At 66.3% G+C, this 57,671-nt stretch carries 49 protein-coding genes, 3 tRNA genes and 1 pseudogene; 23 read left to right on the top strand and 30 right to left on the bottom strand.

The features are described from left to right. The first annotated feature begins 14 nt into the window (after positions 1-14). Positions 15-188, top strand: coding sequence for a hypothetical protein (locus GII31_RS00265; protein WP_213245725.1), 174 nt, complete (start codon positions 15-17; stop codon positions 186-188). Positions 189-265: 77 nt separating this feature from the next. On the opposite strand, the gene GII31_RS00260 is transcribed toward GII31_RS00265, so the two are convergent. Then, complete coding sequence (locus GII31_RS00260) at positions 266-1,243, bottom strand: esterase/lipase family protein (RefSeq protein ID WP_260840210.1); 978 nt, start codon at positions 1,241-1,243, stop codon at positions 266-268. Positions 1,244-1,834: 591 nt separating this feature from the next. Between GII31_RS00260 and GII31_RS00255 the strand changes: the two are divergent. Beyond that, a pseudogene (locus GII31_RS00255) lies at positions 1,835-2,062 on the top strand (ATP-binding protein); the annotation flags it as partial. 118 nt (positions 2,063-2,180) lie between these two features. Here GII31_RS00255 and GII31_RS00250 read toward each other — a convergent pair. Further along, a tRNA-Leu gene (locus GII31_RS00250) sits at positions 2,181-2,263 on the bottom strand. Between the two features lie 409 nt (positions 2,264-2,672). Here GII31_RS00250 and GII31_RS00245 point away from each other — a divergent pair. The 11 genes from GII31_RS00245 (at position 2,673) to GII31_RS00195 (ending at position 16,340) form a co-directional block, all read left to right on the top strand. Next, the gene (locus GII31_RS00245) at positions 2,673-3,944 is read left to right on the top strand and encodes a DUF3662 and FHA domain-containing protein (RefSeq protein WP_213245721.1); all 1,272 of its coding nucleotides are present in this window, start codon (positions 2,673-2,675) and stop codon (positions 3,942-3,944) included. A gap of 306 nt (positions 3,945-4,250) precedes the next feature. Continuing rightward, entirely contained in the window at positions 4,251-4,703 is a 453-nt protein-coding gene (locus GII31_RS00240) for an FHA domain-containing protein FhaB/FipA (protein ID WP_213245719.1), read from the top strand. Then, positions 4,700-6,247: a PP2C family protein-serine/threonine phosphatase gene (locus tag GII31_RS00235; protein ID WP_213245716.1), complete on the top strand. Its 1,548-nt coding sequence runs from the start codon at positions 4,700-4,702 to the stop codon at positions 6,245-6,247. Before GII31_RS00240 ends, GII31_RS00235 begins: the two co-directional genes overlap by 4 nt. Continuing rightward, on the top strand, positions 6,247-7,677 hold the full coding sequence (locus GII31_RS00230; protein WP_213245714.1) for an FtsW/RodA/SpoVE family cell cycle protein: 1,431 nt from the start codon (positions 6,247-6,249) through the stop codon (positions 7,675-7,677). Before GII31_RS00235 ends, GII31_RS00230 begins: the two co-directional genes overlap by 1 nt. Beyond that, entirely contained in the window at positions 7,674-9,176 is a 1,503-nt protein-coding gene (locus GII31_RS00225; protein WP_213245712.1) for a peptidoglycan D,D-transpeptidase FtsI family protein, read from the top strand. Before GII31_RS00230 ends, GII31_RS00225 begins: the two co-directional genes overlap by 4 nt. Next, positions 9,173-10,633: a serine/threonine-protein kinase gene (locus GII31_RS00220; RefSeq protein WP_260840209.1), complete on the top strand. Its 1,461-nt coding sequence runs from the start codon at positions 9,173-9,175 to the stop codon at positions 10,631-10,633. Before GII31_RS00225 ends, GII31_RS00220 begins: the two co-directional genes overlap by 4 nt. Before the next feature lie 115 nt (positions 10,634-10,748). Continuing rightward, positions 10,749-12,665 (top strand): Stk1 family PASTA domain-containing Ser/Thr kinase, encoded by a 1,917-nt coding sequence (gene pknB, locus GII31_RS00215; RefSeq protein ID WP_213245707.1) that lies wholly within the window; start codon positions 10,749-10,751, stop codon positions 12,663-12,665. Positions 12,666-12,843: 178 nt separating this feature from the next. After that, positions 12,844-13,503 (top strand): aminodeoxychorismate/anthranilate synthase component II, encoded by a 660-nt coding sequence (locus tag GII31_RS00210; RefSeq protein WP_213245705.1) that lies wholly within the window; start codon positions 12,844-12,846, stop codon positions 13,501-13,503. Between the two features lie 205 nt (positions 13,504-13,708). Then, positions 13,709-13,999: a cell division protein CrgA gene (crgA, locus tag GII31_RS00205; RefSeq protein ID WP_213245703.1), complete on the top strand. Its 291-nt coding sequence runs from the start codon at positions 13,709-13,711 to the stop codon at positions 13,997-13,999. 83 nt (positions 14,000-14,082) lie between these two features. Next, positions 14,083-14,610: a PH domain-containing protein gene (locus GII31_RS00200; protein WP_213245701.1), complete on the top strand. Its 528-nt coding sequence runs from the start codon at positions 14,083-14,085 to the stop codon at positions 14,608-14,610. Positions 14,611-15,092: 482 nt separating this feature from the next. Further along, positions 15,093-16,340: a ricin-type beta-trefoil lectin domain protein gene (locus GII31_RS00195; protein ID WP_246222026.1), complete on the top strand. Its 1,248-nt coding sequence runs from the start codon at positions 15,093-15,095 to the stop codon at positions 16,338-16,340. A gap of 72 nt (positions 16,341-16,412) precedes the next feature. On the opposite strand, the gene GII31_RS00190 is transcribed toward GII31_RS00195, so the two are convergent. Together GII31_RS00190 and GII31_RS00185 are read right to left on the bottom strand one after the other, a co-directional pair. Further along, positions 16,413-17,345: a rhomboid family intramembrane serine protease gene (locus tag GII31_RS00190; RefSeq protein WP_213249603.1), complete on the bottom strand. Its 933-nt coding sequence runs from the start codon at positions 17,343-17,345 to the stop codon at positions 16,413-16,415. Next, the gene (locus tag GII31_RS00185; protein ID WP_213245699.1) at positions 17,342-17,872 is read right to left on the bottom strand and encodes a peptidylprolyl isomerase; all 531 of its coding nucleotides are present in this window, start codon (positions 17,870-17,872) and stop codon (positions 17,342-17,344) included. Before GII31_RS00185 ends, GII31_RS00190 begins: the two co-directional genes overlap by 4 nt. A gap of 113 nt (positions 17,873-17,985) precedes the next feature. On the opposite strand from GII31_RS00185, the gene GII31_RS00180 reads away from it, so the two are divergent. After that, positions 17,986-18,189: a hypothetical protein gene (locus tag GII31_RS00180; protein WP_213245697.1), complete on the top strand. Its 204-nt coding sequence runs from the start codon at positions 17,986-17,988 to the stop codon at positions 18,187-18,189. Between the two features lie 52 nt (positions 18,190-18,241). Beyond that, the gene (locus GII31_RS00175) at positions 18,242-19,276 is read left to right on the top strand and encodes a DUF4190 domain-containing protein (protein WP_213245695.1); all 1,035 of its coding nucleotides are present in this window, start codon (positions 18,242-18,244) and stop codon (positions 19,274-19,276) included. Positions 19,277-19,417: 141 nt separating this feature from the next. Here GII31_RS00175 and GII31_RS00170 read toward each other — a convergent pair whose 3' ends face one another. The 8 genes from GII31_RS00170 to GII31_RS00135 all read right to left on the bottom strand — a co-directional run bounded on the left by GII31_RS00170 (position 19,418) and on the right by GII31_RS00135 (position 30,242). Then, a complete protein-coding gene (locus GII31_RS00170; RefSeq protein ID WP_213245693.1) occupies positions 19,418-20,593 on the bottom strand; it encodes a VWA domain-containing protein in 1,176 nt (391 codons plus the stop codon). A 9-nt stretch (positions 20,594-20,602) separates the two neighbouring features. Next, positions 20,603-22,930: a DUF5682 family protein gene (locus GII31_RS00165; protein ID WP_260840208.1), complete on the bottom strand. Its 2,328-nt coding sequence runs from the start codon at positions 22,928-22,930 to the stop codon at positions 20,603-20,605. 56 nt (positions 22,931-22,986) lie between these two features. Then, positions 22,987-24,120, bottom strand: a complete 1,134-nt coding sequence (locus GII31_RS00160) for an ATP-binding protein (protein ID WP_246222025.1) — start codon at positions 24,118-24,120, stop codon at positions 22,987-22,989. Next, a complete protein-coding gene (locus tag GII31_RS00155; RefSeq protein ID WP_260840207.1) occupies positions 24,117-25,661 on the bottom strand; it encodes a DUF5691 domain-containing protein in 1,545 nt (514 codons plus the stop codon). The genes GII31_RS00160 and GII31_RS00155 overlap by 4 nt, the downstream gene beginning before the upstream one ends. After that, positions 25,658-27,013, bottom strand: a complete 1,356-nt coding sequence (locus tag GII31_RS00150; protein WP_246222024.1) for an SWIM zinc finger family protein — start codon at positions 27,011-27,013, stop codon at positions 25,658-25,660. The genes GII31_RS00155 and GII31_RS00150 overlap by 4 nt, the downstream gene beginning before the upstream one ends. 173 nt (positions 27,014-27,186) lie before the next feature. Continuing rightward, positions 27,187-27,681 carry a hypothetical protein gene (locus GII31_RS00145; RefSeq protein WP_246222023.1) on the bottom strand — a complete coding sequence of 165 codons (495 nt, stop codon included), beginning with the start codon at positions 27,679-27,681 and terminating at the stop codon, positions 27,187-27,189. A gap of 301 nt (positions 27,682-27,982) precedes the next feature. Then, a complete protein-coding gene (locus GII31_RS00140) occupies positions 27,983-28,483 on the bottom strand; it encodes a hypothetical protein (protein ID WP_213245685.1) in 501 nt (166 codons plus the stop codon). 319 nt (positions 28,484-28,802) lie between these two features. Beyond that, positions 28,803-30,242 carry an MFS transporter gene (locus GII31_RS00135; RefSeq protein WP_246222022.1) on the bottom strand — a complete coding sequence of 480 codons (1,440 nt, stop codon included), beginning with the start codon at positions 30,240-30,242 and terminating at the stop codon, positions 28,803-28,805. A gap of 119 nt (positions 30,243-30,361) precedes the next feature. Between GII31_RS00135 and GII31_RS00130 the strand changes: the two genes are divergently transcribed. Then, positions 30,362-30,934 carry a helix-turn-helix domain-containing protein gene (locus tag GII31_RS00130; protein ID WP_213245682.1) on the top strand — a complete coding sequence of 191 codons (573 nt, stop codon included), beginning with the start codon at positions 30,362-30,364 and terminating at the stop codon, positions 30,932-30,934. Between the two features lie 28 nt (positions 30,935-30,962). Here GII31_RS00130 and GII31_RS00125 read toward each other — a convergent pair whose 3' ends face one another. After that, positions 30,963-31,691, bottom strand: coding sequence for a hypothetical protein (locus GII31_RS00125; protein ID WP_213245681.1), 729 nt, complete (start codon positions 31,689-31,691; stop codon positions 30,963-30,965). 284 nt (positions 31,692-31,975) lie between these two features. Between GII31_RS00125 and GII31_RS00120 the strand changes: the two genes are divergently transcribed. The 3 genes from GII31_RS00120 to GII31_RS00110 all read left to right on the top strand — a co-directional run bounded on the left by GII31_RS00120 (position 31,976) and on the right by GII31_RS00110 (position 33,160). Then, positions 31,976-32,278: an excisionase family DNA-binding protein gene (locus GII31_RS00120; RefSeq protein ID WP_246222021.1), complete on the top strand. Its 303-nt coding sequence runs from the start codon at positions 31,976-31,978 to the stop codon at positions 32,276-32,278. 205 nt (positions 32,279-32,483) lie between these two features. Beyond that, positions 32,484-32,747 (top strand): type II toxin-antitoxin system Phd/YefM family antitoxin, encoded by a 264-nt coding sequence (locus GII31_RS00115; RefSeq protein ID WP_213245677.1) that lies wholly within the window; start codon positions 32,484-32,486, stop codon positions 32,745-32,747. Positions 32,748-32,749: 2 nt separating this feature from the next. Next, complete coding sequence (locus GII31_RS00110; protein WP_213245675.1) at positions 32,750-33,160, top strand: type II toxin-antitoxin system VapC family toxin; 411 nt, start codon at positions 32,750-32,752, stop codon at positions 33,158-33,160. A gap of 84 nt (positions 33,161-33,244) precedes the next feature. Here the strand turns inward: GII31_RS00110 and GII31_RS00105 are convergent, their stop codons facing one another. From GII31_RS00105 to GII31_RS00090, 4 genes are all read right to left on the bottom strand, one after another. Further along, a complete protein-coding gene (locus GII31_RS00105) occupies positions 33,245-34,438 on the bottom strand; it encodes an MFS transporter (protein ID WP_213245673.1) in 1,194 nt (397 codons plus the stop codon). A 208-nt stretch (positions 34,439-34,646) separates the two neighbouring features. Further along, the gene (locus GII31_RS00100) at positions 34,647-35,996 is read right to left on the bottom strand and encodes a lipase family protein (protein WP_407649864.1); all 1,350 of its coding nucleotides are present in this window, start codon (positions 35,994-35,996) and stop codon (positions 34,647-34,649) included. Then, positions 35,993-37,243: a hypothetical protein gene (locus tag GII31_RS00095; protein ID WP_246222020.1), complete on the bottom strand. Its 1,251-nt coding sequence runs from the start codon at positions 37,241-37,243 to the stop codon at positions 35,993-35,995. Before GII31_RS00095 ends, GII31_RS00100 begins: the two co-directional genes overlap by 4 nt. A gap of 141 nt (positions 37,244-37,384) precedes the next feature. Further along, a complete protein-coding gene (locus GII31_RS00090) occupies positions 37,385-38,305 on the bottom strand; it encodes an NAD-dependent epimerase/dehydratase family protein (protein ID WP_213245671.1) in 921 nt (306 codons plus the stop codon). Positions 38,306-38,445: 140 nt separating this feature from the next. On the opposite strand from GII31_RS00090, the gene GII31_RS00085 reads away from it, so the two are divergent. Together GII31_RS00085 and GII31_RS00080 are read left to right on the top strand one after the other, a co-directional pair. Next, positions 38,446-39,066 carry a TetR/AcrR family transcriptional regulator gene (locus tag GII31_RS00085; protein ID WP_213245669.1) on the top strand — a complete coding sequence of 207 codons (621 nt, stop codon included), beginning with the start codon at positions 38,446-38,448 and terminating at the stop codon, positions 39,064-39,066. Positions 39,067-39,118: 52 nt separating this feature from the next. Continuing rightward, complete coding sequence (locus tag GII31_RS00080) at positions 39,119-39,814, top strand: type 1 glutamine amidotransferase domain-containing protein (protein WP_213245667.1); 696 nt, start codon at positions 39,119-39,121, stop codon at positions 39,812-39,814. A 113-nt stretch (positions 39,815-39,927) separates the two neighbouring features. Here the strand turns inward: GII31_RS00080 and GII31_RS00075 are convergent, their stop codons facing one another. Then, positions 39,928-40,341, bottom strand: coding sequence for a DUF1761 domain-containing protein (locus tag GII31_RS00075; RefSeq protein ID WP_213245665.1), 414 nt, complete (start codon positions 40,339-40,341; stop codon positions 39,928-39,930). Between the two features lie 251 nt (positions 40,342-40,592). On the opposite strand from GII31_RS00075, the gene GII31_RS00070 reads away from it, so the two are divergent. Further along, positions 40,593-41,465 (top strand): helix-turn-helix domain-containing protein, encoded by an 873-nt coding sequence (locus tag GII31_RS00070; protein WP_213245663.1) that lies wholly within the window; start codon positions 40,593-40,595, stop codon positions 41,463-41,465. Here the strand turns inward: GII31_RS00070 and GII31_RS00065 are convergent. From GII31_RS00065 to GII31_RS00055, 3 genes are all read right to left on the bottom strand, one after another. Continuing rightward, positions 41,401-42,303 (bottom strand): aldo/keto reductase, encoded by a 903-nt coding sequence (locus tag GII31_RS00065; protein ID WP_213245661.1) that lies wholly within the window; start codon positions 42,301-42,303, stop codon positions 41,401-41,403. The genes GII31_RS00070 and GII31_RS00065 overlap by 65 nt on opposite strands. Before the next feature lie 132 nt (positions 42,304-42,435). Beyond that, positions 42,436-42,699 (bottom strand): hypothetical protein, encoded by a 264-nt coding sequence (locus GII31_RS00060; RefSeq protein ID WP_407649863.1) that lies wholly within the window; start codon positions 42,697-42,699, stop codon positions 42,436-42,438. 313 nt (positions 42,700-43,012) lie between these two features. Next, complete coding sequence (locus GII31_RS00055; RefSeq protein ID WP_213245659.1) at positions 43,013-43,894, bottom strand: helix-turn-helix transcriptional regulator; 882 nt, start codon at positions 43,892-43,894, stop codon at positions 43,013-43,015. A gap of 219 nt (positions 43,895-44,113) precedes the next feature. Between GII31_RS00055 and GII31_RS00050 the strand changes: the two genes are divergently transcribed. After that, positions 44,114-45,280, top strand: coding sequence for a flavodoxin (locus GII31_RS00050; protein WP_213245657.1), 1,167 nt, complete (start codon positions 44,114-44,116; stop codon positions 45,278-45,280). Between the two features lie 121 nt (positions 45,281-45,401). Here GII31_RS00050 and GII31_RS00045 read toward each other — a convergent pair. From GII31_RS00045 to dnaA, 9 genes are all read right to left on the bottom strand, one after another. Next, positions 45,402-45,474, bottom strand: a tRNA-Ala gene (locus GII31_RS00045). Positions 45,475-45,534: 60 nt separating this feature from the next. Next, positions 45,535-45,608 (bottom strand) — tRNA-Ile (locus GII31_RS00040). 77 nt (positions 45,609-45,685) lie between these two features. Beyond that, positions 45,686-47,119 (bottom strand): DUF3566 domain-containing protein, encoded by a 1,434-nt coding sequence (locus tag GII31_RS22475; RefSeq protein ID WP_322973043.1) that lies wholly within the window; start codon positions 47,117-47,119, stop codon positions 45,686-45,688. Between the two features lie 150 nt (positions 47,120-47,269). Then, positions 47,270-49,747 carry a DNA gyrase subunit A gene (gyrA, locus tag GII31_RS00030; protein ID WP_213245655.1) on the bottom strand — a complete coding sequence of 826 codons (2,478 nt, stop codon included), beginning with the start codon at positions 49,745-49,747 and terminating at the stop codon, positions 47,270-47,272. A gap of 115 nt (positions 49,748-49,862) precedes the next feature. Next, positions 49,863-51,944 carry a DNA topoisomerase (ATP-hydrolyzing) subunit B gene (gene gyrB / locus GII31_RS00025; protein WP_213249590.1) on the bottom strand — a complete coding sequence of 694 codons (2,082 nt, stop codon included), beginning with the start codon at positions 51,942-51,944 and terminating at the stop codon, positions 49,863-49,865. Positions 51,945-52,401: 457 nt separating this feature from the next. Beyond that, positions 52,402-52,956, bottom strand: coding sequence for a DUF721 family protein (locus GII31_RS00020; RefSeq protein WP_213245653.1), 555 nt, complete (start codon positions 52,954-52,956; stop codon positions 52,402-52,404). Between the two features lie 37 nt (positions 52,957-52,993). After that, positions 52,994-54,202 (bottom strand): DNA replication/repair protein RecF, encoded by a 1,209-nt coding sequence (gene recF / locus GII31_RS00015; protein ID WP_213245651.1) that lies wholly within the window; start codon positions 54,200-54,202, stop codon positions 52,994-52,996. A gap of 31 nt (positions 54,203-54,233) precedes the next feature. Further along, positions 54,234-55,442, bottom strand: coding sequence for a DNA polymerase III subunit beta (gene dnaN / locus GII31_RS00010; RefSeq protein ID WP_213245649.1), 1,209 nt, complete (start codon positions 55,440-55,442; stop codon positions 54,234-54,236). 654 nt (positions 55,443-56,096) lie between these two features. Next, positions 56,097-57,671: a chromosomal replication initiator protein DnaA gene (dnaA, locus tag GII31_RS00005; protein WP_213245647.1), complete on the bottom strand. Its 1,575-nt coding sequence runs from the start codon at positions 57,669-57,671 to the stop codon at positions 56,097-56,099.

The raw sequence follows: 57,671 nt of genomic DNA, 5'->3' as shown, positions 1-57,671 counted from the left end.
GATGTCACGGGCTCATGCGATCGTCTGCCTGGTCACCGGAAAGCACACAACTGGCGATCAGACGCCTGCACGTGCACGAGAAGGCCGGCAAAGCCGAGTACGTCGCCCAGGAACCAACGGCGCCCACGCACAACGCTCGGCTGGATCCCCCTGCCGAGCATCTGCGTGATCTCATCACCACCAACTGACAGCAGTGTTGCGTTGACCCTGGAAGCCGCCAACGGCCCGGGGCTTCTTCGTGTCTGGGCAGTGACTGGTGCTGTGGTTAACGAGCGGAACCCAGGAATGGTGCCACGTGGAAGCAGGGCACCGGCTCGGCGTTCGCCGGATCCAGCGCGTTCAGTACATGCAGCCACGCGCGCTTGTCGTAGAGCGACGAAATGTGATCGGACATATCGGCTTGGCAGCCGTCCTGCAGCAGAACGTTGTAAGCGTTGGGTCCGTCGTAGTACTGGAAGGTGAACGGTGTCACCACCTCGTCATACTGCGTGATGATGCTGTGGTAGGTCACACTCGCCGGCAGCGACCGGACGTCGACGCCGGGCGGCGTGCTGTTTCGACCGTAGGTGCGCTGATTGAGCGGGCTGTCGTACACCTGCTGAATCAGCGCGGGCGCGACGAACGCCAATCCGTTGTACACGGCGGGACCGAGAATCGGGACCAGGGTGCGGAGGAAGACGATCTCGTTGAGGGTGGTCCCGGTAGACGGCGAGATACCGACCTTGGTGTGGACCTTATTACCGCCGCCGAGGAACTTCAGATAGTAGTCGGGCAGGATTCCCCCGCCCTGGGAATGGCCGACGAGGTCGACCTTGTCGACACCGGTAGCGGCGCGCACGCGATCGACCGTCCGGGCGAGTGTGCGCGCGGATTGCCGAATATCACCGAGCCCCTGGACTGGAATCTGGTCGATCGGCGTGAGGTTTCCGTGGTTGAAAGTGAAGACACAGTAGCCACGATTCTTCAAGAACGGCGCCCCGGCGAAAAAGGCATTGCCCTGCGTGGAACCTGTCGGCGGTACGAGGACCACCGGTCGCGGATGCTCGCGCGAGGGCTTATACTTCCAGTCGTTCGCACCGGGCGGCGATACGCTCGCATCCAACGTCCGGGGGATCGCGTGGCCCAAGTCCCAAACAACCGGCAACTTGTTCTTCGGTGCGGCGTCGGCGGTCGGAGCCGCGAACACTGCGGTCACCGCCAGTGCGGCAAGAACTGCCGCTACGCGCATTGGTGACTTGATCATCGGAGTCTCTCCTCGGGGCTGAAGTTCAGGAGTGGCGCATACCGTACTGGCAAATCGACATTAGCGGCGACCGGGCGCACTGTTTGCGCTTTTCGGCAAGACGCCGTACCGGTCAGACGTCCACCATGACCCGAGACAAGGCCGGCGCCGCGCCGGTCCGCACTCGTCATCCTCCGCCGTCGTCCCCATCTGATGGCGCTCATCGAAGTTCCCCAGTGATGCTCATCTGAATTCCCCACCTGTGTGGCGCCGCCAGAGTCGGCCGACGTCCCGTGATGCTGATGGTCTCTGACCACTCACCAGCTATCTCGGGAGACCCGTTTTCATGTTGATACGGGAGAACGATGTGGAAGTACATGCATTACGCAAACGAGGTGGAGAAAGCCAATCACACTGCCGCGCAACGTTGATAGCGAACCCTCCCGGACGGGGTAAGTGCGAACGATTCGAATAGTGTTCAGCCGCAACCACAGTCATCTATCTCGGTGGATCAGCAACTCCGTGATCATCTCGCTGTACTCAAACTCGATGCCGTACTCAAACTCGATGCCACCGCGCGAGCCCTACCCCAGGTTCTGGCGACCGCCGGCGGCCCAACGCTATCTGAAAACATCGATCGTGATCATCACCAACCGATCCGCCGGCGAATGGGGCACAATCCTCGGCGACACCACCGTCGCCGCAGCCATGCTCGACCGACTGCTGCACCGCCCGGTCGTCCTCAACCTCGACGGCGATTCCTACCGCCTACGCGAACACCCCGCCCGCAACAAAAACCAGCGCACCGTCAACGCCCCAACCCGAAGGTCGCTACAGTAGAAGCCGCCCACAGGTGGAGAATTTCAGTGAGCACACCCGGGGAACTTTCTTGAGCCTCGTCAGTCCGTCATAGATACAGAAACGCTCCCTACCTGGGTAGATAGGGAGCGTATCTCGGTGGGCGAAGGGGGACTTGAACCCCCACGTCCCGAAGGACACTGGCACCTGAAGCCAGCGCGTCTGCCATTCCGCCACTCGCCCGTGGCTGTCCTCATGACTGGCATGTCGTTCAGACTGGACGACGATAGCAGGGTGTTCAGGGTGATCGCAAAACGGCTGGTCAGGGTTGTTGATGGCGCGCGGTCGGGGAGGCGGGCGCAGGCCGACGGACCGGAAGCGCCCCGCGTTCGTTCACCAGATCAGCGGGAGCACATCGGGAGCATGATGACCGGACGTGTGGCGCCACACCGACGCGAACGCGTCGTGCATCGAAAATTTGCGATCGCAAATCCACCCCAGAAGTGCTGGTGAGATGGTACAGAAGTTGCGCCTGGTGTGGATGTTGACTTGACGGGGTGATTTACGCAGGGAATCGTTATCATTTGACGAAGAGTTGTGCACTCTTGACACGCCAACGGTTGGTAACGACTCGACATACGGAAGGAGCGGGATGGGTTTCTTGCAGCGTATCGAACGCAAGCTCGAAGGCGCCGTCGATGACGGATTCGCCCGCGTCTTCGGTGGCCGGGTCGCGCCACAGGAGATCGAGATCGGTCTTCAGCGTGAGGCCGAGGAGTCGAGGGAGGATCTCGGGGACGGGACCGTGCTGGTCGCCAACCGGTACACCCTGCACCTCAGCTCTTCCGACTTCCAGGAGGTGGCGGCGGAGTACGAGCTCAACCGAAAGACGTTTTCCAAACATCTCGAGACGTTCATCCGCGACAATGGGTGGCAGACGTACGGGAAAGTCGTGGTCGAGTTCGCCGAGACCCCGGCTCTGCACACCGGTATCTTTCGTTCACAGGGGGCAGTCGACCCCGATGCCCGACCCCGGCCGATACAGCCACCCGCCACACCGGCGCCCACGCAATCCGCCCCCGACCAGGGAGCCGAGAGCCCGGCGCACCGACCCGCAGCACCACAACCCCCCGCAGCACCTGAACCATACGGTGCGAACCGACAAGTAGGAGCTCCACACATGTCTCAGGAATCCGGCTACGACCAGCGCCGCAGCGCCGCCGAACCCGGCTACGGGCAGGGCCAGGAGGGCTACTACGGCCAACAGGGCTATGACCAGGGCGGCTATCAGCAGGGTGGCGGGTACGAACAGGGCTATGCCCAGCAGGGCTACGACCAGCAGGGTGCCTACCAGGGTTACAGCCAGCAGGGCTACGAACAGGGCGGGTACGAACAGGGTTACAGCCAGCAGGGCTATGACCAGGGCGGGTACGAACAGGGCTACAGCCAGCAGGACTACAGCCAGCAGGACTACGGCCAGCAGGACTACGACCCGGCCGCCTACCAGGGCGGCTACGACCAGCAGGGCTACGCGGCCCAGCAGGGCGGCTATCCGCAACAGGGCGGCTACCAGCAGGGCTACGCGCCCCAGGGCGGCTACGACCCCGCCTACGGCCGTCAGGCCGCAGGCTACGCACCCGCCGCGATCACGCTGTACCTCGAGGACGGCAGCAACCGCACCTTCCAGCTGCGTGAGGGCTCCAATGTCATCGGCCGCGGTCAGGACGCCCAGTTCCGGCTCCCCGACACCGGCGTCTCGCGTCGGCACGTGGAGATCCGCTGGGACGGCAATGTCGCCATGCTGACCGACCTGAACTCCACCAACGGCACCACGGTCAACGACCTACAGGTCTCGAGCTGGGAACTCGCCGACGGCGACCGGATCCGTGTCGGGCACTCCGACATCTCGGTCCGCTTCCAGTAGTTCCACGCCGGGCCGTACCCGGTCCACGACAGACGGTCCGGCGTACGCCGTCCGGGTCACACGGTCCGGATGTCCGGCCCGGGAACCACGGCGGATCGGGTCCATCTACCCGGGGCAGTTCGCGCACACCCGCGACCTGCGCCGATCCGATGTTGAGACCGAACTGTCACTCCACGATGAGTGTCATCACAAGATCTGCCCATATGATGCAGTCGGGTCCGTCGCGATCGACGGGGCCCGACAGGGCTGTCGGTGGCCGGACCGAGCCCGGACATCAGCGACTCGAGTGCAGGAGGTGACAACGGCATGCAGGGCTTGGTACTTCAGCTCACCCGATTCGGGTTTCTTCTGTTGCTCTGGCTCTTCGTCTACGCGGTGATCCGGACGCTACGCACCGACATCGCCTCCGCAGGCGGGTCCCGCATCATCCGTCGCGACCGGCGCGCCCGCGGCGACCACGTGAAGGGCTCGGCCCGGTACCTCGTCGTCACCCACGGCGCACTCGCCAACACCCGTATCACCCTCGGCGCCCAGGCCGTACTGCTCGGCCGCGCGGCCGACTCCACCCTCGTCCTCACCGACGACTACGCCTCCGAACGCCACGCGCGGCTGTCCCGGCGCGGCGACGACTGGTACGTGGAGGACCTCGGCTCCACCAACGGCACGTATCTCGACCGCTCGAAGGTCACCACCGCCGTCCGCGTCCCCATCAACACGCCGATCCGCATCGGTAAGACCGTGATCGAGCTGCGCCCGTGACCCTAGTCTTGCGCTACATCGCGCGCAGTGACCGTGGCCTGGTGCGCGCCAATAACGAAGACTCCGTGTACGCCGGCGCACGCCTGCTCGCGCTGGCCGACGGCATGGGCGGGCATGCTGCGGGCGAGGTCGCCAGCCAACTGGTCATCGGCGCGATGCGCGAACTCGACGACGACGAACCCGGCGGTGACCTGCTCGATAAACTCGACCAGGCCACACGGCGTGGCAACGACGCGATCGCCGTCCAGGTGGCCCGCGCACCCGAACTCGACGGCATGGGCACCACGCTCACCGCGATCCTGTTCGCCGGTAACCGGATCGGCCTCTGCCACATCGGCGACTCACGCGCCTATCTGTACCGCGACGGGCAACTCACCCAGATCACCCGCGACGACACCTTTGTACAGACCCTCGTCGACGAGGGGCAGATCACCGCCGAGCAGGCCCATGTGCACCCACAGCGCTCGCTGATCATGCGGGCGCTCACCGGTCAGCCCGTCGAACCCACCCTGACCGTCCGCGAGGCACGGCCCGGCGACCGTTACCTCCTGTGCAGCGACGGCCTCTCCGATGTGGTCACCTCCGAGACCCTCGCCGACACCCTCGGCTCGGTCGAGGATCACCGCGGCTGCGCCGACCGGCTCATCGAGCTGGCGTTGCGCGGCGGCGGACCCGACAACGTGACGGTCGTGGTGGCCGATGTGATCGACACCGAGTACGGCGAATCGCGGCCCATCGTCGGTGGCGCCGCCGGCACCGACGACGAGACCTACACCCCCGACCCGGCCACCGCCGCCGGGCGGGCCGCGGCGCTGCGCCCGCCGCCCGCCGAGACCCGCAGGCCCTCGATCATCGACGACGAACCGCCCGTCAAACGCAATCCGCTGTGGAAATGGCTGGTGATCGCCGCCGTCGCACTGGTCGTCGCCGGGCTCGTGGTGGGTTTCTTCGTGGTCCGCGCCATGTTCAGCAACAGTCACTACGCCGGCGTCGAGGACGACAAGGTGGTGATCTTCCAGGGTTCCCCCGACAAGATCGCGTTCCTGACGTTCAGCGACGGTGCGAAACGGGCATGCGTCCGCGACCCCGATCAGGACAACCCCGAGGTGTTCTTCACCGACTACTCCGCCGAGTCCGACTGCACCGCGCTCGACATATCCGACCTCCAAGAGATCGATCGTAATACGCTGCGCAGCAACGTAATCCGAAACAAGTCACTGGACGAGGCCGAGGACGCGGTGCGCGCCCTGAACTTCCTGCCGATGTGCGCGCCGCCCGCCCCGGAGCCGGCACCGCGCGACACGCGCACCCCGACACCCCGTGGCGAGTCCGAAACCCCCGAGTCCGAAGCCCCCAAGCCCGGCACCCCCGGTCCGGACGGCCCCACGACCACCAGCGCGGCGCCCCAGACCGGACGGTCACAGACCGGAACGTCGCAGACGGGGGCACCCGGAACCCTGCCCGAGGCGAGCACCGCGGCATCGGCGTCGATCCCCGAACAACGGGACGACAACGGTAACAAGATCTGCCGGGGTACGGTCTGATGTCGACACCCGCAGCGCAGCACGCCCCACCCAGCAGCCCGCCCACGCATACCGGCCGCAACACCGAGCTCCTCCTGCTCGGTTTCGGGCTCGGACTCGTCGTCGTGGCCCTGATCATCGTGCAGACCGCGCAGGAGCAGACGGTCACCACCGACCTCGCCAAGTACATCGCCGCGTACGCCGTCCTGTTCGCGGCCGCGCACGTCGCGGTCCGCCGGCTCGCACCCCACGCCGACCCGCTGATCCTGCCGATCGTCGCCGTCCTCAACGGGCTCGGACTGGTGATGATCCACCGGCTCGACCTCGGATCGGGGCACACCGGCGAAACCATCAACGCCACCGAACCGACGCACAACGCCGACCAGCAGCTGCTGTGGGCGACGCTCGGCATCACCGCGTTCACCTTGATCCTGTTCTTTGTACGAGATCACCGCACCCTGTCGCGGTACGCCTACATCCTGGGCGTCGGCGGGTTGGTGCTCCTCGCGATCCCGGCGATCCTGCCGTCCCGGTTCTCCGAGATCAACGGCTCCAAGAACTGGATCGTCACCCCGGTGTTCAGCATCCAGCCCAGCGAGTTCGCCAAAATCCTGATCATCATCTTCACCGCGTCGTTCCTGGTGTCCAAGCGCGACCTGTTCACCACCGCCGGCAAGCACTTTCTCGGCATGGACTTCCCCCGGGCACGCGACCTCGGGCCGCTGCTGGCCGCCTGGGTGATCTCGGTGGGCGTGCTCGTCTACTCCTCCGACCTCGGCTCGTCACTGCTGATCTTCGCCACGATGCTGACGATGGTCTACATCGCCACCGAACGCGCCAGCTGGCTGGTCCTGGGTATCGCACTGTTCCTGGTGGGTGCGCTCATCGCCTACCAGCTGTTCTCCCACCTGCAACTTCGGGTGGAGATCTGGCGCGACCCGTTCGAGGACTTCGACGGCGCCGGCTACCAGATCGGGCAATCGCTGTTCGGGCTGGCCACCGGCGGACTGTTCGGTACCGGTCTGGGCTCGGGCCGGCCCAACATCGTGCCGTTCGCCAACACCGACTTCATCGTCACCTCGTTCGGTGAGGAACTCGGTCTGGTGGGGCTCGCCGCAATCCTGATGCTGTACCTGACGCTGATCGTGCGCGGCCTGCGCACCGGCGTCGCCGTCCGTGACAGCTTCGGCAAACTGCTCGCCGCCGGACTGTCGTTCACGATCGCGGTGCAGATCTTCGTCGTGGTGGGCGGCGTCACCAAATTGATCCCGCTGACGGGCCTGACCACACCGTTCATGTCGTACGGCGGATCGTCGCTGCTGGCCAACTACATCCTGGTCGCACTGCTGCTGCGCATCTCCAACGCGGCGCGCGAACCCGACACCAGCAAGCCCAAGACCGTGCCCAAGCCGCTCGAATCGCTGCCGACGCAGGTGGTCCGCCAGGCATGAACACTCCCATCCGGCGCGTGGCGATGGCGGTGATCATCATGGTCGTCGCGCTGCTCGCCAATGCCACCTACGTACAGGTCTTCAAGGCCGACTCGCTGCGCGCCGACTCGCGCAACAACCGGGTGCTGCTCGACGAGTACGCGCGCCAGCGCGGTGCGATCACCGCCGACGGCACCGTCATCGCCACCTCCACGCCGATCGACGGCCGACTGAAGTTCCTGCGCACCTACCCGACCGGCTCGGCGGCCGCATTCGCCCCCGTCACCGGGTTCTACTCGTTCCAGTACGGCAGCACCGGGATCGAGCAGTACGAGAACTCGATCCTCAATGGCAACGACGACCGGCTGTTCGGTCAGCGCTTCCTCGACATGTTCTCCGGCCGCGACCCCCGCGGCGGCAACGTGGTAACCACCATCAACCCACGCATGCAGAAGGCGGCCTACGAGGCCATGCGCAACGGCTGCACGGGTGGCTGTCGCGGCGCGGTGGTGGCGCTTGAACCCAACACCGGCAAGATCCTCGCCCTCGTGTCGTCCCCGAGCTACGACCCCAACAAGCTCGCCAGCCACGACCAGGCCGTCCGTGAGGAGAACTGGGCCAGGTGGAACTCGGCCGACTCGGTGTCCGACCCGATGCTCAACCGGGCGATCAACCAACTCTATCCGCCCGGATCGACGTTCAAGGTGGTCACCACGGCCTCGGCCCTGCGCCAGGGCGTCAGCCCCGACATCCGGCTGACCGCGGCGCCGCAGATCACCCTGCCCGGCACCGACACGTCGCTGTCCAACTACGGCGGTCAGACCTGCCCGGACGGGTCCGGCGGAACCGTATCGCTCACACAAGCATTCCAGTACTCGTGCAATACCGCGTTCGTACAACTGACCACCGAGCGGATGACGGACGCAAGGTCCTCGTTCACCGACACCGCCGGCCGGTTCGGTCTCGACGAGCAGCCCACCGACATCCCGCTGCCGGTGTCGTCCTCAACGGTCGGGGAAGTATCCGACCTGGCCGCACTGGGCCAGTCCTCCATCGGGCAGCGTGATGTGCGTGTCACTCCACTGCAGAACGCGATGATCGCCGCGACGGTCGCCAACGGCGGCGTCCGGATGCAGCCGTACCTCGTCGACAAGCTCCAGTCCGCCGACCTGCGCACCCTGCACACGACACAACCGAGCACCATCAACTCGCCGATCGACGCAGATCAGGCCGAGACGCTGACACAGCTGATGATCCTGTCCGAACGGCACACCGCGGGGGCGGGCGGCGCGGTGTCGATCGCGTCGAAGACCGGAACCGCCGAACATTCAGAAGTATCGGGGGCCGACGAGACGCCGTACAGCTGGTACATCGCGTTCGGTCCGTCGTCGAACGCGAAGGTGGCCGTCGCGGTGATCGTGGAGAATGGCGATCTCGGGGCGTCGTCGACCGGCGGCGCCGTCGCGGCGCCGATCGGACGCGCCGTCATCAACGCACGGCTGGGAGGTGCAGGCGGATGACCCTATCGAATGGAACCACCATCGCCGACCGCTATCGGCTGATGCGACTCATCGCCACCGGCGGTATGGGGCAGGTGTGGGAGGCCCTCGACACCCGGCTCGGCCGTCGGGTGGCGGTCAAGGTACTCAAAGCCGAGTACACCAACGACCCCGAGTTCACCGCCCGCTTCCGGACCGAGGCGCAGACGACGGCCCGGCTCAACAACCCGGGCATCGCCAATGTCTTCGACTACGGCGAGACACCTGACCGTGGTACCGGCGAACCGTTGGCGTACCTGGTGATGGAACTCGTCGACGGCGAGCCGCTGAACTCGGTCATCTCCCGGATGGGCCGGTTGTCCCTGGCGAATTCCCTCGACATGCTCGAGCAGACCGGCCGGGCGCTCCAGGCCGCACACGACCAGGGTCTTGTGCACCGTGACGTCAAACCGGGCAACATTCTGATCACCCCCACCGGGCAGGTCAAGATCACCGACTTCGGCATCGCCAAGGCCGTCGACGCCGCACCCGTGACGCAGACCGGCATGGTGATGGGCACCGCCCAGTACATCTCGCCCGAGCAGGCCACCGGCGACGAGGCGACATCCGCCTCGGATGTGTACGCGCTGGGTGTCGTCGGCTACGAGGCGCTCACCGGGCGCAGGCCCTTCCTCGGCGAGGGCGCGATCACCGTCGCGATGAAACACATCCACGAAACACCACCACCGTTGCCGAGCAACCTCCCGTCGGGAGTGCGTGAACTCATCGAGATCACCATGGCCAAGGATCCGCAGCAGCGGTACGCCAACGGCGGCGAATTCGCCGACGCCGTGGCCGCGGTGCGGGCCGGACGCCGGCCGCCGCGACCGGGTGGGCTCGCCGCCACCAGCACCCTCAACCCCGGTACCCGGTCGACGACATCGACGCGGGCCATGAGCACCGGCGCCGCCACCTCCGCCCGGTATTCGCCCTCACCGTCGACCTACAGCGGCCCGAGCTACGGCTCACCGCCGCAGCCACCGCGCCCCACTCCCTCCGACAGCACCTGGACCACCGGGCAAAAGGTGCTCGCCGCGGTGGCCGGCGTACTGCTGCTCGGGGCGTTGGGTCTGGTCGGATACTGGCTGGCCAACGCCGATTCGGACACCGACACCCGGCGAACCCCGGCCACCACCGTGACCACCACCACGACGGAGGACACCGGGGCCGACGAACCCCAGCAGACCGTGGAGGAGACGATTCCCGAGGTCACCGAAGAGGAGACCACGACCATGGCCACAACCACGGCCACGACCACGGCCACGGCCACGGCCACGGAGGAGACCACCGAGAACACCTCGGAGACGACCACCGAGGACACCAGTACCGAGGACACGGCCACGGAGGAGGCCGGCGCCGACGACATCGAGGAGACCGCGACCGAGGAACAGGACAACGGTTCCGGACTGACCATCTCGATTCCGGTGCCGTTCCAATGACCGCCGACGCACGCCCCACCCCGGCGAACCACACACCGACGAGCCCCGCGCCTGCCGCGGCCATCATTTCGCCGAGTAAGCTGACCGAGAAGAGAAGGACGGTGAGTAGCCACCCATGACGTCGACGCCTCACCACCTGTCCAACCGGTACGAACTCGGCGAAACTCTCGGCTTCGGTGGTATGTCCGAGGTCCATTTCGCCCGCGACACCCTGCTCAACCGCGACGTAGCGGTGAAGGTGCTACGTGCCGATCTCGCCCGCGATCCGTCGTTCTACCTGCGATTCCGGCGCGAGGCGCAGAACGCCGCCAAGCTCAATCATCCGACGATCGTCCAGGTCTTCGATACCGGCGAATCCCAGACCGAGGGCGGCCCGCTGCCGTTCATCGTGATGGAGTACGTCGACGGCAAGACGTTGCGCGACATCCTGCGCAGTGAAGGACCGCTCTCGCCGCGCCAGGTGATGACGTGGATGGCCGACGTGGCCGCCGCGATGGACTTCTCGCACCGCAACGGCATCGTGCACCGGGACATGAAGCCCGCCAACGTGATGATCGACATCACCGGCGCGGTGAAGGTGATGGACTTCGGCATCGCCCGCGCGATGAACGACTCGACATCCACGATGACGCAGACGTCCGCGGTGATGGGTACCGCGCAGTACCTGTCGCCGGAGCAGGCGCGCGGCATCAAGGTCGATCCGCGCAGCGACATCTACTCGATGGGCTGCGTCCTGTTCGAATTGCTCACCGGCCAGCCGCCGTTCACCGGCGACTCCCCTGTCGCCGTCGCCCACCAGCACGTCCACGAGGAGCCGCCCCGGCCGTCGTCGATCCGTACCGACCTTTCGCCCGAACTGGACTCCGTGATCCTCAAGGCGATGAGCAAGAATCCGGCCAACCGGTATCAGTCGGCGGCCGACCTGCGTGCCGACCTCATCAAGGTGCTCGCCGGCGGCAAGCCGTCCGCGCCGATGCTGCTCAGCGAGGAAGAACGCACCGATCTGCTCGACACCGGGCCCCGCCGCGGCCTGCGTACCACCGGTCGCGGCGGCGCCGACCGTGGCACCGGCGGCGTCGAGCAGGTCGACGAATCGCCGGACCGGCGGCGCCCACTGCTGGTCCTCGGCGCACTCGCGGCCGTGCTCGTGCTAGTCGCCGGGATCCTCGTGTTCTGGGCTCCGTGGAGCTCGGACGAGGTACCACAGGTCGCGGTGCCCGCGGTCGACGGTAGATCGGCCGATGAGGCCCGTTCCCTTCTCGAGACCGCCGGATTCAAGGTCAAACGTCTCGGTGAGGCCAGTCTCGACGTCGCCGCGGGCAAGGTCACCCGGACCGCTCCCGGCCCTGGCATCAAGGCCGACGACGGCTCCGAGGTGACGCTGTACGTGTCCACGGGCCCGCAACGCCAACCGATACCCGACCTGCGCGGCAAGACACAGGACGAAGCCGAGAATGCACTTGACGTGCTCGGATTCTCCAACGTGAAGCTCGACACCGTCGACTCCACCGAGGAGTTGCGCGACAGGGTCGTCAGTACCACGCCGCCCACCGGCACCGAGACCCCCGTCAACGGCGCGGTCGTGATCTACATCGGCACCGGCCCCAAGATGGTCACCATCCCCGAGATCAACGGGCTCAGCGAATCACAGGCACGGGTCATTCTCGAGCAGAACGGCCTGCAGATGACCACCACCCAAGCCGACAGCGAGGTCGACAAGGGTGACGTGATCAATTCCGCACCCAGTGCCGGAACCACCGTGATCATCGGCACCACCGTCGAGGTCACTATCTCGCGCGGTAACCGGTACACCGTCCCGGATGTCACCGGACGCACCCCGGCCCAGGCCCGGACCATCCTTTCCGGTGTCGGCTACGAGGGTGGCCGGCTGGAGGTGACCTACCGCAACGTACCGCTCGGCAGTCGCGACGACGGCAGGATCCTGAGCCAGTCGCCCTCCTCGGGTACCCGGACCGACAAGAACGAACAGGTGTCGGTGGTGGTGGGCCGCGCCAGCCTGCTGCCGAACTAACACCCGGTAAATGCGGAACTGAGCCGCCGGGCCTGCGTCTTCCGGCCCTTGACCCACCGGACTCAGCCCACCTGGGCGACCGGAAATGTACTCGGCGTCGCCGTGACCGGGCATCCGGCGCGCGGGGTGGGCATTCCGGGGTGGGTATTCCGGTTGCCGGGGCAGGTAGCCTGAGCGGGTGAGCGGACGCATCCTGGTCATCGACAACTACGACAGTTTTGTATACAACCTGGTCCAGTACCTGGGTCAGTTGTCGGTGCAGACCGTTGTCTGGCGCAACGACGAGGATGCGCTCAGCGGCGATGCCGCCGCGTACGAGGCCGCTGTCGCCGAGTTCGACGGGGTGTTGCTGAGCCCCGGACCGGGCACTCCGCAGCGGGCGGGTGCGACGATGCCGCTGGTCGGGGTGGCCGCACGGACCGGTAAACCGTTGCTCGGCGTATGCCTTGGCCACCAGGCCATCGGCGCCTACTTCGGTGGGACCGTCGACCGGGCACCCGAGCTGCTGCACGGCAAGACGTCGCAGGTCTACCACGACGATCTGGGGGTGCTCGCGGGGCTGCCCAGCCCGTTCACGGCGACCCGATACCACTCGCTGACCGTGGTACCCGAGACGATCCCGGACGAACTGGTGGTCACCGGACGCACCGACACCGGCATCGTAATGGCGATGATGCATCGCGATCTGCCGATCCACGGGGTCCAGTTCCATCCGGAGAGTGTGCTCACACAGGGTGGGCACCGCATGTTGGCCAACTGGCTCGTCCTGTGCGGGATCGACGTACCGGAACCGACGGTGGCCGAGTTGGAGGCGCAGATGGCCGCGGCGATCGGCTGACCCACCCGCAGGCGCACGTGGTCCGCGCCTTGTCTTGACCCCGCCTTGTCTTGACCCCGCCTTGTCTTGGCCCTGAGCCGACCAGGTGGGATACCGTAGTCAGCAAGCACGTTCCCGGCGGGGAGAGCCCCCGCCCACGCCCCTGCCCGTAGCAGTACGGGTGCACGCAGCTGATGCGCGCCGGGGCAAGATCAACGAGGAAGTCATGCCCAAGTCAAAAGTCAGGAAGAAGACCGACTACACCATCAACCCGGCCAGTCGCACGCCGGTGAAGGTGAAGACCGGGCCGTCGAGTTCCATCTATGTGGCGGTGATGCTGGGTCTGATGCTGTTCGGCCTGCTGTGGCTGATCGTCTTCTACCTGGTCGCCACCCCCAGCGCTCTCGGCGCCGACGGCAAGATCCTGAACTGGATGTATGAGCTCGGACCGTGGAACTTCCTGATCGGGTTCGCGTTCATGGTCGTCGGGCTGCTGATGACGATGCGCTGGCGGTGACCTGTCCACAGCAAGTGTGCACAATCCATCCCCAGCTGTGGAATGACACCCCTGTCATTCATCCCCAGTTGTGAGTAAGTCCTGTGGATGATTCTGTTGATACCGCCGACCTCGAGTGGTCGACCCCCCCGGCCGCCGCTGCGGCGATAGCGGTCGGTGGGCTGTTCCTGCTGGTCGGCGCCCTCACCGTCGCCTCCGATGCCGTCGGCGCGGTGCTGATGACCGTGGCGGCCGTCATGCTGCTCGGATTCGCCGCGTACGCGCTGCTCGTACGCCCCCGACTCACCCTGATACGCGGCGACGGCCCGCGGATCGTCGTTCGCACCATCGGCGGCCGCAGTACCTACGGTCCGGCCGACATCGACCGGATTCGGCTTCGGACGCTGCGCCGCATCGGCCGGCGGACCGGGCAACTCGAGATCGAGGTCGTGGCCGAACCCGGCTCCCCGGACCCTGCCGACTCTTGGAACGAATGTAGGGACGATCTGCCCGCCGCCCCGGACCACCCGCGCGATACCACGCTCATCGTCTTCAACCGCTGGGACCTCGGCGCCGACCTGCACGAGGTCGCCGACGCGTTGTCGGAAGCCGGATTCGTCACCGAACGGTAACCCCCGGCGATATCGTCGCCCGAACGATCGACGCGGCGATATCGTCGCCCGAATAGCAGAACCGGCGCCTCCATCACCCGAACGGCGGACCTCGGCGGCTTCATCGTGTCCGGGTCACCGAGAGTCCTCTCCGGCCTCGCCGCAGCCTTCACCGATGCGCAATCCGCTATTTCGTAGCCGGGAACCTATTCACATACCCGAAGTTTCGGTTTGGTAACAAATTCGTCAGACCTGGGCAACTGACCAACTCGCACCACATCATCAACATCAGCCCTATTACACATGGGGCGTCTCTTACGCAAGCCCGTATGCGTCACAAACGTGTCACTACTCAACGAGTGAGGTGCTTCATGCGTTCGTCCAGCAGTGCAGGTCCAAGCAGTGCAGATCCAAGCAGTGCAGATCCGACAAACAGTGCAGATCCGTCGGCACCGACCCGATCCGGGCGTGCGGCCACAGCCCGACGCTTCGTCAGGAGATCGTTGATCCGGTCACAGGGTCTGGCGATCCTGACCATCGCGTTCACCGCCACCATCGTCATGGTCGCGCCCGTCGTCGCCGGCGCACCGGCAAGCGCCGCCGAAAACAGCGTGTACCTGCGCAATGGACCGAACGGCCGCTGCATCGAAGCGCCCGGCACCTCCGTCGGAACCGAGCTGGTCCTCGCCAACTGCGCGCAGACCCAGGCACAACAGATCACCCGCGACCAGAACGGCACGGTGCGCATGCGCGGCCGCTGTGTCGGGCCCAAGGGCAACAGCAGCGCCAACGGTGCCCGCCTGGCCCTGCAGCGGTGTACCGGATCCAACTACCACAAGTGGGACGGAGGCGCACAGAACAGCTACGTCAACAGGGTGTCCGGCCGATGCATCGACAACATGTGGAACGTCAACACACCAGGAAATCCGATTACCCAATACGACTGCAACGGCAGCAACGCCCAATACTGGGAAGTCGTCGGGAGTAGCGGCACCCCACCCACGAATCCGTCGGGTCAGCCTGTACCACAAGGGAATCTGACAAACTGGCGCCAGATCTTCTGGGACGACTTCACCAAGGACGCGGCCGTCGGCAGCTGGGCCAACCCCTGCAGCCCCGATCAGATCGTCTACACCGGCGCACAGGGACAGCGCTGGCGCACCTACCCGCAGTGCTGGGTCGACACCGTCCCACGAAACCCCTACCGGCCCGATCAGGTGCTCAGTGTCGGGAACGGCGTGCTCAACTTCCACCTGCACAACGTGAACGGCCGACCGGCCGGGGCCAATCCGTCGCCCATCATCGCCGACAACTCGCAGTATCAGACATACGGGCGATACAGCGCCCGGATGAAGGTGGATACGCCCACACTGTCGGAATACAGCGTGGCGTGGCTGCTGTGGCCGCAATCGGAGAACTGGCCGTGGGACGGGGAGATCGACTTCCCCGAGGCGCCGCTGTCCGGAACCGCCTGGGGCTATCACCACTACGCCGGTCAGGGTTCATGTGTGAACGGCTGCCAGATGGCGGTCAACACCCAGGCACGGTTCACCGACTGGCACACGTACACCATCGAGTGGATGCCGGGCCGGGTCCGGCTCCTGCTCGATGACACCGTGGTCCTGAACACCACCAACTGGGTCCCCGACAAACCCATGCGCTGGCAGTTGCAGACCGAGACCAATGGCGCGGGCACCAACAGCGGCAACCTGATGGTCGACTGGGTGTCGGTGTGGACGTACAGCCCGTAGCCATCGGGTATCGGCATGGGCGCACAGCCCACGCGGCACCGGCCGGGTCGTTGTCACGACCCGGCCGGTGTTTCAGCGGATGATCGTCAAGGTCGACTCGTAGGACAGGGCGGCGCCCACCCCGATCGCCATACCCACCACAAGCAGCGTCACGATGACCGCCCAGCCCAGTCGGCTCGCCGCCGCCGCACCGCGGAATCCCTCGCCCGCGAGCCGCGGCACATAGATCAGGCCGGCGGTCGCCAGCGCGCCGAACAGCAGACCGCCCAGGTGTGCGGCCAGCGAGATCCCCGGCACGGTGATCGACAGCACGACATTGAGACCGATGATCGAGAGCACCGGGACCGGCGACGCCCGCATATGCAGCACGATCACCAACATCGCGCCCATCAGACCGTAGATCGCTCCCGAGGCACCCGCGTTGATCGTCAGATCCCCGGCGAACAGCATCACCGCCGCACTGCCACCCACCAGCGAGGCCAGGTACACACCCGCGTACCGCGGGTAGCCGATGGCCGGCTCCAAATCCCGGCCCAGCAGATACAGCGACAGCATGTTGACGCCGACATGCGTGAGGGAGAAATGCAGAAAGCCGGCGGTGATCAGTCGCCAGTACTCACCGTCGGCGACGAACGGCTTGAACAATGCCCAATCGGTGAACAACGACGAATCGAGCATGTCGGTGCCCCCCGCCTGGCCCACGCACACCACGAAGATGATCACGTTGACAGCGATCAGCCCGTAGGTGAGGAACGGGTACCGCATGGTCCGCGGCTGTGCGACCGCCGGCGCGACCGCGTGGCCGGTCAGCCCGCGGCGCACCTGACGAGGCTGCACCGCGCCATCGGCACGCAGGCACTCCAGACAGTGCTGACCGACCGCGGCCGGTCGTAGACACTCGGGGCAGGCAGGCCGCCCGCACCGGCTGCATCCCAGGCCGGTGGGGCGATCCCGATGCCGGTAACACGTGAGCGCCGGCCCGCCCTGCGGAAAAGCTACGCTCAGCTGATTTCCACCTTCTCGATCACGACGGCGTCGACGGGACGGTCGCCCGGGCCGGTCTGCGTGGTGGCGATCGCATCGACGACCTTCTGCGAGGCCGGGTCGGTGACCTCACCGAAGATGGTGTGCCGACGGTTCAGGTGCGGCGTGGGGCCGACGGTGATGAAGAACTGCGAACCGTTGGTGCCCGGTCCGGCGTTGGCCATCGCCAGCAGGTACGGACGGTCGAACTGCAGCTCGGGGTGGAACTCGTCCTCGAAGCGGTAGCCCGGGCCGCCACGGCCGGTACCGGTGGGGTCGCCGCCCTGGATCATGAAGCCGGCGATGACGCGGTGGAAGACCGATCCGTCGTAGAACGGGCCTTCGGCGGAGCCGGCCGCATTGGACTCGCTGTAGTCCTTGCTGCCGTCGGCGAGGCCGGTGAAGTTGGCAACGGTCTTGGGTGCGTGGTTTCCGAACAGTTCGACGACGATGTCGCCGCGGTTGGTGTGCAGAGTCGCGGTCTGTGTCTTGTTACTCACGCCCTCCATACAACCACCCGACCACCGCGGCGGGGTTCACCTGGGCCGATTCGGTTCCTCCTTCGTGAGGGCACCACGCGCGCAGATTCGACAACAGCGTCGGCGCCTATACCCTTGACGGCGTGCCGAAACCGAAAATCGCCCTCATCGTCGCCGCGATCGCAGCCCTGCTCGGCGGAGTGATCGTCGCCGTCCGTGCGGCCCGCACCGAGCGTCCGCCGGTGTCGGCGACCGTCCCCCGCGTCGAGGAACTCGGCGTGGCCGCCGGCCCCGAGTCCGCACCGGCGAGGACCGGGGACCCCGACTCGAATGCTTCCGGCGCGTGATTGACCGGCCGATGGTGTGCCCATTTCACGCGGGTATAGGTAATTTGTAAAGGTGATCGCCGACCAGCAAGGACAGCCCGACGACCCGCGCCCCGCGGACGGCGGCGCACCGTCCGCCCGGCCCGGGTCGGATCCGAGCGCCGGCACCGCACCGTCGGCCCGGACACAGGCGCCCTGGGAACGTGAGCACGCCCCCCTCACCGACAATCGGCCCGCTGCCGCGGGCGATGCTCCGCTCGCCGGGCAACGGGCCCGCTGGAACTCCGGCGGCCCGGCACCGCAACAGGGTCCGGCGCAGGGTCGCCCGCCCGGTCCGCCGCCCGGCCACCGGCCTCAGGGCGCACCGGGCGCACCCGTCTCCGGACCGCCGGCCAACACCCGCTATCGGATGCCGGGTCAGCAACAACGACCCCCGCAACCACCCGGACGACGCCCGCTGCCACCCCGGGCCGCACCACCGCACCCCGGCCCGCCCCAGCCCGGGCGCGGCCCGAACGACCTGAATCAACCCGGGCGCGGCCCGAACGACCTGGGCCGGCCCGGATCGGGCCAGTACCGGCAGGCCCGGCCCCCGCAGGGCGGGCCGGTTCCGCAGAGCCGGCCGGTCCCGCAGCAACCGCCCGAAACCCCGCACATCGCACATGAGGACGCCTCCGAGGCATCGCCGACGATCGAACGCGCGGTCGCCGGTGTGTCTCCCGACCTCCGCGGCGACAGTCACTACGGTGACAGTGACGCCCTTGGCAGCGACCACGCCACCCGGGACGTCGGGGATGTCGAGGAGATGAGGGTGGCCACAGAACGTGCCCGCGCCGGGCGAACCGCCCCTGCCGGGAACACACCGGCGGGGAACACACCGGCCGCGGGAACCAACACCCTGTCGATCGTGGCGCTGGTCCTGTCGGTGCTCGGGGTGACCGCACCGATCGGCGTCTACCTGGCCTACTCGTCGCTGCGGACGATTCGCGATACCGGGGAGCTCGGGACGCCGTTCGCGGTGGCCGCCAAATGGCTCGGCTGGCTGTGGATAACGGCCTTCGTACTCGCCGCGATCGGCTATTTCTGGATCGGCTCACAGGGCGGCTGAATGGCGCGGCCACGGTCGACGCTGCTGCCGTTGTCGCTGTTGCGGGCCGGTCGCAGGCGCTCCGATCAGCCTATTCGACAACGTATTCGAGTTGTCCACAGCTGTGCATAGCCCTGTGGACAACTTGTTCACGACGCGCGCTCACAACTCCTCGGCAACCGGTTCGGTCATCCCGCGGCGGGCGAGTTCGTTGGCATCGGCCCAACCGACGATGTCACCACGGTTCAGCGCCAGTGCGAGCAACTCCGGAAACGCGTCCGGTGTACATGCGAACGCCGGGATGCCCATCGTGGCCAGCGCACCGGCGATGTCGCGGTCGAAGGACGGTGCTCCCTCGTCGGACAGTGCGAGCAGCACGATCACCTGCACACCCGCCGCCGTCAGCTGTGCCACCCGCCGCAACATCCCCTCCCGCACACCGCCCTCGTACAGATCCGAGATCAGGACGAAGATGCTGTCGGTGGGCCGGGTGATCAACCCCTGGCAGTAGGCGATGGCCCGGTTGATGTCGGTTCCGCCGCCGAGCGCGGTGCCGAACAGAACGTCGACGGGATCGTCGAGTTTGTCGGTGAGATCGACCACCTCGGTGTCGAACACCACCATCGAGGTGCGCACCGACCGCATCGTCGCGAGCACCGCACCGAAAATCGACGAATAGACGATCGAGTGCGCCATCGAACCCGACTGATCGACGGCCAGCACGATGTCCTTGCTCACCGCCTGCGAGCGACGTCCGTAGCCGACGATCCGTTCGGGAACGATCGTCTTCTGTTCGGGCAGATAGTTGCGCAGATTGCGGGCGATCGTGGTGTTCCAGTCGATGTCGGCGGGTCGCGGCCGGTGGGTGCGGGCCGACCGGTCGAGCGCGGCGCCCACCACACTCCTGGTTTTCTCCGCCACACGGCGTTCGATCTCATCGACGACCTTGCGCACCAGGGTCCGCGCCGATGCCTTCGACGCCTGCGGGATCGCCTTTCCCAGTCCGATCAGGGTGCTGACCATCTCGATATTCGGTTCGACGGTCTCGAGCAGTTCGGGTTCGGCCAGCAGTGCGGCGATATTGAGCCGATGTACCGCGTCGTGCTGCATCACCTGCACCACGGTCGACGGGAAGTATGTGCGGATGTCGCCCAGCCAGCGGGCCACCGACGGTGCCGACCTGCCCAGGCCGCCCCGCCGGCCACCGGGCGACCCGTACAGGGCCGACAGCGCGCGATCCATCCCGAGGTCCGCACCACCGAGGCCGCCGAGTGCCTCGTCGGCCTCCGCGCCCAGGACCAGTCGCCAACGGCGGTCGCGCTCATCCTGTCCGTTCATCCAGTCCTCTCATTGTTCTCGCCCCACCGACGTTGCTCCGATGATCCGGGCCAGCGCGGCGACCGCCGGTCCGGCCAGTTGCGGATCGAATCCCGGCCCCGGTGTCGTCACCGCCGGCGGATGCGCGCCGGGCACCGACCTCTTGAGCTGCTCGGCGATCCCCCGCCGCACCGGCGCGTCGAACGGGCCGAAAGTGCGACGCAACAACGGCAGGGCGTCGACGAAAGACGTACCGTCCAGGTCGCTGAGCCAGGAGTCGATCAACGGGAGCAGCACCGCGTCGTGGATCAGCAGCAGACCTGAATCGCCCAGGAATCCCTCGATCCAGCGGGCCTTCTCGACGGGCGTCGCGCCACGGGACAGCGCCAATCCCAGACGCTTCGCGGCATCGGAGGATTCGATGACATCGGCGTCGGTCAGCAGCCGGGTGACCCGGCCGACGAGGAGCCCGTTGACGTCGGAGCGGTCGGCGATGGTGCGCAACACATGATGCCAGCGTTGCTCGTCCTGGCGGCCATCGTCGCCCGCGGAGAGCAGGGCGACCGTCTCGTGTACCGCGCCGATCCGGTGTGTCATGTGCTGCGCGGCCTCGTCATTGAGGCCGGTCACGGCGGCGGGCAGACCGGTGCAGACCCGAAGCAGCAGGGACCTGGCCACATCGGTGAGCGCGCTCACGTCCGTGCCACGCACATCACCGTATCGGCGGGTGCGACCGATGGCGGGCAGAGCCGCCATCAGTTGCTCGACGTCGTGGTCGACGGCGGCCCGCCGGTGCAGTGCCGCCAGGGCCTCGCCCGCGTCGGCCAGCAATGCCTTTTCCACGAGATCGGTGATCTCCGCCAGTCGCTGCGCCGACGACGCACGGTCGGCGATCCTGCTGTTGGCGGCCGCACGCACCGTTGTGCCCCACACCGATGCGAGCACCACCTCGATGACCAGTTCGGGCCGCCAGTTGAGCAGCCATCCCTCCTTGAAGGTGCCGGTTCCGGTGGTCTCCAGCGGCTCACCCCAATCGATACCGATCACCGAGAGGCGGTGCAACAGAATCGACTTGGCGAGATCTACCGGCTTACGCAGATCGAGGAACAGCTCTTTGGCTACCGGGCTCTGCTTGAGTCGCAATGACTTCGACGTCGCGGTCAGGTCTGCCTGCAACGGCACCACCGGTGAGTCCTCCGGGACCGAGCCGAGGCGCTCCCCCATCACCACCTCTCGGTGCACCAGGTCGGCGAGCGTGCGATCACCTTCGCACAGCACCGCCAGGGTGGCCTCATCGAGCTCGGCCAGACCCGCCAGTTTCCGACCGCGCATCGATGCGAGAGTGGTTGCCAATCTGACTGATTCGATGATATGTGCGGATGACACGGGCAGATCCTGCTCACGCAGCCGGGCGGCGGCGCCGACAAACCACCCGGCGACCACGGTGTCCGGGTCGGCGGTGAACAGATGGTGATACCAACCGGGAGAAACCACCCCGGCCCGGTATCCCGATGCGAACGACAACCGCGAGTGCGTCCACGGAACCCACGCCAGCTTGGTACGGGTCTTCTTCATGCCCTTGAGAATTCGGGCGTCCGCAGTGGCGGGCGGGAGCTTGCCCCGCAGGGCGGGGACGTGCCATGCTCCGCAGATCACCGCGACCGTCGCCACCCCGTCGCGCTTGAGGGCCTTGCGCAGCGTCTGGCGCATGTAGGCCTCGCGGCGTTCGTCACGCCCGGCGTCGGGATCGGCGTCGCCGATTTCGCCGCGCAGTACCGTCATCGCCCCCGCGATTGCCTCGAAAACACCTTCTTCACTGCGTGTTTCGACTACGTCATCCCACCATCGTTCGGGGTCGTCGTAGCCCGCGGCCTGGGCGAGCAGGCCGATCGGATCGGTGCGCACGGTGTGTTCGGCGGTGTCGTGAGGTTCCCCGGCGCCGTCCGGGGGTGTTTCGTCATTCCGGGGTATATCGCCGGCAGGAGATGTTTCGCCGGTATCGGTGGCCTCGGCCGGCACTTCGGTGTCCTCGCGGTCGGCGAGGGTGACGGCGGCGGGCAGATCACAGAATTCCACGGGTACACCGTTGCGGACGGCCCATACCATCGCCTGCCATTCGGGTGAGAACACCGCGAACGGCCAGAACGCCGCCGACGACGGATCCGTCGCGGAGTATCCGAGCAATGCCACCGGTGGCGACATACCCTCCGCCACAACCGAAGGTATCAGGTTCGTCGCATCGGACGGGCCCTCGATGAGTACCGCGTCGGGTGCGATGCGGTCCAGTTCGGCGACCACCGCGCGGGCCGAGCCCGGTCCGTGGTGGCGGATGCCCAGAACGTGTGTGCCAGCGGACATCGGATCAGGTGATCCTTCCGCCGGTAACGGGGGTACGGTAGCCACCCGGCCCCGACTCAGGCAAGCCCACGACGTGCTGCCCGGTAGAAGTCGGACCAGTCCTTGCGTTCGCGCACAATACCTTCGAGGTATTCGGTCCAGATCACCGCGTCGGTGCCCGGATCCTTGACCACCGCACCCTGGATACCGGCGGCCACATCGGAGGCGCGCAGGACTCCGTCGCCGAAGTGGGCCGACATCGCAATGCCGTGGGTGATCACCGAGATCGCCTCGGCGGTTGACAGGGTGCCACTGGGTCGCTTGACCTTGTTGCGGCCATCCTCGGTGAGCCCCGAACGCAGTTCGCGGAACACGGTGACCACCCGGCGGATCTCGTCGGCGGCGGATGGGATGTCGGGCAGTTCCAGTGCCCGGCCGAGGGATTCGACGCGCTGGGTGACGATACGCACCTCGTCGTCGGCGGTGGCGGGCAGGGGCAGCACGACCGTGTTGAATCGGCGGCGCAGCGCCGAGGAGAGCTCGTTGACGCCACGATCGCGGTCGTTGGCCGTGGCGATGAGACTGAATCCTTTCGCGGCCTGCACCTCGATACCGAGTTCCGGTACGGGCAGGGTCTTTTCACTGAGGACGGTGATGAGCGCATCCTGTACGTCGGACGGGATGCGGGTGAGCTCTTCGAGTCGCGCGATCTTGCCGGCCGCCATCGCCGTCATGATCGGCGACGGCACCAGTGCCTCCCTACTCGGTCCCTCGGCGATGAGCCGGGCATAGTTCCAGCCGTACCGGATGGCCTCCTCGGGCGTGCCGGCCGTACCCTGTACCAGCAACGTCGACGTTCCACTGATTGCGGCCGAGAGATGTTCCGATACCCAGGTTTTCGCGGTACCCGGTACACCGAGGAGCAGCAGGGCGCGATCGGTGGCGAGGGTGGCCACGGCCACCTCCATGATGCGCCCGGGCCCGATGTACTTGGGGGTGATCACGGTGCCGTCATCGAGAGTACCGCCGATCAGGTAGGTGACCACCGCCGACGGCGACAGCAGCCAGTTCGGCGGCCGGGTCCCGGTGTCGGTGCGGGCAAGGGCCTCCAGTTCGGCGGCGTAGAGCTGTTCGGCGTGGGGACGCAGAAGGTTGTCACCCAGAAGGTCGTCACCCAGAAGGTTGTTGCCCAGCGGGTTGTCGTCGGTCACGTCAGTTCCCTCTCCAGAACGGTGCGGATATGCAGGGCTTCATCGAATATCGCCAAGTGGTTGGTCCACATCCCCGCTGTCGCGGCTTCGTGCAGCGCGAGTATTCTTCGGCCCCAGTCGATATCGAGCGGAAGTCCGACCGGCAGGTGCAACAGCATGGTATGGCCCTCGGGTGTCAGCGTTCGGTGCCTGCGATGCATCGCGTCGAACGCGTCGAACACCGCTGTGGCCACCGCCGGCGGCCACGGCACGGGAAGGTGGTCCAGTCCGACGACGTCGCCTCGGCGAAGTCTGTCGATGACGACGTCGGCGACGCAGGCGGGGTCGGCGATCGCGAACAGGCTGACCGGTGCGGTCGGATGTTTCAGAAGTGCTGTGGCCCATCGTCTGTCACCCTGAACGAGAGCGGCCTCCGACAGCGCGGGGATGACCCGCACGGCGTCTTCGAGGGAGACCGCGGACACGATCTTCTCCGGTGCGGCGCCCAGGTGCGCCTCCCAGAACGGCAAAGTGATGCGACCGAGCAGTTGCGCGGTCACCCATTGCTTGGAGTTCGCACCGTTGGTGTTCACACCGTTGGAGTTCGCACCAGAGGCGTTGCCCGCCGTCGAGATGCCGTACCGGTCCGCGGAAGCGGCCGCCAGTTCGTCGCCGGAAGGGGTGGTGAACGTCAGGGTGGTGGCGCGCAGCAGGCTGCGACCGAGCCGCACATGCGGTGCGACGAGTGTCTGAAGCCTGCGTTGCAGGCCGGATTCCGGGATCAACGCGAGTTGACGCTGCGCGGTGGCCCGAACCTTCTTGCGGCTATCACGCAAACACGCCTCCAGGAATGGCTCGTCGGCGGCCGACAGCCCTGTCTCCAGTGCCGACAGCAACTGTTCACGGTCGGGGCCGGTCTCGGACCGCCATCCGCCGGTGAGCAAGGCCAGCGCCGCGGCGGGGTCACGGCGGCGCAGTCCGGTCAGGTACATCACCCGCTGGGCGACGATGCCGTGCGTCCAGAGCTGCTCGTCCCGGTCGGAGTTGCCTTCCGGGGTACCGTAGAGTTCCGCGAGAAGCAGGCCGCTCCAACCGATGTCGGATGTCTTCTCGGCGATCCAGGCACCACGCGCGCCGACGATGCGGACCACGGCCTCCCGTGCCGCGGTGTCGCGCAACGCCGTCCGCAGCAGTGGTACCAGCATCGCGGCGGGCGGTCTGCGATGTGCCTCGGCGACTCGCCGCAACATCCGATACCTCAGCGGCGCGGCTGCTTCGAGCGCGTGCGCCAATGCCCGTGCGGCGGTCTCGGACAGTTCGGGACGGTCGTCGGCGGGTGCCTCCGCGATGGCGGTGGCCTCCACCCGGGGCGGTCCGGATGCGTTGCGGGCGGTGGCGGTGAGCGCGGCGGTGTGCAGCACGGCGGTGGCCGGATCCTGTTGGGCCGATAGATACTTGGCGATCACCGGGTCGGCGTCGAGCTGCGCGGGCCGTCGATTGTTGACACCGAGGAGCGCCGCCGACACGGTCGCCTCCCAGTGCGTGTTGGCATGCTCGTTCACAGTGCGATCACCTGCCCGTCGGAGATGACCGACAGCGGAAGCAGGCCGTCGACACCGAGTTCGCCGACGACGCCGACGGGACCGCCGAGGGTGGTGGCCACGAGCGTGGTCCACCGCTCGGGGTCCACGTGCAATGCCACCGACTCGCCGTGCTCGTCGATGAGTGCGTATCCCGTTCCGGGGGCGACGGCGAGCCGGCCACGTACGGTGGCCGGTTCGGCGCGCAGCCACGGATCGGCGGCGACGCTGCGCGCCCGCTCCCGCCGGGCGTGGTCGATGGTTGTCGCGGCGGGCGGCACGCCGGTCCGGCTCACCGGATCACCGGGCACGGCGTTCTCGTCGGCGATCAGGGCGCGGTGTCCCGGTGAGCCGGGATAGAAGTGCAGTCGCGCCCGGAAAGCCACTCCCACAGGCGGTCTGGCCGCGAACACGCCGCCGGTGGGCACGTACTCCAGGGTCAACGCGTAGCGGCCGGTGTCGGCGCCGTAGAACCACATGTGACGTGCGGTGATGTGATCGAGTTCTTCTGTGCGTCGTCCCACCGCCATCCAGTCATCGGTGACCGGCGGCCGCGAGAGAACATCAGCCTTGGCCACCGTGTAGCCGACGTGTCGGCGGACCGTGGCCACGGTGTCGTCGTCGAGTTCGGACAGTCGCCCGTGTGCCACGCCGAGCGCCCACAGTTCTCCGAACCGCATCAGCAGCCGGTCCGGCCAGTCGGCGGGATCGCCTGCGGTGAGCACACCCGGCAGCTCCCGTACCCGGCTCGCCAGACCCGGTGCCTGGGCGTCGACCAGACGTGCGGCCAGCGGATCGAAGCGGGCGTACGGGTCGCCGTCCAGTCCCGAGAATCCCTGCGAAACCTGGTCCTCGAGCCACATCGTGAGTTCGGCGATGCCACCTGCCACCCGGTCCGCGCGTTGCGCGGCGGTGGCCGCGGCACGTTCGGGATCGGCCGGTTTCGCCGGGGCGGTGGCCTTCACGGCCGCACGGGTGTCACGACCGTCGAGCCACGTGGCGGCATCGCCGGGCGTTCGGGCGGCCTCGGCGACCTCACCCGCCGACCACAGCAGCAGCAGACCCAGTGCGTGCTTGCACGGAAACTTGCGCGAGGGACACGAACACCTGAACGCCGGGCCCCGTAGGTCGACGATCGTCCGATACGGCTTCTTGCCGCTGCCCGCGCATGATCCCCACAGCGCCGTGGCCGTGGCCCCTGTCCCGGACCAGACCGCCGTGGTGGCGAGTTTGCGGCCCGCGCCCACCGACGAGGCGTCGGGCGCGGCCGACTCCACCTGGTCGGTGCTCCACCTCGCCTCGCCCCTGATCGGACGCCCGGACGCTGAACTCACGCCCACCAACTAACCACACCGCTGCGACATCGTGCGGACACGCATTCGTCCGATATACGGGTCGGCCCGGGCATACACCCGCCCTTGCGGCACGTACATCGGACGTGGCCATGTGGAGGCCGCTGTGTCAGGTGGGTTCGATGCGCCTGGACATCACAACTAGGACATCACAACTAGGCCGGGCAGTTCACCGTGTAGCTCCAGTGGGTGTCCGAATCCGGTCCGGTCACCTTGACGGTCACGTAGTTCTGGGTTCCGGACGGCACCCGGATCTGCTTGCTGCCGTTGCCCTCGTTGATGTTGTCGCCGATCATCCCAGTGTCGTACAATCGGCGGCCCTGATAGAACACCTCGATCTGGTCGGGGATGTTCTCGGTGTCATAGACGATCGTGAAGGTGTACGGACCGCCGCGTCCCATCAGGTGTTTGGTATTGGTGATCCCGTAGCCACCGGACTTGCTCGCCTGGTTGCAGCGCTGTGTCTGCGGCGGGGCGACGGTGGGGCCGTCATCGCTGCCGAACGATTCGACACTGCCCGTGACCGCATCCCCGAGGCCCGGGACCAACTCGTTGAGGATGCCGCTGCCGATATCTTCCGCACTGCCCGAATCGACGCTGCCGACGCTGACACTGCCGTCGGCCGCCGCGACGCCGGGTACCCCGAACATCAGCGCACCGACGCCGAGCGCCGCAACACCTACCCACCGAGGAGACCTACCCGCTGTAGTACCCATTTACCACCGTCCGGTTCACTATCCAATATCTCGGATCAACCGTATCGGCGTGTCACACGGTCAGCCATCAGGACGGTGTCGTCCACAAGGATGAAATTCCCAACGGGGTGAGATCTCGTACAAGCGCAAGACCTGCCGTGCGGCAATCCTGCAATGCGGTAGGCCCGGTGCGCGGTAGGCCCGGTGCGCGGTAGGCCCGGTGCGCGGTAGGCCCGGTGCGCGATAGACCCTGCCGTCAGGCTGGGCAGGTCAGTGTGTAGCTCCAGTAGCCACCGACCGGACCGGTCACCTTGACCGTCACATAGTCGTTGGTGCCCGCCTTCACACTGATCTTCTTGCTGCCCGCACCCTTGACGTTGCCGGAGCCGCCGACGAACTTGCCCTGGTAGAAAACATCGATCTTGTCGGCCTGGGTACCGGTGTTGTAGTTGAGGGTGAACGTCAGCGGTCCGGGCCGACCCATCAGGTGTTTGGTGTTGGTGACCGCCTGCCCCCCGGACTTGGACTGCTGGCCACAGCGCACAACCCGCGGTGCACCGTCGGCACCGTTGGGTGAGCCGTCACGGGTACCGGAACCGGCGGCATCGGCGCTGCCGGAGAAGATGCCCCCGGAGCTGCCCGTGTCCATGCTGCCCTCGGCGGCGACGGCCAGTCCGGGTATGCCGCAGGCGAGCGCCGCTGCTCCGACCACCGCGGCGACCACTGCCCGACGAGGTTTACCGATTCCGTGATTCACTACCACTCCCTCCACTCAACTCACGCGTCGCTCATCCACTGTACGGACCCCCGCGGTGCGCACCTGACATTCGATAGTATAAAAAGCCTCTTTACTTGCATGCGCGAATCGGCTAATCGCTGCGCCGTCCGGCTGTCATTCGGGTGGACTACATTCCGGTCACCGATGGCGAACGCGCGGCCGGGCGAGCGACGCTGCTGAGAAACCCGACGCTTGTCCCAAGAACGTCATGGGCATAGTTTCATGGCACCGCGTTTCATATCACCGCACGCGCAGTGGACCCGTTCAGCGAGAAGCACCCATACCGATGCCCGTGCCGTCAGCCCGGCCGGCGGTTCACGACACCGAGCATGACCACCACGGCACCGCACAGGGCGATGGTGATCCACGCCGGCACACTCGCACTCGTGAAGTCGTCGGCACCGGATACGAGGCTTCCGGCCAGGGCGATACCCACGGAGATGCCTACCTGACGCGCCGTCGACGCGGTGCCCCCGGCCACCCCGGCGCGGGCCGGGGGCAGGCTGCTCACCGCCGTGTTGGTGATCGGCGCGTTGGCGAAGCCCACACCCACCCCGATGAACAGATACGCGACGATCAGCAGACCGATACTGTCGGACACGGGCACGCCAGTCAGTAGAATTCCGCCGAGAACTATTGCGGCACCGGCGATCATGAGCGGTACACGCGGTCCGATCCGGCTCACCAGATAGCCAGACAGCGGTGCGCAACAGATAGCGCCGGCGGCCATCGGCAGGATCGCCGCACCGACCGCCACGGCGGTCCAGCCGCGCACGTCCTGCAGATACACGGTGGTGGTCAGCAGCGTCATGCTGAACGCCACGAACACCGCCAGTGCACCCAGAACAGCTCCACGAAAGGCCGCCACCCGGAACAGCGCCGGTTCGATGACCGGTTGGTGGCGCCGTGATTCCACGACCACGAACAACGGAAGCAGGCCGGCCAGCGTCACATATCCGGTCAGGCTCAACGGATTCGACCAACCGATCCGGGGCACCTCGATGATCAGGGCCACCGCGATCGCCAGAATCGCCACCAGCAGCGCCTGGCCCGGAACGTCGAGACGACGGACCTGTCCGCCGTGGGATTCGGGAACAATCCGGACGATCAGGATCATCGCCACGGCGACACACGGGATGTTGATCCAGAACAGTGCTCGCCAGTCGAGCGCGGCGATCAGGGCGCCGCCGGTGACCGGTCCGGCGGCCAGGCTCAGCCCGAACATCGATCCCCACACGCCGATCGCACGCGCCCGTTCGGCCGGGTCGGTCATCGTGTTGACGACAATCGCCAGACCCACCGGCGTCAACATCGAGGCGCCGACCCCCTGGGCGATGCGAGCTGCGATCAGAACACCGAAAGATGGTGCAACGGCACACAATACCGATGACAATCCGAACACCAGCATGCCCACCAGGAGCGTACGGCGACGCCCGAACCGATCAGCGAGGGCACCCGAGGTAATCAGGAAGGATGCGAACACCACGGTGTAGGAGTCGATGACCCAGGACAGACGATCAGGCGCGACATCCAGACCCGCCCCGATCTCGGACAGGCCGACGGTCACTATCGAGGTGTCCAGGCCCACCAGGAACAGCGCCGACGCGCACACCGCGAGAATCGTCCATCGACGAGCGGTACTCGGCGACGCCCGCGATTCGGTATCGGTTGCGGAGGACACCACTCCGCTGCCGCCCGTGTCGACGCCTGCTCCGGATTCCTCTCGTGAAAGTGCCACGATGCCCCGCCTGCCCCTCGCGTCGCACCCGGCCCGATGCCTGGTGCACCAGGCGTCCATCGTGCGGGAGCCGACCCACCGGGGTCGAGAGATCTTGCGGTTTCTGCAAGCATGGGCTTATGGAGGATGTGGTTTCGCTGCTCGATGCGATCGGTCCCCGGCTTCGGGCCATACGCACGGCGCGGGGCCTGACCCTGGCCGCGGTCACCGCCGAGACGGGCCTGTCGACGAGCACACTGTCGCGGGTCGAGACCGGTATCCGCCGGCCGACACTCGACCTGCTCATCCCCCTCGCCCGGGTCTACCGGGTCTCGCTCGACGAACTCGTCGCGGCTCCCGCCACCGGCGACCCGCGCACCCACCTCGCCGGTTTCCGGCACGCCACCGGCGGCGTCATCGTTCCGTTGACCGGCTATCAGGGCCGCGTACAGGTGTTCAAACATGTTCTTGGACAGCGCGAGCCAAACCTCAAGTCGCACAACGGACACGCCTGGCTGTACGTGCTGGCCGGCTCGCTGCGGCTGATCCTCGGCGACGACGAGCACGTCCTCGGCCCCGGTGAGACCGCCGAGTTCGATCCGCGGATACCGCACTGGTTCGGTCCGGCCGAGTGCTGTCCGTCGGTGGAGATCCTGCACATCTTCGGTCCGCACGGCGAGAAGGCGGTGCCCCGCGTCGGCAACCCGGGCTGACCCTTTCGGATTCGGGCTCGTGGCGGACTCAGTCGTCGTGGCGTCCTATTCCCATGCCGCCCATGCCCATTCCCATGCCACCACCGGCACCCCCGCCGCCGCCTCCACCCTGTCTTCCGCCGCCCTGGCCGCCGGCACGGCCCTGCCGGACACCCGACGATGATGGTCGCGCCGGTCCCTGGCTCGGTATCCGCAGATCATCGGGTATCGGATCGAGGTCCAGGGCTCGCCTGATGAACTCGCGCAGCGACGCCACCAGTTCGGCCGTGTACACCGGGCGGCCCGCGACCAGCTCCCGGGCGGCCTGCTCGGCAAGCCGCACATGTTCCTCGGTACCCAGCAGGAACACATCCGAGAGCGCCGCCTCCACCGCGTCCCGCGTCCGGCGGGCCCTATCCGATCCCGCACCCGACGGAATCACGGTGTCCATGTCGCCGCCGTCCTGATCGTCGGCATCATCCGGGCCGGTCCCGTCTTCGGGGGCGGTCCCGCTATCGGGGGCGGCGGCCCCGATCCTGATGTCACGCAGGTGCCGCGGGTCGACGGCCAGATTGCCGGTGAACGATCCGCCGAGCACCTTGTACGCCGCGATGAGGGTCTTGAGCCGCTCGTTGATCTGCCGGTTCATCCGCTGCTGGCGCTGTTGCACCGTGAACATGACGATCAGCCGGACGCCCACACCGATCGCCATAACCACGGTCAGGATGAGCAGCGACCCCACCACCCCGTTCCACGAACTGACGTCGAATCCACGCATAGGCCAAACCTCCTGGTCGACGGTCCGCAACACAGTTGCAACGAAGGCCACGTGCCAGACATTCCAACAATCACCCAGCCCCGCACTTACGGTTACAAGTGAAAGTCTCTTACAGTTACATCTGTAATCAGATCGGAGGGATCATGTTGGACACGGGGTCGAGAGATCGGTCGGTCATGCTTGCACGCCACGAGCGAGCGGCAGCCCAGGCTCTCATCGCGGCTGTCGGCACCGAGTTTTCGACTATCACGATCAGCGGAACCGACGTTCACGAGCAAGTCGCCGTGCCGATTGACCTCGCTCGGATCATCCGCAACGTGGTGCTGGCGATGGCGTCCGGCGACCGGATATCGATCGCTACGCTTCCCGAGGAACTGACGACGACCGTCGCCGCGAGCCAGCTCGGAGTATCCCGCCCGACGTTGATGAAGATGATCGGTAACGGTGAGATCGCGTCCCACAAGGTCGGGTCACATCATCGCCTACTCGCCGCCGACGTCGAAGAGTACAAACGCCGACGCCTACAGCGGCAGCGCGAAGCCTTCGACAAACTACGTGGGCTCGATGAGCTGCTCGAAGAGTACTGACGGTCTGGCGGAGGTCCGGTAAGCGGCAGTGGTCGAGCAGCAGTTGAAGTACTGGTGCGGCCGACAACTCAGCGTGAATCTTGTCCACGCACTGGAATCTGCCGGGTGCCCCGTGTTCGGTGAACGAGTTCGGCAACGACTTCAGGAACTATAGAGCGGCAGACTCGGCCAGCACCGTCTTCCACAATGTTCTACGATGAAGAACATGACTGAAGTGGGAATCCGGGCCCTCAAGCAGAACGCGTCCGCGGTAGTTGCCGAGGCCGCGTCCGGAGAGACAGTGGTGATCACCGACCACGGCAGACCGGTCGCGCAACTATCCCCGATTTCGGCGTCACCCCTGGAGCGGATGGTCGCCGCAGGACGTGCGCGACCACCGAAGTCAGCGCTACGCGACCTACCCGAACCCTCTCCGGGTCCGGAACTCTCGGCTGCACTGGCACAACTACGGGAAACCGAACATCGCTGACGATGGCGTACTACATCGACACATCGGCGTTGGTGAAGTTCGTCGTAGCCGAACCGGAATCGTCCACGTTGCACCGCTGGCTCATTGAGGAGGACCCGGTTCTCGTGTCCTGCGACCTCGCCCGCACCGAACTGATCCGCGCTGTTCGGCTGGCGGGGGGCGACATGGTCAGAGCCAGACTTGTGCTGAGTTCGATCACCCTCACTACGCTGTCCGGCGCCACGTTCACCGCTGCTGCACTGCTCGAACCTCCACTTCTGCGCAGCCTGGATGCCGTCCACATCGCCGCGGCTCTCGAACTGGGCGACGATCTGGACGGCCTGGTCACCTACGACACCCGGATGGCCGATGCCGCAACACACCAGGGAATTCCCATGCTGGCACCGGGCCCGGATGACGAACGTGCCCGCTGAATCAGCTGATATGAAGTCGCCGGAGAGATCGCATCCCACCAGGTCGGCTCACTCGCACATTTACCACGATCTGCGGTTCAGAAACTACGAGGCGCGTTCGACGGTGGCGCAGATCGTGGCCCAGATGGCGAGGGCAGCTGCGGCAAGACCTGCGCCGATGCCGCACACCAGCAGCCAGCCACCGGCGGCGTAGGCGAGGGAGGCGATGATCGAGCCGGCGACGCCGCCGAAGAAAAACGTGACCATGTACGCGGTGGTGAGGCGGCTGCGTTCATCGGGATTGAGGCCGTAGATGCGGTTCTGGTTGGTGATGTGGGCGGCCTGCACCCCGAAATCGAACACCAGGATGCCGGCGACGAACGCGGGCAGGTTGTGCGTACCCAGCGCCAGCAGACCCCAACCCACGAGCACCGTCGACCAGGTGAGCGTGGTGCTCAGGCGGGCATGTCCGGCGTCGGCGAGCCGACCCATCATCGGTGCACCCACCGCGCCCGCCGCACCGGCCAGACCGAAGATGCCGATGACGCCGTCGGAATAGCCGTACTCCTCGGCCAGCAGGAACGTCGAGGACGTCCACATCAGGGCGAATCCACACATCGACAGGAACCCCAGCGCCATGCGGCCCCGCAGGATCGGTTCGCGGCCGATGATGGTGAAGATCGACCGCAACAACCGCGGATACGTCAAGGACGCCGTGGGTGTGATCGGCGGCAGGATCCGCAGCAGCAGCACCGCCAGCACCGCCAGTGCCACCGCGGCGACGATGTACACCAGGCGCCAGCCGCCGATCTCGGCGATCACACCACTGACGGTGCGAGCCAACAGGATTCCGAGCAGCAACCCGCCCATCACCGTGCCGGTGACCCGGCCGCGCTCGGAATCGGCCGCGAGACCGACCGCCATCGGCACCACCACCATCGCGGTCGCCGAGGTGATACCGCCGATCACCAGAAGCGCACACAGCGTCGCGAAATTCGGTGACACCGCCGCTCCCGCCGACGCCGCTATCGCCACTGTCATCATCGCGATGATCAGCCGCCGACGATCCATGACATCGCCGAGCGGCACCAGGAACATCAGGCCGAGCGTGTAGCCGATCTGGGACGCGGTGACCAGAAGCGCGGCCGTCGACGACGAGACGTTCAGGTGGTCGGCGATGGTGACCAGCAGTGGCTGCGCGTAGTACAGGCCCGCCACCGAGGTACCGCACGTCACCGCCAGCAGCAGGGTGACGGCCCGGGTGAGTGTGAACGGCTTGATCTCGTCGGGTTCGCTCATTCCGTTCCTGCCTCGCACTCCGTTGTCCCAGGACCCAATCCGCCCAGCAGCCGGTTGAGGTGCGACGAGCCGCTAGGCGATGAGCCTCGAAACCGCTTGGACGACACCGTCATCTCACCGGGTTTCGAGGCTCGGCCGCCGGGCGGCCTCGCACCTCAACCGGCTGGGTGGTGTGCGGTGACGACCGGAACCGGGCTGCTATTCCCGACTACCGGGTGAACTGGGCGTCGACCCAGGCGAGGGTTTGCACGCCGAACAGATCGGTGCCCCAGTGATACAGGTTGGTGATCATCTCGATCCAGCTGCAGTTGGTGGGCGCGTACGTGACCCGCGTTCCGCCGCGGCGGTAGGTGGCCGCGAGGTTGCGGGCATCCTTGGCCGGAACGATCGACATGATCGAATCGTCCTTGGCGCACGAGGTGATGAGCACTTTGGGTTTGGGTGCCTTCTTGCCGAGCACGTTGTCGCGGTAGGCCCGCTGGAACGAGGGGATGTCGGCCGGATTCCTGTTGCCCTTGAACAGCGTCTGCAACGGCACGAACGGCATCATGAAGTACGCGGGAGTCTGGCATTGGGTGCGATACCAGTCGGCGACAGCCTTACCGGCCGGATTGAGGTGGGCGTCGATGTTCATATCCGGGTATTTAGGCTCGAGACCGAGCAGGTTGGCGAACGCGAAACCCGATCCGATCGACCCGTTCGCGATCCGCATGAAGTTGCGCTCATTGATCACCATGCCCTCGAGGACGGCGGCCTTCACCGTCAGCTCCGGCGCGTAGACATCCTGATCCTCGGCGGCCCGCGCCGCCCCGACACCGCCGCCGGCGATACCGAACAGCACGATCTCGGCATCTTTGCGCGGCGCCTCCTTGGGGAGTTGCTGGGCCGCGCGCACGGCGTCGAGCTGGGCGTGTCCGGCGTAGGTTCCGGCGAATACGCCGTGCGGCGACGTGTCACCATTGTTGCCGACGTCCGAGATGGTGACGGTATAGCCCTTGTCGAACATGATCGCCAGCGGCCCGAGTGCCGACCACGACGAGCCGTCCATCGGATTCTGGCCCGTCCACTGTCCCGACGGATGGCAGTTGCCACCGACGGAATCGTTGGCCTCCTGGTAGCTGATGACCTTTCGGTCCACTCCGCGCCGACCCTGCGGCACCATCACGATACCGGTACTGATCTCCGGCGTCTTCGCATCCAAACCCGTTGTCACATACATGATCTTGTACGCGTTGAGATTGGCCGGTTTGACGCCGGTGAACATGACGTCGACCTTCTTGGACTTGATCAGCGTGCCAGGCTTCTCCGTGCCGGTCAGCTTCGGTTCCTTGTAGAACGGGTCGTCGGCGGTGAGTGCGTGGAAGATCTCCTGCGGGCTTCCGATCTTCGCCCCGGCGAAGGCGCCGACCACGAATCCGTTGAAGAGCTCCGGCAACGACGGGGTCTTGTGCACGGGAGCGCCCCCGGCGGCACCCGTACCCAGCAGGGCGAGCGTCGTCACCGTCACCGCCGCGATGATCCGGACAATACTGAGCCGAAAAGTGTTGCGCTGCTTCACTTAACGACCTCCACACGAATCTGATCAGCCATCGCGTACAGGATCTGCGGGATGTTCATGATCGGCCGATGCGATTCGAACTGCCGCTCGTAGGGCACCTCCAGCGTGGCCCGCAACTGCGGCCAGCGGTGATTGACCATGAACTTGTACTTGGGAAGCAACTCATCGCTGATGTACCTCCACCGTTCCGAATACACCGACCAGTCCCAATCAGGCAGCGGCGTCGTGATTTTCAGCCGTCGGCCGTCGGGGGTCGAGGAGTACAGCACCACCGGATCCATGGACCGCGGCGGCTTCACCCCGGCGACCGACGGCGAACCGGCGACCGTCGACAGGTAGGTGATGGCCGCGCCGACCTTGCCGCGATGGTTGCGCACCTGGTCCCACTGGCGCTTGATCACCTCACCCTGTTCGCGACGCAGCAGCCGGGCGTTACCGGCGGCGATCCGGTCGGGATTCTTCGACGCGACGTCCTCCCAGGCCCGGTAGATCTCGTCGTCGAACAGTCCGGCGTCGCGCATCTCGGCGATCGCGGGCAGGCCCTTGTCCACATAGGCGGCGTGCATCGGCATCAGGTCGCTGAAAATGTTCTTCTGCATCACCATGATCATGCCGAGGATGTAGTGCAGGTCGGCACCGGTGATCTTGGCACCGCCATCGGCGATCGCGAGCAGCCCGTCGGGTAGCGCGTTGCGCAGCGCCGGACCGCCTGCATCCGTCACCGCCTTGACAACCGCATTGGCCGCCAGCCCGATCTCCTTGACGTTGAACGGCACGCTGAACAGTTCGAAGTCGACGAGGCCGCCGCCGAAATCGGCACCCACCTGGCCGCCCATGCCCGCCCACTGCAGTTCGCGGTGCGAGAGCTGGAAGTTCTCGTAGTAGCGGTACGACTTGATCAGGACCTCGCGGTTGGCCATCGCGCCGGTCCGCGGGTTCCACGACTTGAGCTCGATTCCGGCCTCTGAGGTCGCGGTGGCCAGCCAGTACTGGGCCAGCAGCGCCTGGTACGACCTGGGCGCCACTCCTGCCCCGCGGGCCTGCCCGAGCAGCTTGCCCAGAGTCGGCACATCTGTCGGCAGATCGGGATGCAGACCGCCCGTGCCATGCGCGGCGTCCCGATTGACCAGCGGGAGGTTCAGATACCGGTCGAACTCGGCTGCCCGTGCCGGACTGGGCAACAACACCGACGCCACCGCCAGCATCATCGTCACCACCAGCAGGACCACTCGGCCTGTCCTCGTCATGAACCCTCCTGAGAATGTGGTTTGAATCACCCAAACTTCTCATGAGCGCGCAGAGGAAATCAAAACAGCACCGGAGATCACACCACTGACCGGCGGGCCGGAAGGGCCGGCCTCAGGCGTCCGGGACCGGCGGGTGCCCGATCAGTGGGTGAGGATCAGCTCCACTCCCTCCTGATACGTGGTGACAGGGAAGTCGGGGAAGCGCGCTGTGAACTTCGAACTGTCGAAGAGGTTGTCGCCCCGGTACCGGTCGAGCAGTTCATACATCTCATCGAGCGGTTTGACCACACGGCGCGCGAGGGCGAACGCGAACATGGGCAGCACGGTGTACCCGATCGATCGGCCGCTGATCCGACCGGCGAGAGAAATGAGCTGAGCGTACGTTCGCCGGTCGGGGTCGATCGGCAGGTGCCACGTCTGGCCGTAGGCGTCCGGGGTGTTGCCGAGTAACGCCAGCGCCCGGCCCGCGTCGGGAGTCCAGATCAACGAGCGCTCGGTGTGGGCATCAATCGGGACAAGCGGCCGCCTGCCTGCCTTGATCCGATCGAACACCAACGAATTGGTGTAGCTCTTGGTCTGCCCGGGGCCGTAGAACTCCGGCGCTCGGGCGGTCAGAGCCTCAATCCGGCCGGCCCGCATCTCCTCGAGCAACATTTCGGCGATGTTGGCGCGGACGCGCCCCTTGCGCCCGCCCGGCGCGAAGGCCGTCGATTCGTTCTGCGGTGCGGACGTGCCGGGATACATGTACGTGTTGTCGAAAAACGCGAGCTTGGTCCCGTGGTTGATGCAGGCGTCGATCACATTGCGCATGATGATGGGGAACTGCGACTCCCACCGCTGGGCGTCCAGCGGCAGACCGACGGTCAGGTAGGCGATATCGCTGCCGGCGACGGCCCTGTCGGTGGCCTCGGCGTCGGTAAGGTCCGCGGCGACGAGTTCGTCGGTGTCGTTGATCGTGGTCGGTCTGCGGCTAACGAGGCGAATCCGTTCGGTGTGGTGGCGGTGGAGTTCGTACACGAGCTCGTCGGCGATCGGTCCGCCGGCACCCAGGATCGTCTGCACGGCTACTCCTTCACGGTCTCTCGGTGGTGTCCGGGGCGTGGGTTGTGCGGCGTATGCGGCACGGCCGGTCGGGTCTCCGACTCCTCCGAACGTGCGGTATGTTTGCGGTGTCAACTTAATGCAGAAGGGCGAAGTGAGCAATGTCAACTTCAGAGGAGGGCGGTTACCACCACGGCGACCTGCGGGCCGCTCTGCTCTCCAGTGCGATGGGGATGCTCGAGAGCGGCGAACCCTTCTCGCTTCGCGCGATCGCCCGGAAAGCGGGTGTGTCCCCGACAGCGCCGTATCGCCACTTCAAGGACCGCGACGCGGTGGAGTCGGCGTTGGCCGCCGAGGGCTTCCGTGACTTGTTCGCAGACTTGGGCGACAGCCGCGATATGCCCGGCTCATTGCCGGAACTGGCGGAGTTCGCGGTGGTCTACGTCGACTTCGCGCTCGGACGCCCCGCCCTGTTCCGGCTGATGTTCGGAAAGCCCTGCGACGACACCGACGACGAACGCGTCAAGGCAGCCGGGGCCCTGCACAACCTGCTGGCCCGAGCACTCGATCGCGTCTCCCCCGAAGCCGACACCTCGGCTCTGGCCACCGCGGGCTGGGGCCTGGCCCACGGGATGGCCTGCCTGTACCTCGACGGCAAACTGCGGGCCCCGTCACGCGATGAGGTGGCCGACCAGGTGCGCCGGGCCTTTGGTGCGATCGCCATCGCGCCTGTGGTGCCATCGACGCAGTCGGCTCGGGGCTCTCGCCGGACACATTGTTGACAGTGCTCACATACCGTGCGATTCTTCAAGTCGGCATTCCCAAGGAACCCCCATGACCAAGCGAATCCTCCACGTTGTCACCAACGTCGCGCACTATGACGACCCGTCCCACACCACCGGACTATGGCTCTCCGAACTGACCCACGCGTGGGACGTCTTCGAGGAACACAGCTATGAGCAGGCACTCGTCAGCCCCGCCGGTGGTGCCGTACCTCTCGAACCACGCTCGCTGAAGTTCCCCAACTACGACAAGACAGCCAAGGCCTGGCGCTCCGACCCGGCGAAGATGGCGCTGCTCGAGAACACGGCCAATCCCGATCGGATCGACGCCGCCGAGTACGACGCGATCTACTTCACCGGCGGGCACGCGGTGATGTACGACCTCCCCGACAACGAGGACCTTCAGCGCATCACCCGCGACATCCACGAACACGGTGGCATCGTCTCCTCGGTCTGCCACGGTTATTGCGGACTGCTCAACACCCGGCTCTCCGACGGCACATACCTCATCGCCGGCCGACGGATGACCGGCTTCTCCTGGACGGAGGAAGTGCTCGCCCGCGTCGACAAACTGGTCCCCTACAACGCCGAGGAGAAGGCCAAGGACCGCGGCGCCCGCTACGAGAAGGCCCGGCTTCCTTTCGTCTCCAACACCGTTACCGACGGCAACCTCGTGACCGGGCAGAATCCGGGCTCCGCCAAGTCGACGGCCAAGAAGGTGGTCGAGGCCGTCGAAGGTGCCGCGTGACCGCCGTCGTCGGACGATCCTTCGTGGGGACCGCGGGCCGGTGACACCGCCGCGCGATTCCGGCAACAACATCCCGGCAACGAGGTCCCGCAGGCGAGGACTGCCGGCACCGGTCAGTTCGGAAATGCTCCGATGATCGCGGAGACCAGGACGATTCCGACGAGGTGGTAGCCCCCGGTCACGGCCCCGAACACATACGGGTGCGGCGTGTGGGGCGTGAGGGCGTTGTTGATGGAGACAGCGGCAACACCGAGGCCGACGACAACACCGACGATCAGCGCTTCCCCGAAGGTCGGTGCCAGGGCCGCCAGGATCACGCCGAGCGCGAGGGCGACGAGAACGGTGCTGACGAGGGGTACGACGTAGTAGGCGGGACCGAACGTCGTATCCCGGGAGCGGTCGTAGCCGATGGAGCGATCCCAGGCCTTGCCGAAGAGCGGGGTGAACCAGGCCGCGCCGAGCAGATAGTAGGCGACGGCGGCCACGGCCACGGCGAGGCAGTTCGAGTGAGCGACGGCATCGAGCATGAACGGTGCTTTCGCTCAGGCGCGTTGGGAGCGCATCGCTGTGAGTTGCTTCATCGCTGTGAGTTGCTTCACCGTGGGGCCCAATCGCCGACCGGGGTGCTGTGCCGCATCGGCCGGCCAGGCGGCTGCTACCTGCAGGGCAATGCCGGTGTCGTTTGTGCTTCTTCCCATATTTCCAGTCTCACCAGTCCACACCGAGCCGGATAGGAGAAAAGCGACAGCCCACGAAGGCGGCCGGGGAAAATGGGAGCATGACTCTGACCGGTGACGCGCGCGAGCGCCCCATCGTCGCCTCCGAGCGATCGGGCGTGCTCTATCCCGAGCGGCTGACACGCTACCGGGCGGGCTGGATCGACCCCGACCCCGCCGTGTCGGCGGTGGTCGATCACTATTGGCATGTCTCGTGGACGCTGGCTGACGGCGAACAGCTGGATCAGCCGATCATCGACCTGCCCGCAGTCACCGTCAGCATCGAGGATGGCGAAGTGCCCGCCCCGCTCGTGGTCACCGGGGTGCACGGCAGGGCGTGGCGGCGCACCATCGGCGGCCACGGGCGAGTGTTCGCAATCCGGCTCCGGCCCGCTGGGCTGTCCGTGCTCAGCGAGCTCACCCCCGCGCGGGTCGCCGACGCCACGGTGCCCCTCACCGCACAGCTCGACCCACGTTTGCATGCGCTCATGCAGCGCATCGCTTCCTTCACCGATCCCGCCGGGCGCGCGCAGGCGGCGGACGAGGCGATCAAGCAGGCGGTCGCCGAGCGCGGCCCATCGTCGGTGGGCTTATTGGCCAACGAGGTGCTGGCCGAGCTGCGTGAGCGCGTCCACCGACGGACCGGCACGACGCTGACGGAACGGTTCGCCCGCAGCGAGCGGACGATCCAACGCGCCTGCCTCGACACGCTGGGGCATGGCCCGAAGTGGCTCAGCCGGCGCATCCGCCTCCAGGAAGTCGCCCTCGCCCTCGCGACCCGGCCCACCGAGGAACTGGCCGGGATCGCCGCCGACCTCGGCTACACCGACCAATCCCACCTCACCCACGACTTCCGCACGGCCACCGGCATCACTCCCGAGGCGTATCGCCGCGCCGCGCTTCGGGAATGTCCAGGCTGTGCGATTCCAGGGTGAGGCCGGCCGGGTCCGGGCCGCGGCGCACCCCCGTGTCCAGAGCGTCGATGTGCGCGAGCTGGTCGGCGGTGAGCTCGAAGTCGAAGACATCGAAGTTCTCCGCGATCCGGGTGGGCTTGACGGACTTCGGGATCGCGGAGCGACCTTCCTGCATGTGCCAGCGCAGCATCACCTGCGCCGGCGTCTTCCCATGCTCATCGGCGATTCCCGTGATGACGGGTTCGTCGAAGGTGGTCTTCGCGCCCTCACCGCCGTAATAGCTGGTGATCCCCCCGATCGGCGACCACGCCTGCGTCAGGATCCCGTGCTCGCTGTCGGTCTGCTGTACGTTCGGCTGAGAGAAGTACGGGTGGCACTCGACCTGGTTCACCGACGGCACGACACCGGTCTGCTCCAGCAGCCGGGCGAGGACGTCCGGCATCATGTTGCTGACCCCGATCGCCCGGACCCGCCCGTCGGCCAGCAGCGTCTCGAGGGCCTTGTACGCGCCGATGGTCATCTCGAAGGCAGTGGGCAGCGGCTGATGCAGCAGCAGCAGGTCGATCTGGTCGACGCCGAGTTTGCCGGCGGACTTGTCGAACGCGTGCAGGGCCTCGTCGTAGCCGTAGTCGCTGATCCACAGCTTCGTCTCGATGAATACCTCATCTCGGTCGAGGTCGGACCGGCGGATGGCCTCGCCGACCTCGTGCTCGTTGCCGTACGCGGCGGCGGTGTCGATCAGCCGGTACCCGACCGTCAACGCCTCCGCGACCGAGGCGACGGTCTGCTCCGGCGGAGTCTGGAAGACGCCGAAACCCAGGGCGGGCATCTCGACACCGTTGTTGAGCGTGATGTTCATGGAAGTGCTCCTTGTCGTCAAAGAAGGTCGTGCGCGGTCGTGCGTTGGTCCTGCGCCCGAGAGCAGGGCGTCGTCAGCTGCCGGCCAGCGGGCCGTAGGTCAGCGTCCCCAGCCCCTGCCGCTGCACGGCGGTCAGGGGCGGACGAGGACCTTGAGGGCCTCGCGGTCGGCCATCGCGCGGTATCCGTCGGGAACGCCGTCCAGGTCCACGGTGCGGTCGAAGACACGGCCGGGCTCGATCGTCCCGTCCAGCACCAGCGGCAGCAGCGTCGGGATGTAGGCGCGGGCCGGGGCGACGCCGCCGGTGACGGCAGCGTGGTACCCGGTCGACATCACATCCGAGAGCGCCAGCAGCGACGGGATCAGCGCCTGGTCGAATCCGGCGGGGACGACCACGAGGGTGCCGTCGGCCTGCGGGACACGGACCCGATCGCCCTGGCCGCCGTCGGTGCATGACTGCTGCGCGCATGTGCGTGTACTCCTGATGTCATTCGGTTCTCGGCGGCCGGCCCAGGACTGTCCGTGGTCGCGGCCTCCGGCTGAATCGGTGGGTGCACCCCGCCGGTCTTCGCCCTCAACTATTCGACCGCGGATGAGGATCGGGAGGAAGCTACTGCCAGTACCTCCCATCCGGGACTCACCCGGCTGCTGGTGGAATTGGGCGAGTGCGGGCGCCCGTCCCCGGTCGTTCCGTGAGGTCGAGACGGTCTCAGGAGGGGCGCGCCGAGTCGTCGCGGACCCGCTCAAGCGGCGGCCGGTCAGCGTGCAGGCTCGCCAGCAGCGCGAGGGCATCCGCTGTTGGACTGCCGGGTTCCGCGCTGTAGACGATCATCGTCAGGCCGGCATCGGCCGTCAGCTCCATCGGCTCGTAGTTCAGCTCGAGGTCGCCGACGTCGGGATGATGAATCCGCTTCGATCCCGCCCCGTGGGTGAAGACCTCGTGCGCGCCCCACCAGCGCCGGAACTCGTCACTGCGGGTGGACAACTCACCGATCAGGTCGGTCAGCGGCCGATCGAACGGGTGCCGACCAGCCTCGGCTCGCAAGGAGGCAACCATCTGCTGTCCGATCACCTCCCACTGGGGGTAATAGTCGCGGCCGCGGGGGTCCAGGAACACGAACCGCGCCGTGTTCGGCGGCTGGACGCTCGATGTGAACAGCGGGGAATACAGGGCCCGCCCGAGAGCGTTCGCGGCGACGAAATCACTGCGCCCGTTACGAACCCATGCCGGTGCCGACATCGCGTCGAGCATCTGCTGCAGCGCCGGGCGTACATGCCTGGTGGGAGCGAACGACGACGCTGCGGTGCCGCTGTTCGCCGACCGTGCAAGATCCATCAGGTGCCGGTGCTCCTCCTGCGACAGGCGCAGCGCACGCGCAAGAGCGCCGAGGACACCCTCGGACACCCCGCGCAGGTTGCCGCGCTCAAGCTTCACGTAGTACTCCACGCTCATACCCGCCAGCATCGCGACCTCCTCCCGGCGCAGGCCGGGTACGCGCCGTCGTTGCCCGCCGACGATGCCGACATCCTCGGGCCGCAGACGATCACGGCGTGTCCTGAGGAAGTCCCTCACCTGAGCGCTGGTGTCCATACGTCAAGGCTACGATCACGCACTCCCGCCAGACAGTCCCCAGCAGTACCTGGGAAACCCGCTCATCGCGCTCGAGGAGTTCACTCGCTGAGGCGCACACGTCGAAAAGAGGTACTGACGGTGTCTGGTAGGGGCGCTCACCGCCGGACGAGGATGTGAGGGCAGGGATGGACGAGGCGGTGATCGCTTCGGACCCCGCTCACGAGAAGGAAGAAGATCATGACCAGTGTCATCATCGTCATCGGAGCAGGTCTGATCGGGCAGGCCATCGCAGTCCGGGCATCGCCTCCCGGCGCTGTCTGTGGACCAGGACCGGGCGCCGGCGACCACGCCCGTCGACGAGCTGCTCGCCCTGCCGATGCTGCAGGCCGGTCGGCTCAGGTCTCCAAACGCGCCAACGTGCTCCGCGTGCAAGCCGAGGCCGTGCGCTGGGGCGAGCGTGGGGCGCGGGTGAACGCGATCAGCCCCGGCATCGTCATCACCCCACTCGCCCGTGACGAGCTCAACGGCGCGAACGCTGCCGGCTACCGACGGATGCTCGAACTCGCCCCCGCCGGCCGCGCCGGCACCCCGGACGAGATCGGCACCGTCGGCGAACTGCTCATGACCGAGCGTGGCGCGTTCATCACCGGCAGCGACATCCTCATCGACGGTGGCGGCACCGCAGTGGAAAGACAGGAACACAGCATGACCCAGCTCACGCGACGGACCCTCCTCAGCGCCGGCGGCGTTGCTGCCCTGACCGCACTCTGCGGCTGCTCTCCGAGCCCCGGCGGGGAATCGGCCCCGAGCTCGGCGTCCGAAGGACGGCCTGAGCGGGCCACCACGCCCCCGCGCACCGACGATCCGGGCATCGTCCTCGTGTACTTCTCCCGTCCTGGCGAGAACTACTGGGAGGGCGGTCGGCGCGACCTCGACGTAGGCAACACGAAGCGGCTCGCGCAGATGATCGCCGAGCGCATCGACTGCGACATGTACGAGATCATCGCCGCCGACCCCTATCCGCACGCATACGATCCGACTGTGGAGCGCAACGTCCGGGAGCAGGAGAACGACGCGAGGCCGGAGATCGACTCAGACTTTCCCGACCTGAGCGCCTACGACGCGGTGATGATCGGCAGCCCGGTCTGGAACACACGTGCCCCGATGATCATGCGGACCTTCCTCGACCGGGCTGATGCTCTCACGGGCATGACGGTCCACCCATTCCTCACCTACGCGGTCGGCGAGGGCTCCGTCGTCGATGACTACGTCGAACTCTGTCCCGACGCTGATGTGCGCGACGGTCTCGCCGTTCGTGGCGAGGACGTCGATGGTTCCGGTAACGCCGTGGACGAGTGGCTTCGCGGAAACGGCTTGCTGGAGCGCGCTCTACCGGGGAACTGACAATCCATACTCCATGCTGACGGCCTGGGTTGCCGGAAAGTGTGCCCCAAATTGTGCCCACGAACGACCGAACGCCTTCCCGGCGAGTGGCCGGAAAGGCGTTTACCTGCTGTTTCGGTTGTGGAGCCTAGGAGATTCGAACTCCTGACATCTGCCTTGCAAAGGCAGCGCTCTACCAACTGAGCTAAGGCCCCGTCGAGTCCGTGATCGGGGCTCGTGGGTGTGCGAACCGGGTGAGATCTCACCTCTCGCAGTGGGCCTAGGAGGACTTGAACCTCCGACCTCTTCGTTATCAGCGAAGCGCTCTAACCGCCTGAGCTATAGGCCCTTGAACCGAGAAGTGAGATTACCCGACCGATGCCGTCGTTACCAAAACGGCAGGTCAGGACCTCTATCTCAGCACGGTCAATCCAGATCGGCGATGGTGATCTCCACACCGCCGACGAGATCGGCGCAGATGTTGTAGATGTACGAGCCGACCGTCGCCAGAGCCGTGATCAGCACGGCACTGATCGCACCGATCAGACCCGACCAGAAGAACACCGAACCCGTACCGATCACATCGGACTCACTGGCGGTGCCGTCGGTGGTCAGCGTGTTGAAAGAGCTGTTGAGCTGATCCCACACGCCCATACCGCCGAGCACCAGATACAGCACGGCGATCGCGATCATCCAGATGAAGAATCCGACGACCGTCAGCACCGCGGACACCTTGAACGTGGCCCACGGATCGATCCTGCGCACCTGGACCGCGGCCCGCACACCTCCCGAGCCACCCACCTGAACCGGAGCCGACCGGCGGGCACCACCGGCATGTTCGGCGCCGTCGGCGACATGATGGATCTTGTCGAGGTTGGGCAGATCCTCACCGGGTAGATCACGACGTTCGATATGTGCGGTGGGCGACTCGGCGAACCGCTTGGGCTGTACGGGCGAACCGGGTCGCCCGCCGGGGCCGGGCTGACCGGACGCCGGTTTGCCGAGCACAGGCTGCGGACCGGTACCGGGGCCCTGCGGACGGATCACCGGCTGCGGACCCGTGCCCGGGCCCTGCGGACGGATCACCGGCTGCGGGCCGGTCGTCGGCGGCTGCTGCCCAGGTCGCCGACCCGGGCCGCTCGGCGGCGGGCCGGAACGCTGAGCCCCGTTGGCGGGACCGGGCTGGACCGGACCCTGCTGGGCCGGACCCTGCTGGGCCGGACCCTGCTGGGCAGATCCGGGAGTCGCGGGCTTGTCCCCCGCGCTCGCAGACGCGGTCACCGGCTGCGGGCCGGCCCCGGGACCCTGCGACGCCGGTACTTGAGTGGTGGGCACGGCCGACGTGACAGCCGGTATCGGCCCACTCTGTGGCCTCGCGTTCTGGGACGCACCGTTCGGGCCGGTGCTGCTCTGGGGGTTCTCGAGCTTGGTGACCGGAGCCGGCGGCTCGGTCGTGGCCGACTGCACGTCCCGCGCGCCGGGCGCATCTTCCCGTGACCCCGAGGAGTTCGGTGACCCTTGGAAAGCGCTGTGCGAGCCGGGCTCGGCGGGCCGCGGACCCGACTCGGTGTCAACCGACACAACCCCGCGGGGCGGCCCGACGGGACGTTTCGACGGGTCCCGGCGCAGTTCGGTGGTGGGTTCCTCACCGTTGACATCAGTGCTGTACGGCCGCGTCGGACTATCGCCGTCGGCACTGCCCACCGGGCCGTCGTTGACCGATCCACCATCCATCGGAACCGGGTTGCGAGTACTGCCCGACCCGGCCTGACCCCGCTGCCACGGCGGCACAACCGTGCCCCGGGCAGGTCCCGACGCGCCTGAATTCTGCTTGTTGTCCGGCTCGTTGGGTGTGCTCACTGGGTCCTCACTCGGAGATCGTCGGGCTGAAACCTCGCGTCGCATGACTGCTCGCGGTCCACACTAGCGGGTGATTCGGCGACGCCCCGGCCGATGCCACTGCGGCCGGTTGTGGCGTCGGCCGAGAACTCCGACGCCACAACCCCGCTCCTACCGCTCTTCTTCGGGCTCGTCGGCGTTGCGGGCGATCGCGATGACGGTGGTGCCCTCGTCGATGTTCATCAGGCGCACCCCCTTGGTCTGCCGGCCCGCCTTACGCACCTGTTTGGCGGCCGTGCGGATGACCCCTCCGCCGGAGGTGATCGCGTACAGCTCGGTGTCGAGATCGACGATCAGCGCGCCGATCAGCGTTCCCCGGCGACGATCATGGGCGATCGTCAGCACACCCTTGCCACCGCGGCCCTGCACCGGGTAGTCGTCCATCGCGGTGCGCTTGGCGTAGCCGCCCGACGTGGCCACCAGCAGGTACGTATCCTCCTGGACGACATTGAGCGAGAGCAGCGAATCGTCGTCGTTGAACCTCATGCCCTGCACACCGGAGGTCTGCCGGCCCATCGGGCGCAGCGTCTCGTCGTCCGCGTTGAACCGGATCGACTGCCCCTTCGACGAGACGAGCAACAGATCGTCTGTGGCACTGCACAACTGAGCACCGACCAACTCGTCCTCACCGCGCAGGTTGATCGCGGCGATACCACCGGACCGGTTGGAGTCGAAGTCCTCGAGCTTGGACTTCTTCACCAGACCGTTGCGGGTGGCCAGAACCAGATACGGCGCGTCGCCGTAACCCTTGATCTGGATGACCTGGGCGATCCGCTCCTCCGGCTGGAAGGCCAGCAGGTTGGCCACATGCTGACCGCGCGCGGTGCGGTTGGCCTCGGGCAACTCGTACGCCTTGGCCCGGTACACGCGGCCCTTGGTGGTGAAGAACAGGATCCAATCGTGCGTGGAGCACACGAAGAAGTGCGCGACGATGTCGTCCTGCTTGAGACCGGCGCCCTGTACGCCCTTGCCGCCGCGACGCTGGCTGCGGTAGAGGTCTGTCTTGGTGCGCTTGGCGTACCCGGTTTCGGTGATGGTGACCACCACGTCCTCGCGGGCGATCAGATCCTCGTCGGTGACATCGCCGTCGGCGGGGATGATCTGGGTGCGCCGTTCGTCGCCGAACTTCTCGACGACGGCCTTCAACTCGTCCCGGACGATGGCGCGCTGACGTTCGGGCTTGGCCAGAATGTCCTTCAGATCGGCGATCTCGCGTTCGATCTCGGCGAGTTCATCGATGATCTTCTGCCGCTCGAGGGCCGACAGGCGACGCAGCTGCATCGCCAGGATGGCGTCGGCCTGGATCTCGTCGATCTCGAGCAGATCCATCAGGCCGCGACGGGCTTCCTCGGTGTTCGCCGAAGCCCGGATCAGCGCGATCACATCATCAAGGGCATCAAGGGCTTTCACCAAACCACGGAGGATGTGGGCGCGCTCCTCGGCCTTACGCAGCCGGTACCGGGTGCGGCGCACGATCACGTCGATCTGGTGGGCCACGTAGTAGCGGATCATCTGATCCAGACGCAGGGTGCGCGGCACACCGTCGACGATGGACAGCATGTTGGCGCCGAAACTGGTCTGCAACTGCGAATGCTTGTACAGATTGTTCAGCACAACCTTGGCGACGGCGTCGCGGCGCAGCGTGATCACGATCCGCATTCCGACACGGTCGGAGGACTGATCCTCGATCTTGCTGATGCCCTTGAGTTTTCCTTCGCGGACCTGCTCGGCGATCGACAGGATCAGGTTGTCGGGGTTGACCTGATACGGCAGTTCGGTGACCACCAGCGTGGTGGTGCCCTTGTTCTCCTCGATCGCCACCACGCTGCGCATCCGGATCGAACCACGACCGGTGGTGTAGGCGTCCTTGATGCCCTGGCTGCCCACGATCAGACCGTAGGTCGGGAAGTCCGGCCCCTTCACGCATTCCATGCACGCGGCCAGGGTGGCCTCATCATCGGCGTCGGGATGCTCGAGGGCCCAGAACACCGCGTCGGCAACCTCGTTGAGATTGTGCGGCGGGATGTTGGTGGCCATACCGACGGCGATACCGCCCGAACCATTGATCAGCAGATTGGGAACCCGTGCCGGCAGCACCGTCGGTTCCTGGGTCTTGCCGTCGTAGTTGGGGATGAAGTCGACTGTCTCCTCGTCGATGTCACGCAGCATCTCCATCGCCAACGGTGTCAACCGGGCCTCGGTGTAGCGCATGGCGGCGGCACCGTCGTTGCCGGGTGAACCGAAGTTGCCCTGACCGTCGATCAGCGGGTAGCGCATCGACCACGGCTGCGCCAGCCGGACCAACGCGTCGTAGATCGCCGAGTCGCCGTGTGGATGGTAATTGCCCATCGTCTCGGCAACAGGCTTGGCACACTTGACATATCCCCGATCGGGGCGGAATCCGGCGTCGTAGGACGCGTACAGCAGACGGCGGTGCACCGGCTTGAGGCCGTCGCGGACCTCGGGCAGGGCACGGCCGACGATGACGCTCATCGCGTAGTCGATGTAGCTGTTCTGCATCTCCTGGCCGAGGTCGACCGGCTCGATACGGTCGCCTCCGCCGGTGGGCGGGAGGGTGATGTCTGTCATTTCAGTGAAATTCCTTTTAGGGCAAGGTTATTGCGAACGCTTCTGGCTTGCGGGGTTTCGCGGCTCGTCACCTGCGCTCCTCGCACCTCAACCGGCGGGAGGAAACCGGCCGGGGTCACACGTCCAGGAAACGAACGTCCTTCGCGTTGCGGGCGATGAAGCTGCGGCGGGCGGCGACGTCCTCACCCATCAGGATGGAGAACAGCTCGTCGGCTGCCGCGGCATCGTCGAGGGTCACCTGGCGCAGCACCCGGACCGCCGGATCCATGGTGGTCTCCCACAGTTCCTTGGCGTTCATCTCGCCCAGACCCTTGTAGCGCTGGATACCGTCGTCGGAGTTGATCTTCTTGCCCGAGGCCTTGCCCGCCTCGAGCAGACCGTCGCGCTCGCGGTCGGAGTAGGCGAACTCCGGTTCGGCGTTTTTGCCCTGCCACTTGAGCTTGTACAGCGGCGGCTGCGCCAGATACACGTGACCGTGCTCGATGAGCGGACGCATGAAACGGAACAGCAAGGTGAGCAACAGGGTCGAGATGTGCTGGCCGTCGACGTCGGCATCGGCCATCAGCACGATCTTGTGATAGCGCAGCTTGGCGATATCGAACTCGTCATGAATGCCGGTGCCGAATGCGGTGATGATCGACTGCACCTCGGCGTTCTTGAGCACGCGATCGATACGGGCTTTCTCGACGTTGATGATCTTGCCACGGATCGGCAGGATCGCCTGGTACATCGAGTCACGGCCCGACTTGGCGCTGCCGCCGGCGGAGTCACCCTCGACGATGTACACCTCGCACAGCGCGGGATCGTTACTGCGGCAGTCGGCCAGTTTGCCGGGCAACCCGCCGATATCGGTTGCGGTCTTGCGGCGCACGAGATCTCGCGCCTTACGCGCAGCGGCACGGGCCTGCGCCGAATCGACGGCTTTCTTGATGATCACCTTGGCCTCGGCCGGATTGGCCTCGAACCAGTGCGCCAGATGCTCGTTGCACACCTTCTGCACAAAGCCCTTGACCTCGGTGTTGCCGAGCTTGGTCTTGGTCTGGCCCTCGAACTGCGGATCGGAGACCTTCACCGAGATGACCGCCGCGAGACCTTCGCGGATATCGTCGCCGGTGAGTTTGCCGTCCTTCTCCTTCATCAGCTTCTTGTCGGCGGCGTACTTGTTGACCGTCGAGGTGAGCGCCGCGCGGAAGCCCTCCTCGTGGCTGCCGCCCTCATGCGTGTTGATCGTGTTGGCGAAGGTGTGGATCGACTCGGAATAGCCGTCGTTCCACTGCATCGCGATCTCGACCTCGTGACCGGTGCCCTTTCCGGCGAAGCCGATCACCGACTGGTGGATCGGCGCCTTGGACCGCTTGTTGATGTGCTTGATGTAGTCGACCAGACCCTCGGCGTAGTGGTAGGTGCGGGTCTTCGGCTTGGTGACCGCCGCGGCCTTCTCGGTCTCGGACTGCACGGCCTCGGCGATCTCGGTTCCGCCGGGAGCCGGACCGTCACCGTTGGGATCACCGGGTACCTCCACCGCCTGCGGACGATTGTCGGTGAGGGTGATGGTCAGGCCCTTGTTGAGGAAGGCCATCTCCTGCAGGCGCCGTGCCACCGTCTCGGCGTTGAACCGGGTGGTCTCGGTGAATATCTGCGGGTCCGGCCAGAACCGGGTGGTGGTGCCGGTCTTGCGGGTGGCCGCACCCTGATGCAGGGTCTGCGGTTCGGCGTTCAGGTACGTCTGACTCCAGTTGTGGCCGTCGCGCTTGATCTCCAGCTCCACCTTCGTGGACAGCGCGTTGACCACGGAGATGCCGACGCCGTGCAGACCGCCGGACACGGCATACGAATCGGAGTCGAACTTGCCGCCGGCATGCAACTGGGTCATGACCACCTCGACGGTGGGTACGCCGGTGGCGTGGATGGCGACAGGGATGCCGCGGCCGTCGTCGACGACCTCCACACCCCCGTCGGCGAGAAGACTGACATCGACGCGGGAGGCATAACCGGCCATCGCCTCATCGACGGAGTTGTCGACGACCTCCCAGATCAGGTGGTGCAGGCCGCGTTCACCGGTGGAGCCGATGTACATGCCGGGTCGTTTACGAACAGCCTCGAGACCCTCGAGAATGTTGATGGAGTCCGCACCGTAGTCGCCCGGCTTCTTGCTCGGCTTGCGGTTGTTACTGGATGCGTCGTTGGTCTCGGCCACGAGTTGCGTCCACTCCTTTTCGTCTTGTCCGACGTCGACACGGATGGTGCGGGCGGCCAGTCTCGTACGCACAGGTCACGGTGTTCTTCGGCAGGCGAAGACCCGATGCCCCTCAGCGCACGGACGTGCCCGATCCTCACCCGATCGACACAACACCTCCATACTACTGCCTTAGGCACACTGGAACGACCATCCGGACCGGCCGATTTGCGCACAGGCCGATTTTTTTGCTCCTATCCGCGTCGGGTCGTGGTCGGGAATCACTGAACGCTCTCAGGCGACGGGAGCGGCGCCAGTGCTGGTCCGGGCATGTGAAACGGGTATGTGGACCGGGGTGGGGCTGGATTGTCGGCTCACGGGGTGTCGAGGCTCGTCGCCGACACTCCTCGCACCTCAATCTGCGAAGTATCGGCTCGTCGGGTTCCAGGCATCCCGACTCAACCGGCGACATGCCGACTCAGCCGTAGGTGTCACGGGGACCGCGGCCGGGGACGCTGCGAGGACCCTTCTTCCACGACGGCGCCGTGGGGCCGGTGATGCGCAGGCTGGTGACCAGCCCGTGACCGGCACCGGCGGCGATCTTCGCGAGCACCTGCGCCTGGATATAACGCAGCTGGGTGGCCCAGGCCGTCGACTCGGCCTGAACGTGCAACACCTTGTCGCGCAGCAAAGTCGGCTGCGCGTGGGCGGCGATGTCTGGGCCCACGATGGTGTCCCACATGCCGAAGACCATGCCCTTACCGATATCGGCCTGCCAGCCCCGGTTCGCCGAGATCTGTGCGGCGAGTCTGCCGAGGGGTTGGGGGTCACGCGCGTCGGGACCGGCCCCCGACCAGCTGCGGCGGCTGCCACCGGCGCGGCGTCTGCGGGTCGGCGAGGCCCGGCCCTGACCGACCGACTTGCCCGCCGCACGTGCGGCCGCGCGGGCCTCCTCGAGCGCTTTGCTGGCCAGCTCGTAGCCGCCCCGGTCCCGCGGGACGTCGTGGTTGTGCGCGCCGGTGTCCTCGGCCATACCGCGGTGACCTTTCGTTGCTGCCCGTCCGCCGTTACTACCCGTCACGTTGTTGCTGCCCGTCACACCGGTCATCGCCGGTGATGAGGCGCGAACTGCGACCGGCGTCGTCGGTGACGATGTCGATATCCAGAGTACGTCCGCCGAGACCGTCGGGGATGTCTTCGGCGACGGCGGCGGTGATGAGCAGTTGGTGCGCCGACGCGGTGAACTCCACGAGCTGCCGGCGCCGGGCGGTATCGAGTTCGGCGAACACGTCGTCGAGCATGATGACCGGTTCTATTCCGTCGGCACGCAGTAACTCAACCGATCCCAGGCGCAAAGACAGTGCCAGAGACCAGGATTCGCCGTGGCTGGCAAAACCCTTGGCCACCTGCTCACCGAGGATGACGTCGATATCGTCGCGGTGCGGACCGACCAGGCACACGCCGCGTTCGATCTCCTTGCCGCGCAGTTCGGCCAGGCCCGCCAGCAGGTGCTCGCGGATGTCGGCAACCACGGCCGGACTGCCGGGTCCGGGCAGCAGATGAGGGCCCGCGGCCGGACGATACCGCAGGTCGGCGGGCCGTGAATGCGGTGCGATGGCGGTGTACGCGGCCACCACGTGCGGGCGCAGCGCGGCCAACACATCGATCCGGGCGGCGGTGATCCGGGCGCCGAGATCGGCGAGCTGAGCGTCCCAGACGTCGAGCGTGGAGATCACCGATGCGGCCTCACTGCCGCCGCGACGCATCGCCGCACCGGCCGTCTTGAGCAGCGCGGTCCGCTGACGCAATACCTTGTCGTAGTCGGCGCGGGCCGCCACCTGAAGCGGACCCTGTTGTGCGACAATCTCATCGACAAAGCGCCTGCGATCGGACGGGTCGCCGCGCACGAGCAGCAGATCCTCGGGGGCGAACATCACCGACCGCAGAATCCCGATCAGCTCCCGAGGCCGACGCGCCGGCGACTGATTGATCCGGGCCTTGTTGGCTCCGGAGGCGTTGACCGTGAGTTCGGCGGTGAGCTCGCGGCCGTTGTGTTCGACGGTCGCGGCGATGACCGCAGCCTCCGCCCCGTGATGAACCAGCGGGGCATCGGTGCTGACCCGGTGTGACCGCAAATTGGTCAGGTAGTACAGCGCCTCGAGAATATTGGTCTTTCCGAAACCGTTGCGGCCCACAAAGATTGTGGTCTCCGCCGCGAGATCGACCTCGAGGGACCGCCAGGAGCGGAAATCCCGCATCGACAGATGACGGACGTACACGCATTCACCTCACGCCGCGGGCGTGCCTTTCTCAGCCGGGCAGGCGGACCGGCATCAGCAGATAGGTGAACACACTGTCGGGGGCGACAAAGGCACCGGACTCGTCGGCCACCGGCTCCTCCCCCGACGACGGCCGCAGCACCGCCGGCCGACTGGGCGTGGTGAAACCGAAATCGACAGTGCTGACATTTCCCGTCGCTCCGCTCGCCCCCGTGGCACCGATGGCACTGAGACCGTCGAGCAGATAGCCCGGGTTGAAGGCGATGGTGAGGGGTTCGCCGTGGAAGTTCACCTCGAGGGACTCCTCGGCCTTACCGGCCTCGTCACCGCCTGCGGTGAGCAACACTGAGCCGATACCGAACTCCAGACGGACCTGCGCACCGCGTTCGGCGACGAGGGCAACACGTTTGATGGCCTCGATCAGCGGCGCGGCCTCGATGGTCGCGATCGCCGTGTGGCTGGCCGGAAGCAGCTGACGGAATTTCGGGAACTCGGCGTCGAGCAGTCGTGTGGTGGTTCGTTTGTTCTGGCCGAGGATGCCCAGAATGCCCTCGGAGCCCACGTTGCCGCCCGATCCGAACGCGAGCTCGACGTTGCCTTCGGCGCCGGCGGTCTTGGCGCTGTCGGACAATGTCTTGGCCGGTACCAGCACGGCACCGGAGACATTGGCCGTGCTCGGCTCCCACTCGAGTTCGCGCACCGCGAGGCGGAAACGGTCGGTGGCGGCCAAGACGACGGTGTTGTTCTCGATCTCCAGACGCACGCCGGTCAGCATCGGCAGGGTGTCGTCGCGGCCGGCGGCGACGGCGACCTGCGTGATGGCCTCGGTGAAGGTGGCCGCCGGCAGGGAACCGGTGACCTCGGGGACCTTCGGCATCTCCGGATAGTCCTCGACCGGCATCGTGGGCAGGGAGAACTTGGCGCTGCCGCACGAGATGGCCACCCGCGAACCGTCCAGGCTGACGTCGACCGGTTTGTGCGGCAGTGCCTTGGTGATATCGGCGAGCAGCCGGCCGGACACCAGGACGCGGCCCGGCTCGGTGACCTCGGCGGAGATGACTTCCTCGGCGGACACCTCGTAGTCGAAACCGGAGACGGTCAGTCCATCACGCCCGGGTTCGATATCGCCTGCGGTGAGCACGACACAGCCGAGGACCGGTACGGGCGGCCTGCTCGGCAGGCTGCGCGCGACCCAGGTCACCGACTCTGCGAACTCGTCACGTGCGACACGGAACTTCATGCTGCGTGGCTGCCCTTCTGTCCGGTGCTGCCTCGGTCCCGGTGGATGGCCGGGTCGGGCGTGGTCATTGTGTTGCGCGCTGTTGCGCGCGGTGGTGTTGCGTGTGATCAGGAGATCACCCCTGCTGATGACACGGGGAGTTCCACTGTAGAACGCCGACGGTGTTCACGGGTCCGGTGGGCTCGAAGAGCCGACTTCTGGGTGCCGGCGCAGCGGCACCGTTATGCACACAGGCTGCTTTTAAGAGTTTTTCTCGAGAGAGAGATTCATAGTGGTAGTAGGCCCTGTGAGTTCTGTGGATAACTACGTATCGAGTGTAGTCAGTGCAGTTTTCCCGTTGGGAGTTCTTAGTGCATTACGTCGGGATCGCCGGCGCGAGGGCTGTGCACTACGGAATCCGTTAGTGCGCTGTCCACCGTGAGTGCACACGGCGCACTAAGTTATCCCAGGGTTTGTCCACAGCTGGGAGTACTTCGTAATACGCCCGAAACCAGCGATCGAGACGGTTCCGACGCATCGGAATCAGTGCCAGAAGTCTCAAGTAGAGGTTGAGGTTGTGCACTAAGGCGCGGTCGGGATCGGGTTCTCCCGGTACCCCTCGAGCCGTCCGGCAATCTCTGGAGCGGCCCGGACTGCCCACATGCCCCGGAAAGCTCAGACGGCGCGCTGCTTGATCCGCGCGGTGAGTTCCTGCACGTGGTCGTAGACCTTGCGGTTCTCGTTCATCTGCTTGCGGATCTTCTTTTCCGCGTACATGACGGTGGTGTGGTCCCGATCGAAGGTCTCACCGATCTTCGGCAGCGACAGATCCGTCAGCTCGCGGCACAGATACATCGAGATCTGCCGGGCGTTGGCGATCGAGCGTGTTTTCTGCGGTCCGCGCAGCTCGTCGACCGAGATGTCGAAGTACTCGGCGGTGATCGCCAGGATGCTCGCGGCGCTGATCTCCAGCGACTCCGAGTTGGGCAGCAGTGCCTCGAGGACCACCTCGGCCAGCGACTTGTCGAGTTCGGTGTTGTTCAGTGAGGCGAACGCCGTCACCCGGATGAGTGCTCCCTCGAGCTCGCGGATGTTGCGTTCGATCTTCGAGGCGATCAGCTCGAGAACGTCGTCGGGCACCGCGATGGTGTCCATCTGCGCTTTCTTGCGCAGGATGGCGATACGGGTCTCGAGGTCGGGCGGCTGGACGTCGGTGATCAGACCCCACTCGAACCGGGTCCGCAGCCGGTCCTCGAGGGTGGCCAACTGCTTGGGCGGACGATCGGAGGAGATGACGATCTGCTTGCTGTTGTTGTGCAGGGTGTTGAAGGTATGGAAGAACTCCTCCTGAATACCTTCGCGGCCGACCAGGAACTGGATGTCGTCGACGAGCAGAACGTCGATCGCTCGGTAACGATCCTTGAACTGGACGCGGCGATCGTCACGCAACGAGTTGATGAAGTCGTTGGTGAACTCTTCGGTCGACACGTACTTCACCCGCATCCCGGGGAACAGCCGCTGCGCGTAGTGACCGGCCGCGTGCAGCAGATGCGTCTTGCCCAGACCGGACTCGCCCCAGATGAACAGCGGGTTGTACGCGCGGGCCGGTGCTTCGGCGACCGCCACCGCAGAGGCGTGCGCGAATCGGTTGGACGCGCCGATGACGAAGGTGTCGAATGTGTACTTCGGATTGAGGTTGGCGCTGGTCGGCTGCGGTGCGGGCGCATTGCGTCCGGTGAAGTAACTCGACCAGTCCGAATCCGAATCGGTGCCCGGCGGTCGCGGGATGGGCCGGCGGTCGTCCGCGGAGTAGCCTGGCGGCTCGGCGCGGTAGCCGTTCCCGCCGTGCGGATCGGCGCCGTAGGTGTCGGGATCTCCCGAGAGGTCCCGTGCGGACCTGCCTGTGGATGAATCGGTGACAACTGTCTCAGTTTTGGGCTGTGCGACCCCGCCCGCGGGCGTTGGTTTCGAGGGCGTCGCGATGCGCACGCCGAGGTCGACAGGATGGCCGAGATGGCGGCTGAGCACCGTGGTGATGGTCTCGCGGAGGTTGCGTTCGATCTGCTCCTGCACGAGTGGCGTCGGCACTGCCAGCAAGGCGAAGCCCTCGACGAGGGTCAGCGGCTGCACTAGCGATAACCAGGCCTTTTGTTGCCTTGTGAGCGGGTCGTGACCGATGGCTGAATCGCTGTTCAGTTCGGCTACGACCTGCTGCCAAACCTCGCTGAACGAATCCCGGTCCGACGTCAC

It is taken from the genome of Gordonia pseudamarae (assembly GCF_025273675.1).
Classification (GTDB): Bacteria; Actinomycetota; Actinomycetes; order Mycobacteriales; family Mycobacteriaceae; genus Gordonia; species Gordonia pseudamarae.
The sequence above is the reverse complement of the archived record's forward strand: the minus strand, read 5'-3'. Positions and strand labels throughout refer to the sequence as shown.

Bases quoted from the DNA above. Each gene is read 5' to 3' on its own strand.
- GII31_RS00265 (WP_213245725.1), top strand. From the start codon at position 15: ATGCGATCGTCTGCCTGGTCACCGGAAAGCACACAACTGGCGATCAGA.
- GII31_RS00260 (WP_260840210.1), bottom strand. From the start codon at position 1,243: ATGATCAAGTCACCAATGCGCGTAGCGGCAGTTCTTGCCGCACTGGCG.
- GII31_RS00245 (WP_213245721.1), top strand. From the start codon at position 2,673: ATGGGTTTCTTGCAGCGTATCGAACGCAAGCTCGAAGGCGCCGTCGAT.
- GII31_RS00240 (WP_213245719.1), top strand. From the start codon at position 4,251: ATGCAGGGCTTGGTACTTCAGCTCACCCGATTCGGGTTTCTTCTGTTG.
- GII31_RS00230 (WP_213245714.1), top strand. From the start codon at position 6,247: ATGTCGACACCCGCAGCGCAGCACGCCCCACCCAGCAGCCCGCCCACG.
- GII31_RS00225 (WP_213245712.1), top strand. From the start codon at position 7,674: ATGAACACTCCCATCCGGCGCGTGGCGATGGCGGTGATCATCATGGTC.
- GII31_RS00220 (WP_260840209.1), top strand. From the start codon at position 9,173: ATGACCCTATCGAATGGAACCACCATCGCCGACCGCTATCGGCTGATG.
- pknB (WP_213245707.1), top strand. From the start codon at position 10,749: ATGACGTCGACGCCTCACCACCTGTCCAACCGGTACGAACTCGGCGAA.
- crgA (WP_213245703.1), top strand. From the start codon at position 13,709: ATGCCCAAGTCAAAAGTCAGGAAGAAGACCGACTACACCATCAACCCG.
- GII31_RS00185 (WP_213245699.1), bottom strand. From the start codon at position 17,872: ATGGAGGGCGTGAGTAACAAGACACAGACCGCGACTCTGCACACCAAC.
- GII31_RS00170 (WP_213245693.1), bottom strand. From the start codon at position 20,593: ATGAACGGACAGGATGAGCGCGACCGCCGTTGGCGACTGGTCCTGGGC.
- GII31_RS00165 (WP_260840208.1), bottom strand. From the start codon at position 22,930: ATGTCCGCTGGCACACACGTTCTGGGCATCCGCCACCACGGACCGGGC.
- GII31_RS00145 (WP_246222023.1), bottom strand. From the start codon at position 27,681: ATGTTCGGGGTACCCGGCGTCGCGGCGGCCGACGGCAGTGTCAGCGTC.
- GII31_RS00130 (WP_213245682.1), top strand. From the start codon at position 30,362: ATGGAGGATGTGGTTTCGCTGCTCGATGCGATCGGTCCCCGGCTTCGG.
- GII31_RS00125 (WP_213245681.1), bottom strand. From the start codon at position 31,691: ATGCGTGGATTCGACGTCAGTTCGTGGAACGGGGTGGTGGGGTCGCTG.
- GII31_RS00115 (WP_213245677.1), top strand. From the start codon at position 32,484: ATGACTGAAGTGGGAATCCGGGCCCTCAAGCAGAACGCGTCCGCGGTA.
- GII31_RS00110 (WP_213245675.1), top strand. From the start codon at position 32,750: ATGGCGTACTACATCGACACATCGGCGTTGGTGAAGTTCGTCGTAGCC.
- GII31_RS00105 (WP_213245673.1), bottom strand. From the start codon at position 34,438: ATGAGCGAACCCGACGAGATCAAGCCGTTCACACTCACCCGGGCCGTC.
- GII31_RS00095 (WP_246222020.1), bottom strand. From the start codon at position 37,243: ATGACGAGGACAGGCCGAGTGGTCCTGCTGGTGGTGACGATGATGCTG.
- GII31_RS00085 (WP_213245669.1), top strand. From the start codon at position 38,446: ATGTCAACTTCAGAGGAGGGCGGTTACCACCACGGCGACCTGCGGGCC.
- GII31_RS00080 (WP_213245667.1), top strand. From the start codon at position 39,119: ATGACCAAGCGAATCCTCCACGTTGTCACCAACGTCGCGCACTATGAC.
- GII31_RS00075 (WP_213245665.1), bottom strand. From the start codon at position 40,341: ATGCTCGATGCCGTCGCTCACTCGAACTGCCTCGCCGTGGCCGTGGCC.
- GII31_RS00070 (WP_213245663.1), top strand. From the start codon at position 40,593: ATGACTCTGACCGGTGACGCGCGCGAGCGCCCCATCGTCGCCTCCGAG.
- GII31_RS00065 (WP_213245661.1), bottom strand. From the start codon at position 42,303: ATGAACATCACGCTCAACAACGGTGTCGAGATGCCCGCCCTGGGTTTC.
- GII31_RS00055 (WP_213245659.1), bottom strand. From the start codon at position 43,894: ATGGACACCAGCGCTCAGGTGAGGGACTTCCTCAGGACACGCCGTGAT.
- GII31_RS00050 (WP_213245657.1), top strand. From the start codon at position 44,114: ATGACCAGTGTCATCATCGTCATCGGAGCAGGTCTGATCGGGCAGGCC.
- gyrA (WP_213245655.1), bottom strand. From the start codon at position 49,747: ATGACAGACATCACCCTCCCGCCCACCGGCGGAGGCGACCGTATCGAG.
- GII31_RS00020 (WP_213245653.1), bottom strand. From the start codon at position 52,956: ATGGCCGAGGACACCGGCGCGCACAACCACGACGTCCCGCGGGACCGG.
- dnaN (WP_213245649.1), bottom strand. From the start codon at position 55,442: ATGAAGTTCCGTGTCGCACGTGACGAGTTCGCAGAGTCGGTGACCTGG.